The sequence below is a fragment of the Paenibacillus sp. NPDC057967 genome (assembly GCF_042887015.1).
Classification (GTDB): Bacteria; Bacillota; Bacilli; order Paenibacillales; family Paenibacillaceae; genus Pristimantibacillus.
Genome location: NZ_JBHVQB010000009.1, coordinates 115,344 through 173,014 on the forward strand (window position 1 = coordinate 115,344; position 57,671 = coordinate 173,014).

At 50.0% G+C, this 57,671-nt stretch carries 58 protein-coding genes (2 of these 58 cut by a window edge); 35 read left to right on the forward strand and 23 right to left on the reverse strand.

Annotated elements, in window-relative coordinates; translation table 11 throughout:
* Nucleotides 1-331: the 5' portion of a hypothetical protein gene (locus ACFVSO_RS22635; RefSeq protein WP_387477852.1), read on the reverse strand. 38 nt of this gene lie to the left of the window's left edge; the window shows 331 of its 369 coding nt (coding positions 1-331); it begins with the start codon at nt 329-331; its stop codon lies off the left edge, out of view.
* A 317-nt stretch (nt 332-648) separates the two neighbouring features.
* Here ACFVSO_RS22635 and ACFVSO_RS22640 point away from each other — a divergent pair, with 317 nt between their 5' ends.
* The 6 genes from ACFVSO_RS22640 (at nt 649) to ACFVSO_RS22665 (ending at nt 6,462) form a co-directional block, all read left to right on the forward strand.
* Nucleotides 649-1,296, forward strand: coding sequence for a PspA/IM30 family protein (locus ACFVSO_RS22640; RefSeq protein ID WP_387477855.1), 648 nt, complete (start codon nt 649-651; stop codon nt 1,294-1,296).
* A gap of 28 nt (nt 1,297-1,324) precedes the next feature.
* Nucleotides 1,325-2,356, forward strand: coding sequence for a TFIIB-type zinc ribbon-containing protein (locus ACFVSO_RS22645; RefSeq protein WP_387477857.1), 1,032 nt, complete (start codon nt 1,325-1,327; stop codon nt 2,354-2,356).
* 41 nt (nt 2,357-2,397) lie between these two features.
* Nucleotides 2,398-3,153 carry a TPM domain-containing protein gene (locus ACFVSO_RS22650; RefSeq protein ID WP_387478406.1) on the forward strand — a complete coding sequence of 252 codons (756 nt, stop codon included), beginning with the start codon at nt 2,398-2,400 and terminating at the stop codon, nt 3,151-3,153.
* Between the two features lie 23 nt (nt 3,154-3,176).
* Nucleotides 3,177-4,226, forward strand: a complete 1,050-nt coding sequence (locus tag ACFVSO_RS22655; protein WP_387477859.1) for an SPFH domain-containing protein — start codon at nt 3,177-3,179, stop codon at nt 4,224-4,226.
* A 219-nt stretch (nt 4,227-4,445) separates the two neighbouring features.
* On the forward strand, nt 4,446-5,006 hold the full coding sequence (locus ACFVSO_RS22660; RefSeq protein WP_387477861.1) for a helix-turn-helix domain-containing protein: 561 nt from the start codon (nt 4,446-4,448) through the stop codon (nt 5,004-5,006).
* A gap of 232 nt (nt 5,007-5,238) precedes the next feature.
* Nucleotides 5,239-6,462: a CynX/NimT family MFS transporter gene (locus ACFVSO_RS22665; protein WP_387477864.1), complete on the forward strand. Its 1,224-nt coding sequence runs from the start codon at nt 5,239-5,241 to the stop codon at nt 6,460-6,462.
* A 133-nt stretch (nt 6,463-6,595) separates the two neighbouring features.
* Here ACFVSO_RS22665 and ACFVSO_RS22670 read toward each other — a convergent pair whose 3' ends face one another.
* From ACFVSO_RS22670 to ACFVSO_RS22685, 4 genes are all read right to left on the reverse strand, one after another.
* Entirely contained in the window at nt 6,596-7,225 is a 630-nt protein-coding gene (locus ACFVSO_RS22670; protein ID WP_387477866.1) for an HD domain-containing protein, read from the reverse strand.
* Between the two features lie 196 nt (nt 7,226-7,421).
* A complete protein-coding gene (locus ACFVSO_RS22675; protein ID WP_387477868.1) occupies nt 7,422-7,754 on the reverse strand; it encodes a hypothetical protein in 333 nt (110 codons plus the stop codon).
* Between the two features lie 264 nt (nt 7,755-8,018).
* A complete protein-coding gene (locus tag ACFVSO_RS22680) occupies nt 8,019-8,303 on the reverse strand; it encodes a hypothetical protein (RefSeq protein ID WP_387477870.1) in 285 nt (94 codons plus the stop codon).
* 260 nt (nt 8,304-8,563) lie between these two features.
* Nucleotides 8,564-8,797 carry a hypothetical protein gene (locus ACFVSO_RS22685; protein ID WP_387477872.1) on the reverse strand — a complete coding sequence of 78 codons (234 nt, stop codon included), beginning with the start codon at nt 8,795-8,797 and terminating at the stop codon, nt 8,564-8,566.
* Between the two features lie 235 nt (nt 8,798-9,032).
* On the opposite strand from ACFVSO_RS22685, the gene ACFVSO_RS22690 reads away from it, so the two are divergent.
* Nucleotides 9,033-10,172, forward strand: a complete 1,140-nt coding sequence (locus tag ACFVSO_RS22690; RefSeq protein WP_387477875.1) for an SEC-C metal-binding domain-containing protein — start codon at nt 9,033-9,035, stop codon at nt 10,170-10,172.
* A gap of 292 nt (nt 10,173-10,464) precedes the next feature.
* Here the strand turns inward: ACFVSO_RS22690 and ACFVSO_RS22695 are convergent, their stop codons facing one another.
* The 8 genes from ACFVSO_RS22695 to ACFVSO_RS22730 all read right to left on the reverse strand — a co-directional run bounded on the left by ACFVSO_RS22695 (nt 10,465) and on the right by ACFVSO_RS22730 (nt 17,836).
* Nucleotides 10,465-11,400: a nucleoside hydrolase gene (locus tag ACFVSO_RS22695; RefSeq protein ID WP_387477877.1), complete on the reverse strand. Its 936-nt coding sequence runs from the start codon at nt 11,398-11,400 to the stop codon at nt 10,465-10,467.
* A gap of 27 nt (nt 11,401-11,427) precedes the next feature.
* On the reverse strand, nt 11,428-12,375 hold the full coding sequence (locus ACFVSO_RS22700; protein ID WP_387477879.1) for a nucleoside hydrolase: 948 nt from the start codon (nt 12,373-12,375) through the stop codon (nt 11,428-11,430).
* A gap of 20 nt (nt 12,376-12,395) precedes the next feature.
* The gene (locus ACFVSO_RS22705) at nt 12,396-13,202 is read right to left on the reverse strand and encodes an energy-coupling factor ABC transporter ATP-binding protein (RefSeq protein WP_387477882.1); all 807 of its coding nucleotides are present in this window, start codon (nt 13,200-13,202) and stop codon (nt 12,396-12,398) included.
* Nucleotides 13,199-14,059 (reverse strand): energy-coupling factor ABC transporter ATP-binding protein, encoded by an 861-nt coding sequence (locus ACFVSO_RS22710; RefSeq protein WP_387477884.1) that lies wholly within the window; start codon nt 14,057-14,059, stop codon nt 13,199-13,201. Before ACFVSO_RS22710 ends, ACFVSO_RS22705 begins: the two co-directional genes overlap by 4 nt.
* Nucleotides 14,056-14,805 (reverse strand): energy-coupling factor transporter transmembrane component T, encoded by a 750-nt coding sequence (locus tag ACFVSO_RS22715; protein ID WP_387477887.1) that lies wholly within the window; start codon nt 14,803-14,805, stop codon nt 14,056-14,058. The genes ACFVSO_RS22710 and ACFVSO_RS22715 overlap by 4 nt, the downstream gene beginning before the upstream one ends.
* Nucleotides 14,806-14,849: 44 nt before the next feature.
* A complete protein-coding gene (locus tag ACFVSO_RS22720) occupies nt 14,850-15,449 on the reverse strand; it encodes an ECF transporter S component (RefSeq protein WP_387477890.1) in 600 nt (199 codons plus the stop codon).
* A gap of 92 nt (nt 15,450-15,541) precedes the next feature.
* The gene (deoD, locus tag ACFVSO_RS22725; RefSeq protein WP_387477893.1) at nt 15,542-16,252 is read right to left on the reverse strand and encodes a purine-nucleoside phosphorylase; all 711 of its coding nucleotides are present in this window, start codon (nt 16,250-16,252) and stop codon (nt 15,542-15,544) included.
* A gap of 132 nt (nt 16,253-16,384) precedes the next feature.
* Nucleotides 16,385-17,836, reverse strand: a complete 1,452-nt coding sequence (locus ACFVSO_RS22730; protein ID WP_387477896.1) for an AcpB/EbpR/MafR family transcriptional regulator — start codon at nt 17,834-17,836, stop codon at nt 16,385-16,387.
* Between the two features lie 553 nt (nt 17,837-18,389).
* Between ACFVSO_RS22730 and ACFVSO_RS22735 the strand changes: the two genes are divergently transcribed.
* Both ACFVSO_RS22735 and ACFVSO_RS22740 read left to right on the forward strand, forming a co-directional pair.
* Entirely contained in the window at nt 18,390-18,725 is a 336-nt protein-coding gene (locus ACFVSO_RS22735; RefSeq protein ID WP_387477899.1) for a hypothetical protein, read from the forward strand.
* A 515-nt stretch (nt 18,726-19,240) separates the two neighbouring features.
* Complete coding sequence (locus ACFVSO_RS22740; protein WP_387477902.1) at nt 19,241-19,576, forward strand: DUF6809 family protein; 336 nt, start codon at nt 19,241-19,243, stop codon at nt 19,574-19,576.
* A 49-nt stretch (nt 19,577-19,625) separates the two neighbouring features.
* Here the strand turns inward: ACFVSO_RS22740 and ACFVSO_RS22745 are convergent, their stop codons facing one another.
* Nucleotides 19,626-19,988, reverse strand: coding sequence for a helix-turn-helix domain-containing protein (locus ACFVSO_RS22745; RefSeq protein ID WP_387477905.1), 363 nt, complete (start codon nt 19,986-19,988; stop codon nt 19,626-19,628).
* 138 nt (nt 19,989-20,126) lie between these two features.
* Between ACFVSO_RS22745 and ACFVSO_RS22750 the strand changes: the two genes are divergently transcribed.
* Nucleotides 20,127-20,558 carry a hypothetical protein gene (locus ACFVSO_RS22750; RefSeq protein WP_387477908.1) on the forward strand — a complete coding sequence of 144 codons (432 nt, stop codon included), beginning with the start codon at nt 20,127-20,129 and terminating at the stop codon, nt 20,556-20,558.
* Between the two features lie 74 nt (nt 20,559-20,632).
* On the opposite strand, the gene ACFVSO_RS22755 is transcribed toward ACFVSO_RS22750, so the two are convergent.
* Both ACFVSO_RS22755 and ACFVSO_RS22760 read right to left on the reverse strand, forming a co-directional pair.
* On the reverse strand, nt 20,633-21,976 hold the full coding sequence (locus ACFVSO_RS22755; RefSeq protein WP_387477911.1) for a sensor histidine kinase: 1,344 nt from the start codon (nt 21,974-21,976) through the stop codon (nt 20,633-20,635).
* Complete coding sequence (locus ACFVSO_RS22760; protein WP_387477914.1) at nt 21,973-22,659, reverse strand: response regulator transcription factor; 687 nt, start codon at nt 22,657-22,659, stop codon at nt 21,973-21,975. The genes ACFVSO_RS22755 and ACFVSO_RS22760 overlap by 4 nt, the downstream gene beginning before the upstream one ends.
* A 173-nt stretch (nt 22,660-22,832) precedes the next feature.
* Between ACFVSO_RS22760 and ACFVSO_RS22765 the strand changes: the two genes are divergently transcribed.
* The 6 genes from ACFVSO_RS22765 (at nt 22,833) to ACFVSO_RS22790 (ending at nt 28,314) form a co-directional block, all read left to right on the forward strand.
* Entirely contained in the window at nt 22,833-23,039 is a 207-nt protein-coding gene (locus tag ACFVSO_RS22765) for a DUF5957 family protein (RefSeq protein WP_387478408.1), read from the forward strand.
* Between the two features lie 35 nt (nt 23,040-23,074).
* Entirely contained in the window at nt 23,075-23,464 is a 390-nt protein-coding gene (locus ACFVSO_RS22770; RefSeq protein ID WP_387477917.1) for a DUF6220 domain-containing protein, read from the forward strand.
* A 178-nt stretch (nt 23,465-23,642) separates the two neighbouring features.
* On the forward strand, nt 23,643-24,677 hold the full coding sequence (locus ACFVSO_RS22775) for an ROK family transcriptional regulator (RefSeq protein WP_387477920.1): 1,035 nt from the start codon (nt 23,643-23,645) through the stop codon (nt 24,675-24,677).
* Between the two features lie 27 nt (nt 24,678-24,704).
* Complete coding sequence (locus tag ACFVSO_RS22780; RefSeq protein WP_387477923.1) at nt 24,705-25,910, forward strand: MFS transporter; 1,206 nt, start codon at nt 24,705-24,707, stop codon at nt 25,908-25,910.
* Between the two features lie 130 nt (nt 25,911-26,040).
* Complete coding sequence (locus tag ACFVSO_RS22785) at nt 26,041-26,808, forward strand: tryptophan-rich sensory protein (protein ID WP_387477926.1); 768 nt, start codon at nt 26,041-26,043, stop codon at nt 26,806-26,808.
* A gap of 150 nt (nt 26,809-26,958) precedes the next feature.
* The gene (locus ACFVSO_RS22790) at nt 26,959-28,314 is read left to right on the forward strand and encodes a hypothetical protein (RefSeq protein WP_387477929.1); all 1,356 of its coding nucleotides are present in this window, start codon (nt 26,959-26,961) and stop codon (nt 28,312-28,314) included.
* 69 nt (nt 28,315-28,383) lie between these two features.
* Here the strand turns inward: ACFVSO_RS22790 and ACFVSO_RS22795 are convergent, their stop codons facing one another.
* The 4 genes from ACFVSO_RS22795 to ACFVSO_RS22810 form a co-directional block, all read right to left on the reverse strand.
* Nucleotides 28,384-29,109: an ankyrin repeat domain-containing protein gene (locus ACFVSO_RS22795; protein ID WP_387477931.1), complete on the reverse strand. Its 726-nt coding sequence runs from the start codon at nt 29,107-29,109 to the stop codon at nt 28,384-28,386.
* A gap of 32 nt (nt 29,110-29,141) precedes the next feature.
* A complete protein-coding gene (locus tag ACFVSO_RS22800) occupies nt 29,142-30,638 on the reverse strand; it encodes an S-layer homology domain-containing protein (protein WP_387477933.1) in 1,497 nt (498 codons plus the stop codon).
* A gap of 136 nt (nt 30,639-30,774) precedes the next feature.
* A complete protein-coding gene (locus ACFVSO_RS22805; RefSeq protein WP_387477935.1) occupies nt 30,775-31,467 on the reverse strand; it encodes a response regulator transcription factor in 693 nt (230 codons plus the stop codon).
* 5 nt (nt 31,468-31,472) lie between these two features.
* Nucleotides 31,473-32,942: a sensor histidine kinase gene (locus ACFVSO_RS22810; RefSeq protein ID WP_387477938.1), complete on the reverse strand. Its 1,470-nt coding sequence runs from the start codon at nt 32,940-32,942 to the stop codon at nt 31,473-31,475.
* Nucleotides 32,943-33,125: 183 nt separating this feature from the next.
* On the opposite strand from ACFVSO_RS22810, the gene ACFVSO_RS22815 reads away from it, so the two are divergent.
* The 15 genes from ACFVSO_RS22815 to ACFVSO_RS22885 all read left to right on the forward strand — a co-directional run bounded on the left by ACFVSO_RS22815 (nt 33,126) and on the right by ACFVSO_RS22885 (nt 50,092).
* The gene (locus tag ACFVSO_RS22815; protein ID WP_387477941.1) at nt 33,126-33,815 is read left to right on the forward strand and encodes a response regulator transcription factor; all 690 of its coding nucleotides are present in this window, start codon (nt 33,126-33,128) and stop codon (nt 33,813-33,815) included.
* Nucleotides 33,816-33,817: 2 nt separating this feature from the next.
* Nucleotides 33,818-35,290 (forward strand): sensor histidine kinase, encoded by a 1,473-nt coding sequence (locus ACFVSO_RS22820; RefSeq protein WP_387478411.1) that lies wholly within the window; start codon nt 33,818-33,820, stop codon nt 35,288-35,290.
* Nucleotides 35,287-36,480 carry a WD40 repeat domain-containing protein gene (locus ACFVSO_RS22825; protein ID WP_387477944.1) on the forward strand — a complete coding sequence of 398 codons (1,194 nt, stop codon included), beginning with the start codon at nt 35,287-35,289 and terminating at the stop codon, nt 36,478-36,480. Before ACFVSO_RS22820 ends, ACFVSO_RS22825 begins: the two co-directional genes overlap by 4 nt.
* 177 nt (nt 36,481-36,657) lie before the next feature.
* Nucleotides 36,658-38,061, forward strand: coding sequence for an ABC transporter substrate-binding protein (locus ACFVSO_RS22830; protein WP_387477948.1), 1,404 nt, complete (start codon nt 36,658-36,660; stop codon nt 38,059-38,061).
* Nucleotides 38,054-38,935 carry a carbohydrate ABC transporter permease gene (locus ACFVSO_RS22835; protein ID WP_387477951.1) on the forward strand — a complete coding sequence of 294 codons (882 nt, stop codon included), beginning with the start codon at nt 38,054-38,056 and terminating at the stop codon, nt 38,933-38,935. The genes ACFVSO_RS22830 and ACFVSO_RS22835 overlap by 8 nt, the downstream gene beginning before the upstream one ends.
* A gap of 16 nt (nt 38,936-38,951) precedes the next feature.
* Nucleotides 38,952-39,830: a carbohydrate ABC transporter permease gene (locus ACFVSO_RS22840; RefSeq protein ID WP_387478413.1), complete on the forward strand. Its 879-nt coding sequence runs from the start codon at nt 38,952-38,954 to the stop codon at nt 39,828-39,830.
* 21 nt (nt 39,831-39,851) lie between these two features.
* On the forward strand, nt 39,852-40,991 hold the full coding sequence (locus ACFVSO_RS22845; protein WP_387477954.1) for an efflux RND transporter periplasmic adaptor subunit: 1,140 nt from the start codon (nt 39,852-39,854) through the stop codon (nt 40,989-40,991).
* 171 nt (nt 40,992-41,162) lie between these two features.
* Complete coding sequence (locus ACFVSO_RS22850) at nt 41,163-42,386, forward strand: hypothetical protein (RefSeq protein ID WP_387477957.1); 1,224 nt, start codon at nt 41,163-41,165, stop codon at nt 42,384-42,386.
* A 322-nt stretch (nt 42,387-42,708) separates the two neighbouring features.
* The gene (locus ACFVSO_RS22855; protein WP_387477960.1) at nt 42,709-43,446 is read left to right on the forward strand and encodes a hypothetical protein; all 738 of its coding nucleotides are present in this window, start codon (nt 42,709-42,711) and stop codon (nt 43,444-43,446) included.
* 13 nt (nt 43,447-43,459) lie between these two features.
* The gene (locus tag ACFVSO_RS22860; RefSeq protein ID WP_387477963.1) at nt 43,460-45,148 is read left to right on the forward strand and encodes a vWA domain-containing protein; all 1,689 of its coding nucleotides are present in this window, start codon (nt 43,460-43,462) and stop codon (nt 45,146-45,148) included.
* 66 nt (nt 45,149-45,214) lie between these two features.
* Nucleotides 45,215-46,354, forward strand: a complete 1,140-nt coding sequence (locus tag ACFVSO_RS22865; protein ID WP_387477965.1) for a toxic anion resistance protein — start codon at nt 45,215-45,217, stop codon at nt 46,352-46,354.
* A gap of 225 nt (nt 46,355-46,579) precedes the next feature.
* Nucleotides 46,580-47,200 carry a TetR/AcrR family transcriptional regulator gene (locus tag ACFVSO_RS22870; RefSeq protein ID WP_387477967.1) on the forward strand — a complete coding sequence of 207 codons (621 nt, stop codon included), beginning with the start codon at nt 46,580-46,582 and terminating at the stop codon, nt 47,198-47,200.
* Between the two features lie 326 nt (nt 47,201-47,526).
* The gene (locus ACFVSO_RS22875) at nt 47,527-48,270 is read left to right on the forward strand and encodes an SDR family oxidoreductase (RefSeq protein WP_387477969.1); all 744 of its coding nucleotides are present in this window, start codon (nt 47,527-47,529) and stop codon (nt 48,268-48,270) included.
* A gap of 282 nt (nt 48,271-48,552) precedes the next feature.
* Entirely contained in the window at nt 48,553-49,089 is a 537-nt protein-coding gene (locus tag ACFVSO_RS22880) for a sigma-70 family RNA polymerase sigma factor (protein WP_387477971.1), read from the forward strand.
* Between the two features lie 4 nt (nt 49,090-49,093).
* Complete coding sequence (locus ACFVSO_RS22885; protein ID WP_387477973.1) at nt 49,094-50,092, forward strand: DUF4179 domain-containing protein; 999 nt, start codon at nt 49,094-49,096, stop codon at nt 50,090-50,092.
* A 52-nt stretch (nt 50,093-50,144) separates the two neighbouring features.
* Here ACFVSO_RS22885 and ACFVSO_RS22890 read toward each other — a convergent pair whose 3' ends face one another.
* The 3 genes from ACFVSO_RS22890 to ACFVSO_RS22900 all read right to left on the reverse strand — a co-directional run bounded on the left by ACFVSO_RS22890 (nt 50,145) and on the right by ACFVSO_RS22900 (nt 53,128).
* Complete coding sequence (locus tag ACFVSO_RS22890) at nt 50,145-50,663, reverse strand: DUF3231 family protein (RefSeq protein ID WP_387477976.1); 519 nt, start codon at nt 50,661-50,663, stop codon at nt 50,145-50,147.
* 60 nt (nt 50,664-50,723) lie between these two features.
* A complete protein-coding gene (locus ACFVSO_RS22895; protein WP_387477978.1) occupies nt 50,724-51,353 on the reverse strand; it encodes a spore coat protein in 630 nt (209 codons plus the stop codon).
* A gap of 86 nt (nt 51,354-51,439) precedes the next feature.
* A complete protein-coding gene (locus ACFVSO_RS22900; protein ID WP_387477980.1) occupies nt 51,440-53,128 on the reverse strand; it encodes a ribonuclease J in 1,689 nt (562 codons plus the stop codon).
* A gap of 260 nt (nt 53,129-53,388) precedes the next feature.
* On the opposite strand from ACFVSO_RS22900, the gene ACFVSO_RS22905 reads away from it, so the two are divergent.
* The 4 genes in view from ACFVSO_RS22905 to ACFVSO_RS22920 are tightly spaced (at most 42 nt apart) and all read left to right on the forward strand, a layout consistent with a single transcriptional unit that may run on beyond the window.
* The gene (locus ACFVSO_RS22905; protein WP_387477982.1) at nt 53,389-54,657 is read left to right on the forward strand and encodes a ribulose-bisphosphate carboxylase large subunit family protein; all 1,269 of its coding nucleotides are present in this window, start codon (nt 53,389-53,391) and stop codon (nt 54,655-54,657) included.
* Nucleotides 54,658-54,677: 20 nt separating this feature from the next.
* Entirely contained in the window at nt 54,678-56,051 is a 1,374-nt protein-coding gene (locus ACFVSO_RS22910; RefSeq protein WP_387477984.1) for a four-carbon acid sugar kinase family protein, read from the forward strand.
* 40 nt (nt 56,052-56,091) lie between these two features.
* Nucleotides 56,092-56,739: a GntR family transcriptional regulator gene (locus tag ACFVSO_RS22915; protein ID WP_387477986.1), complete on the forward strand. Its 648-nt coding sequence runs from the start codon at nt 56,092-56,094 to the stop codon at nt 56,737-56,739.
* A gap of 42 nt (nt 56,740-56,781) precedes the next feature.
* Nucleotides 56,782-57,671, forward strand: the 5' portion of a protein-coding gene (locus ACFVSO_RS22920; protein ID WP_387477988.1) for a zinc-dependent alcohol dehydrogenase. 145 nt of this gene lie beyond the right edge of the window; only the first 890 of its 1,035 coding nucleotides appear in the window; the start codon lies at nt 56,782-56,784; the stop codon falls past the right edge of the window.

Here is a 57,671-nt window from a genome sequence, read left to right on the forward strand (position 1 = left end):
ATCCGCTATGTGAATAACGGATAATATAGGTGCCTTGCGTGAAATTCGTATTGAAGTTAATCGTGTAGCTGACGACATTCGGATTCGAGAAAATATTCGAACGGCTGCTTTCGACCAGCACTTCCGTCCCGCCGGTTACACGATAGACATTAGCAAAGATGACCCCCGCGGCAGGAGAGCCGCTGAAGTAGGCACTGCCCGTGATGATTAGCGTACCTTGGCCCGTTACCGTATCCGTGTGATTAAGCGGAACGGAGGCGCTCGCGATAGCAGAAGTCATGAAAAGCATAATAACAGTGGTGAGAAGGATGGCTACCTTTTTCAATTTCATTCATCGTCCTTTCAGATTGGAGGATTGTAGAAGGAGTTCATCTTTGGGTGGTTGAATGCTGGCCAGCGTTCTGTTTGGTTGTGAAAACCCTTCTGCGTTCCATTATACTTAGCATACAAGCTGAATATGTGAACATTTTTGCTGCTGCGTAATTAATATTTGGCCTTTATAAGACTAATTTTTTTGTAAAAAATAATTTTGTTCGATAAAGAATCAAGCTTCCATAAGCTAGAAGTAATGAGAAAAGTGAATCCTTTTGACCATAAATCAGGTACTATTAGAACAAGGGATAAGAAATTTGAAGGAGGGATTCGTCTATGGGCATCCTGTCCAGATTTAAAACAATTATGTCGAGTAACGTGAATGCCAGTCTGAACCGGTCGGATGATCCGGTGAAGGCATTGAACGAATATATGAGGGACCTGAATTCGGATTTGGGCAAAATAAAAGCCGAGATGGCTTCGATGCTGGCGGATGAAAGCAGAGCCAGAAGAGAGCTGGACGAATGCCAAGCCGAGTTTCGGAAGCTGCAGCGCTATGCGGAGAAGATGGTGCAGGATGGCAGGGATGATGAAGCACTGCGGTTCCTTGAGCTGAAGGCAGCAGAGGCGAAGAAGGAGATATCCTTGCAATCCGCATACGACCAGTCAGCGGTCAATGTGAAGCGAATGAGACAGCTGCAGGACAAACTGTCAGCCGACGTCGGAGCGCTCGAAGCGCGTGTGCTAGAAGCGAAGGGGAAGCTGGCCGCTTCACAATCCGGGCAGAAGATGAACGGGGCGGCATTAGGCGCGCTGGAGGAGAAAGCGGAGCAAGCGTATTACGAAGCGCTCGCGATTGCGGAGCTGCAAAAGGATGAAAGCAGTGATCTGGACGAGCGATTTGCCGAGCTGGAGAGAAAGCAAGCAGAAAGCCCTGCAGATGAGCTGGCTGAGCTTAAGAATAAGCTGAACAATCGAGATTGAAGATCATGACATCAGGCAGGTGAGGGAATTGGCAGTAGTCGACTACAAATGCCCGAATTGCGGCGGGGAAATGACGTTTGACAGCGCATCGGGCATGCTGTCCTGCGGGAGCTGCGGAAGAAAGGACAATATCGAGCACTACACGGACGCTCCGCGCCCTTCTGTATTCGGCCAAGGCGAGATGAAGGAATACCAATGCAATAGCTGCGGCGCAGTCATCGTGACCGAGCCGGAGACAACGGCAACGATGTGCAGCTTTTGTAATTCAAGCGTCGTACTGATCGACCGGATGGCAGGCAAATTCGCCCCGTCGCAGGTCATCCCATTTGCGATTAGCAAAGATCAGGCGCAGAAGGCGTTCAAGAAATGGTGCAAGAACGGGCGGCTGACACCAGGCAGCTTCATGCGGGCGAATCGGATCAAAGGCATTACGGGCTTATATGTCCCGTTCTGGCTGTATGATTTGCACAGCGACGTTGAGGTGCGGGCGCATGGCACGAGAGTGAGATCTTACACTCGTGGCGACTATATTTATACCGAGACGCAGCATTTTGACGTATACCGAGATATTACCCTGGATTATGTAAAGGTGCCTGTGGACGCGTCGGAGAAGATGAACGACGAGCTGATGGATAAGCTGGAGCCGTTCCCATACGACCAGCTAAAGAACTTCAAGACGCCTTACCTCGCCGGATACATCGCGGAAAAATACAATTACGATGACAATCAGCTGATGCCGAGAGCTCAGCATAAGGTTGACGGTTTTATTGATTCCTATGTACGCTCAACCATGTCGCAATACCATACGTTAACCTATAAGAGCAAGGAAATTGATACGACGGCGCGCAAAGCGGAGCATGTGCTGCTGCCGGTATGGGTGTTCCACTATGATCACAATCGGACGAAATACACGTTTGCGATGAACGGTCAGACTGGCAAAGTGGTTGGCCGCCCGCCAATCAGCAAAGGCAAGATGTTCATGTGGTTCTCGGGAATCTTCCTGGCTTCTCTGATTTCCGTGAAGTGTGTCTCCATGGCGATGGGAGGCGGTTTCTGGTGAAGAAAGGGAAACGATGGATAGGAGCTGTGTTGCTCCTTGTCATGCTTGCCGTATTCGTCTCGCCGCTCTTGTCGTCGTCCACCGTCTATGCCGCTGAACCGAAGCGCATGATCTATGACGAAGCCAAGCTGCTGGATTTGGACGAAATACAATTGCTCGAAAATGCTGCAGCGAGTTATGCCGAATTACGGGAAACGGACTTCATCATTTATACCACGAATAACGAGAAGAACGTCGATGTGGTGAAGCTGACTCAGGATTTCTATGACAACAAGAAGCTGGGTTATGACAAGCCTCATGGCAACGCGGTCATTCTGACTATGGATATGAAGAATAGGGAAGTGTATCTTGCCGGCTTCTACAAAGCGAAGACGCTTCTGGATGACGGCAGACTGGACAAAATCCGCAACAAAATCACGTCGAATTTGTCAGGCGGCTATTATTACTCAGCATTTTCCGATTATATAAGTACTGCAAACCGCTATATGGGGTTTAAGCCGGGTGTTAACCCGGATAACATTGTATTTAATGGCTGGTTCCAGCTGGCGGTCGCCTTCTTCGTCGCCTTTTTCATCGTATGGGGAATGAGAGCGAATGCAGGCGGGCGTGTAACCGTGAATGCAGGAACCTATGCGAATGCCGGAACCTCAGGCATTATCAACAAGCATGACAACTACCTGAGCACGACGGTTACGAAGAAGCGGATACCGAAACCAACCAATACCAGCGGCGGTGGTGGTGGCGGGGGACGGACCTCGGGGGGCCACTCGCACAGCGGCAGCAGAGGATCATTTTAACCTAGAAAGGACTGAGGAGTCTTATGTCATTTTTCAGAAATCAATTCGCTAACGTTGTGGAATGGGAAGAGTTCCGCGATGACATGATATTTTGGAAGTGGAGCAACAACGAGATCAAGAAAGGAAGCAAGCTGATCATTCGTCCCGGACAAGACGCGATCTTCGTCCATAACGGGAAGATTGAGGGCATCTTCCAGGATGAAGGGGAATACGCGGTTGATTCGCAAATCATCCCGTTTCTCTCTACGCTGAAGGGCTTTAAATTTGGCTTCAACAGCGGCATGCGGGTGGAAGTCGTCTTCGTCAACACGAAGGAATTCACCGTCAGATGGGGAACGCAAAATCCGATTCTGATTCCAACGCCGCAGCTTCCGGGAGGATTGCCGATTCGCGCGAACGGCACCTTTGTATTCAAGGTCAAGGATTATGTGACGTTTATTGATAAAATCGCGGGTGTACGAGAGAGCTATCTGGTGGAGGATGTACGCCTGAGAATCGTGTCAGTGCTGGATCAGCTGCTGATGAAGTGGATCAGCACCGAAGGCAAGGATATGTTCAATCTGCAAGCGAATGCCCATGCGATCTCCAGAGGGATTAAGGAAGATCTGGACATGGAGTTGCTGGCAAGCGGCATTAGCATTACAGGCTTCCAGGTAATGAGCTTTAACTACCCGCCAGAAATTCAGCAAATGATTACGAAGACGGCTTCCCACAGCATGATCGGCGATATGCAGCGTTACCAGCAGGTGTCGATGGTGGACGGTATGGCTTCGGGCAAAATGCAGGGCGGCGGCGCTGCAGCTGATATGGCGAGCATGATGATGGGCATGAATATCGCCAAAGAGATGATGCAGAACATGGGCCAGAATCAAAATAGCGGGGGTAACGCCGGGCAGCCTGCTCCAGGCTCTGGTCAGCAACAGCCTGCGGGACAGCAACAGTCAAGCGGACAGCAGCCGCCAGCAAGCAAGCCAGCTTCCCAAGACGGCGCCAAGCCGAACTTCTGTCCGAATTGCGGAACCAAAACGGAAGGTGCGAACTTCTGTCCGAATTGCGGTCAGAAGCTGGGATAGGGATTTCGGCTAAAGGAGACTGCCAACAGCGGTTTATTCTCCTGCTCAGCGGTTATAGGTAATGCGTAATGCTCAAGCTGATTCCGGTTTGCACCGGAGTCAGCTTTTTGCTGCAGCAGATACAACGGCGCACAATAATTTGCTTATGATAGACGTTCCATTATAATAGGGAAAGTGATGATTACGGACTGAAGACGCAAAATGGGGGGACTGCAACCAATGGAGATCGATGACCCGAAACAAGTCGTGCTGCAAGTGGGCTCCGCCCTCAAGAAGCTGCGAAAGGACAAGGGGCTGAGCCTGGAGGAGCTGGCGCATGTGTCGGGTGTCAGCAAGCTGACCCTTGGCAATATTGAGCGGGGAGATACGAACCCAACCATAGGCATGCTGTGGAAAATATCCAAGAGCCTCTCGGTTCCTCTGATGGCGCTCTTCTTCGATCAAAGCGGCGTTCAAGTATCGCGTGCGGGAGAAGGACTCAGAATAGCGGGCGACGGCGAAGCTTGGCTGATCGAACCGATCTTTCAGCAGAGCAGCCAGGATGTCGAGATGTGCCGGGCGTATTTGCAGCCGAACAGCTCTTATTATCCGGAGATGCATCATCCGCACACGACGGAGATTGCTACAGTGATGTCCGGTAAGATCGAGATCAACGTGAATGATGAGACATATACGCTGAATGCCTATGATTCCATCAGCTTTCGTGCAGACGAGCCACATTCCTATACGAATCCGAGTGATGAGCTTGCCGTACTGCACCTCATTTTGAGATACAACTAATGTGCAGCTTTCGAGCAATAAATATACGATTGAATCCCTCAATCCGCATGGGTTGAGGCTTTTTTGTGTTTCAGCAATTGCGTTTAGTTATGCAGAATGGAGGCAGAATACGGAAGTGGACAAAAAGCATCTTGTATATTATGATGTACAATATAAAATAATAAGTATAATATAATATATAAATGATCAGTCTTCTCTAATGAATGGTGAGATACAATAGGAGGAAGTCAACATGAATGCAACAGAGCGAATGCAAGAGCATACGGAGAAACAAAGCACCTTTGGCCGTCCTTCGGCAGCTTTTTTACTTATTGCTGGGATCGTCTTTATCGCGATGAATATGAGGGCGCCCTTAACATCGGTAGGTCCGTTGTCGGAGCTCATTCGAGGGGAATTGCAATTGACCGGCACTTGGGCCGGAATGATCACGACACTGCCATTGCTGGCATTTGCACTACTGTCCCCGTTCGTGCCTCGGCTTGGAGGACGATATGGCATGGAGCGAGTTTTGCTCGTTGCGATTATATTTTTGTTCATCGGCATTGTACTGCGTTCTACATCCGGCACAGCCGCTTTATTCGGGGGTACAGCCATATTGGGACTGGCCATCGCGGTGTGCAATGTACTGCTGCCGGGATTGATTAAGCGTGATTTTCCCGATCGGCTGGGCTTCATGACGGGTGTATACTCCATCTCCATGAATTTGTGCGGAGCTATTGCTTCAGGCATCAGTGTACCGCTTGCGGTGGGCGCAGGATTGGGATGGAAGGGTGCGCTCGGCATATGGGGGATCTTAAGCTTCATCGCTCTATTGGTGTGGCTGCCGCAGCTTCGCTCCCGCCGGGCGGTAATGGCTTCGGTGAGTTCGGAAAGCGAGCGCCGGGTGAATGTATGGCGATCCCCGCTTGCATGGCAAATCACTCTGTACATGGGCATTCAGTCTATGTTGTTCTATGTGCTGATTGCATGGCTTCCTGATATGCTCCGCCTGCAAGGCGTGAGCTCCGATCAATCCGGCTGGCTGCTGTCTATGATGCAACTGGCTGTGCTTCCTTTTACATTTATCGTACCTGTCATGGCAGCTCGCATGTCTAACCAGCGTTATTTGGTTGTCATTACGTCCATTCTTTTATTGTCGGGAACGCTTGGTTTGCTGTATGGAAGCTCTAATCTGCTGATTGCTTGGATTATCTTGCTCGGAATGGGCGTGGGTTTTGCATTCAGCTTGTCCATGATGTTTTTGGGCTTACGCACCAAGACCTCCAGGCAAGCGGCTGAGCTGTCTGGTATGGCGCAATCAGTAGGGTATTTGCTCGCCGCAACGGGCCCGGCGCTATTTGGATACCTGCATGACGCCACCCAAAGCTGGAAGGCTCCTTTGATGATTTTGGTTGCTGCATCGGTCTTGCTCGGGATAGTGGGCCTTGGTGCAGCGAGAAATCGTTACGTGGAATAAGGAGAGGAATTGCTGTGCGTAGGAAGGGCTTTGAGGGTTTATTCAGGTTGCATGATATAGGGTAGCGATAAAGGGGTGCGAGAGGTCGTGAGTGGGATGATCGCGTACAAACGGCTCTGTGCTGGAGCATATGTTATGATGCCAGAGCTTCACTTGTGATTTTCGCGATATCAATGGGGGATCTTGCGCCTTCGCTAACCATGTCAGGCAGGATGTGCTGGAGAAAATAGGTGACGCAGTGTAAGTTAATGCCTTTAATCTTAATTAATGCGCTCCGGTACATGACGATAAATTCCTTCTCGGTATTGCCTCGTTGCAGCTCTGCGAACGCCTCATAGATTTGGTCAAGCTTATCGGCTACTTCGAGAATCTGGCCTTCGATGGAGTCATCCTTGCCTTCACGAAGCTGACGGCGGAAGATCGGCTTGAACTCCTCTGGTATATGTTCATCGATGAAGTGCGCGACCATGCCTTCCTCGACTTGCTGCAGCATAGAGCGAAGCTCTAATGAATAATGTTTAACGGGTGTTTTAATATCACCAATAAAGATTTCGCCGTAATCATGACTGCTTGTAATCTCGTACAGCTTCTTCCAGTTGACGGTGACGCCATTGCTTTCTTCAATGTCCGCCAATGTCTTCGCGTATTGTACGACCTTCCATGAATGAGCGGATACGCTATGCTCCTGAAATTTGAATTTGCCTGGGCAACGAATGATACGCTCTAGATCGGTCAGTGATTGAAAATACGTATGAATTCCCATAAGATGAGTTCCTTTCTTTCGAGATAGAATAAGTGCTTCATGATGCTAAGTATAAATGCCGTTTGTTAATGGATGATTAATTTAGCTGCTATAATTGTAAAACCCGCAAAATGGACGCTCGTCCATTTTACGGGTCAGGTTGCGCGGTACCTTTGTGACAGAGGATTGCCTTCTACAAACGGATAAAACTAACGAATTAGATTTCGCGAATAAGTCTGCGAAGGCGTCTAATGAGGCGTCTCAGTCTGCGGATTTCATCGCGATTGCCGCCGCGGCGAATTAAACGGCGCAGGCGAATGCGTAGACGTCTGATCAGACGTCTGATTCTGCGGTTTCTGCGATTGCGTCCCCGTCCGTCACCGCAATCACGGTCGCGTTCGAAGCGATCACAGCGATCAAAGCGATCAAAGCGATCAAAGCGATCAAAACCATCAAAATCAAAATCATCAAAATCAAAATCATCGAAATCATTAAAATCGTCGAAATCATCATCATCAAAGCGGTTGCTAATCTCTACTTTTTTGCTCATCTCCATCTCCCTCTCTGCAAGAATAGTTCATTCTATTCAGTAGATTTAAATTGGTATAGATAGATTGATAGGGAGATTCATTGATTTAATTCCGCGTTTATAAGGAGTTTTCTTACTTGACGAAGTCAATAAGAAAAGCTCCATGGAAAAGCAGACGGATGTCCTGAAGCTTGGGGAATTTGGGTTTCTGTTATTGATTTGCCCGGTCCAAGATACAAAAAACCTGTAAGAGAGGCGTCTGCCGTCTTACAGGTTTCTCTTGAATTAGCCTCGATCTTCAAGTCTGCGAATGAGTCTGCGGATACGTCTGATAAGGCGTCTTAATCTGCGGATTTCACGGCGGTCAGCGCCACGGCGAATGAGTCTGCGAAGACGTCTGAGAAGGCGTCTTAACAAGCGTCTCAGTCTGCGGAGTTGACGGCGTCTGTCGCGGCCTCCATTGCGGCCTCCATTACGATCCTCATCGAAGTCGTTAAAGTCTTCAAAATCGAAGTCATCGAAGTCATCTTCATCATCAAAGCGGTTGCTGATCTCTACTTTTTTGCTCATGACCATCCCCCTCTCTGCAAGAATAGTACATTCTATTCAATAAATTTGAGATGGTATAGATAGATTAATAGGGTAATTCATTGATTTTATTCCGCGTTAATAAGGAGTTTTCTTACTTGACGAAGTCAATAAGAAAAGCTCCATGGAAAAGCAGACGGTTGTCCTGTTATCCTCCAAATTTGTTGCTCATTATTGATGTGGCTGATCTGAAATTAAACCTGTAAGACAGGCGTTCGCTAGCTTACAGGTTTATTCTTGCATTAACCTCGGTTTTCCAATCGGCGGATAAGGCGGCGGATGCGTCTAATGAGGCGTCTCAATCTACGGATTTCACGGCGGTTAGCGCCGCGGCGGATGAGTCTGCGAAGACGTCTGAGAAGGCGTCTTAACAGTCGTCTTAGTCTGCGGAGCAGACGGAGTTTTTCGGCTTCGCTAAGGCGTTCGATTTCAATTCTTTCAATTTCATCAATATCATCAAGATCAAATTCATCCATGCTTCAGTCCCCCTTTCTACTAGCGAATAGTACATGGTATTCAGAAGCTAATAGATAGGGTATGGATAGATGAATAGGGAGATTTAACCGAATCTTTCAGTGGAAATATGCGAAAATTAAAACGATTAATAATTTTCAGGGAAGAAGCATTTCGGCGAAGGTAGTGGTATAGTAGTCAGGAGGGCAAGGTACGGCCGTTAATTTTTTGCAAGAGATGGAGAGGAATATTACTATCGTGAACAAGGAACAAAACATAGCAAAGAACCGTGATTATGTATTGGAATCTGTAACGGGATTGGGATTAAATGATGTATTCATGCAGCAGAAAAAAGACAGTCTTATGCAGAAAGCAAGCGCCAACGCTATTGTTGGCCGCTCCAAATTGAACAAGGCGGACCTGGTATCTGCATTAACTGAAGCAATTGTTCAGCCGGAGTCATTGCAGGATATGCTTCTGCTTATGCATAACGACGAGTTTAGCTTTTATCAGGAGCTGCTGAAGTCGGAAGCTGTGCTCATAAGCGAATTCGTACCTGTCAAATTCGGGTATCTTATTGATAAAGGTGTCCTGGTCTGTGTCATGCAGGAAGGGCAGTATGGTTATTTTATACCGCTTGAAGTGAAAGAAGCGCTGCAGAAGCTGGATTGGGCGCATGTGAACCAGACAAGGGCTTACGAGCAGCAGGTGCTGGACTACATGAGTGCTTCTGTTCATCTATACGGCGCTTGCAAACCAGAGCGGGTTGTGGAAATTTATAATTCGCATCAGGCCGATTCGATTACGCGTCAAGCTCTACGTACAGTTAATAAGTTTCACAGCAACAGGGAGCAGCCATTCGTGTGGCATAAGAACGGCTATCTGGTTGATACGTATTATGAGGATGGAAGAATCTCCGAGCTCGAAGAGTTGCTGGCGAAGATAAAGGATAAACCTCATTATGTGCCAAGCCAAGAGGAGTTTCTGAAGTACGCTAATCCTGCATATTATGAGATGACCTCTCAGCTGCACATGCTGAAGCTGTTTATTCAGAAGGAGCTTGAGCAGAGGGAAGGAATTGCGAATTTGGTAATGAGTAATATCCAGCTTATGGTCTCTTGGGAGAGCGGGATGGATGAGGTGCTGAATGAGCTTACGGATAGAGGAATCTCGTTCCAGGATCTCAATCAGGCCAAAAAGTTCGTCAGCCTGGTAACAGAAGCAGCCCAGCATACAAGAGTGTGGTCCAATGGCGGCTACACTGCGGCTGAATTGAGCGAGGCGGCGCGCCCTGCGAAAGCAGCAGTACGCCAACATTTGAACCCAGTCAAGATTGGACGCAATGATGCTTGCTACTGCGGCAGCGGCAAGAAATATAAGAAGTGCTGCAGCGCGTAGCCTTATACGATAAAGAATGTGTCTCAAAAAGTGAAATAGGGTTGCTACACACCACTAATGGCAGCAAAAGTGGAAGAACTCGAAAATAGTTGTGCTGAGAAACGTTAAATGCTCGAAATCGCCTCAAAAGGTGAAATAGGGTTGCCACGCAACACTAATGATTGAATGAAAGGGCAGTTCCAGATCGCCAGCGATCTGGAACTGCCCTTTGTTATGACACACGGACTCGACTGTCCGGCTAGTTACATGAAAGGAGTGAACGCACCTTGCGTTCACTCCTTTTTGCTGCTGTTTATGTCATGAATGTCTTCATAAAATGATCCTGAAACCGCTTGGCGTCGACACGGGTGCAGACGTTGACGTTCGGCTTGTCCGTACAGCGCGGACGCAGATCGGCAATGGTTCTGCCATAGGAGTGGACACCCTCGAGGTCTACCTGGAGAACCATTGGCTGCACCTCGACCAGGCTCGGGTCGATCGCAACAGCTACCGCCAGCGGATCATGCAGGGCACAGCCTGTCCGATCGCCATAGGCTTCCCGGTAGCCTTCGATATAGTAGGAGGTAATGTCAGCCAGGAAGCGGGTAAGGTCCGAATCCAGCTCTCTCCACTGCTGAATATCCTCTAGCCTGAGCTCAGTCTGCATGGTGACATCCAGTCCGACCAGCGTAATCGGAGCTCCGGATTGGAAGACGAGCTGAGCCGCTTCCGGGTCGGAATATACATTCGCCTCCGCATGCATCCGGCGGTTTCCCGCCACCTCCACAGCTCCGCCCATTACGATAACCTGCCGCACCAGTGTAGTAATCTCCGGCGCTTGCAGAATGGCAGCAGCCAGATTGGTTAATGGGCCGACACAGATGAGCGTCACCTGCTTGGGGTATCGCCTAATCTGATCTACCATAAAGGCCGCCGCGGAAGTTGACACCGGCTTGCCTGCCGGATCGGGGAATGTCAGGTCGCCAAGCCCATTCTCACCATGAAACTGGGCGGGATAATCCTTCTTAGAGGGATGGAACAATGGGGCGGCTTCCCCCATTGCGACAGGAATCCCGGTTGCTCCTAGCCGCTCCAGCACATGGAGCGTATTGCGTGTCGCGTGGTCCACCGGTACGTTTCCGAAGCAGGTTGTGATCCCGATAACATCCAGAGCCTGTGAACGGACAGCGTAGGCAATCGCCAGCGCATCGTCAACCCCTGTATCTACATCCAATAATATTCGGTGCATCAATCATGCTCCTCCTTCGTCTGACGGTTATGACAGCACCGTGCGAATGTAATGCTGCAGGAATGCCTCTTCACGGACATGCATACATACGGAGGCATTGGTCCGTGACGGCGGCCGTCTGAAGTCGACCAGCGTCGCACCGGAGGATAGCTGACCCTTTGTCTCTATATAGACGTAATAATCCTCCATCTCTACAAGGGAAGCATCCTCGACGACAGCCAGTGCCAGAGGATCATGCATCAGCCGGTTTTTGCCCTCGTTCAAGCGCTCGCTTGCCTCAAAGCTGAATGTGAAGATATGCTGCAAGAATGCTCTTAATTCTGCCTGTTGATCCCTAAAGCCGTTCATGAGTTCATGAAAATGAGCTTCGCCGAATTTGGCCTTCCCGGTCACGTCCAGGCCTACCATCGTAATCGTAATCCCGGATTCGAACACCCGGTGCGCCGCTTCAGGATCGCCGTGGATGTTAGCCTCGGACACTGGCGTCGTATTCCCTGGCACCTTGATGGCGCCTCCCATCAGCACCAGCTTCGCCTTCTGCGCAATCGACGGATCTTTGGCAAGCGCGACTGCCAGATTAGTCAGCCTGCCGGTGAATACCAGTGTAATGTCATGCGCCTGTTCCCGCACCTTTCGCACGATGAAATCGGATGCCCGCTCGTCCACTGGCAACTGGCTTGATTCAGGCAGCTCGTATCCGGCAAGGCCGTTTGCTCCATGAATGGCGGTTACATTCTCACGGCGGGGACGAAACAAAGGAGCATTCGCCCCCATGGCAACCGGAATCTCATAGCGAGGCTGTGCCAATTCCAGCACCCGGAGCGTATTCTCCGTCGCCTGCTTCACATCCACATTGCCAAATACCGTTGTAATGCCTTCTATGTGCAGCTTATTGGATTTAACGGCAAAGATGAGCGCCAGGGCATCATCCACACCAGTATCCACATCCAACAGGATGTGCTTTACCTGCTCCATATCGTCACTCCCTTATTCCCTCACTTATGCTTGGCAAGCTCGTCCGCAAGCTCCGGTATCGCCAGGATGTTGCTGCCGATACCCAGGGAGTAGCAGAGTTTGCTAATATGCGGCTGCTTCAGCATCGCCTGCTCCAATACATCCAGATTCCAGAAGATGGCCCTCTTGTCGTCATCCGCAATGACCTGGCGGTTCGCCATGACGATGACCCGCTGGAAGTTGTTCACGACAAATTCCATATCATGCGTAATCGTGATAATGGTTTTACCTTCTTCTTTTAAGGTCTCAATGAGATGAGACAGCCGCTCCATAGCCGGAATATCCTGGCCTGCTGTCGGTTCATCCAGAATGATGACACTGGAATCCATCGCAATGACGGAGGCAATCGTGACGAATTTGCGCATGGAGTAAGGCAAGTTGTAGGGATTGTCCTTAAGGTATGGAACGACACCTGCCAGCTCCGCCGCTTTCATGACATTCGCTTTGACCTGGTCCTCTGGCAGACCCAGCTTGCGGGGGCCGAATTCAATCTCGCTATACACATCGTTATGAAAGATTTGGTCATCCGGGTTCTGGAACACATAGCCGACTTTTCTCGATATTTGCGCGGTCGTATAATCCCGCGTATTCCAGCCATCAATGACGACGTCACCTTCGGAAGGCTTCAGCAGCCCGTTCATCATCTTGACCGTCGTTGTTTTACCCGCGCCGTTCTGGCCTACAATGGCAACCGACTCGCCTTTATTGAAGGTCATGTTGACTCCATCCACTGCTTTATACCCGTTCGGATAGGCAAAGGATACGTTCGTCAAAGTGAGGAAGCTCATGCTTTTACCCCCTTCTTCATCCATGCCTTTACGGCTTCAATCGCTTCTTTTTCTGTTAACGGTATCGTACCGAGATCCATTCCGCGCTTGCGCATTTCCAAGCCGAACATCGAATATTGAGGGATGGCGGCCCCGAATGAAAGGGCGCGCTCATCGGTAAGAATCTCTTTCGTGTTCCCTTGCATCACCACTTCACCCTCGTTCAGCAGGATGACGTAATCGGCATATTCGGCAATCAGTTCGATTTTGTGCTCGACGAGAATGATCGTTTTTCCTTTCTTCTTCATCAGCTCAATAATCTTGAATACTTCTTCCGTGCCCTTCGGATCAAGCTGGGAGGTCGGCTCGTCAATGACCAGCACATCCGGCTCCATGACGATAATGGAAGCGAGGGCAACCCGCTGCTTCTGGCCGCCGGAGAGCTCAAACGGGTTTTTGTCCCGCAAATAGCCGATTCCCAGCATCTCAATAACCTGAGCCACCTTCTCACGGATAAGCTCGGGCTCCATGCCCAGATTTTCGAGGCCAAATGCGATCTCTTCGAACACGTTATCCTTCACGCCGCTAATTTGGGTAAAAGGATTCTGGAACACATAGCCGATTTTTTGCGAAAGCTCGCCCAATTCCCACTCGCGGATATCTTTGCCCTCAATCAGCATCTCGCCGCGCAGATCCCCTTTGTAGAAATGGGGGATAAACCCGCGGATAACGTTGCACAGGGTTGTTTTTCCGCCTCCGTTGGCGCCAACCAGCGCATACAGCTTGCCTTTCTCGATCGTTACATTCACGTCTTTAAGCGCATCAGTCTCGCTAATGGGGTATTGGTAGGATAAATTCTTGATCGTTATAATACTCATAGCGCAACTCTCCAGACGATTAGAATAACAAGCAGGACAAGCAGCAGAATTTGAACCAGCCGGTCAGCCTTTGTTTTCTCCAGCTTGTAGATGCTGCTTTTCTTCACTTTGGCTGAGAAAGCTCTCGATTCCAGCGTTAATACCCGTTCCTCCGTGCTTGCCACCGATCCGAGAATAAGCGGACTAAGCGTTGGTATGAAAGCCTTCATGCGGACAAACAGCTTGCCTTCGGTTTCGACGCCTCTCGTTTTTTGCGCATCCATGATGACATGGGTTAGCTTTTTCATCTCCGGAATAAGCTGTAGCGTGGACAAGATCACATAAGTTACTTTGGACGGCAGGCCGACTTGTTCCAGAGAATAGACCAAGTCCTTGACCTTGGTGATGCGGAAGAACAGAATGAACGCCGATGCTACCGCCACGATTTTGGATGTCAGGAACAGGGCAAACTCCAGACCTTCCCGCTTGATGGAGAAGATGCTCCAGCTCCACATAATGTCTTTGCCGGGATAGAAGAAGCATTGCAGAATAAAGATGAACACAACAATCATGAGCAGTGCCTTGACCGCCAGATTGGAAAATTCCTTGAAGCTGCCGGCAAAGTAGGCCAGCACCATGCAGATCGGCAGAACGGCGTAGCTGAACCCGTAGCCGGGTACGATAAAGGCGGCCAAACATAAAGCGATGGTAATGAAAAACTTGGTTGTTGGATAAAGACGGCTTAACATGGACCGTTCATTATTCACAAGAACCCCTCCTTCTAAAGAGCGCAACCATTACTGGCTATACGTCATTTCTTTTTGATGAATATCGCGCCGTAATTCAGCTTGGACAAGTATCTCGGGGACATCTTCATCACAATGGCAAAGGCAATGAGATTGGTGAGAATTTTATCGACGCTTTCCAATACAATTTTGGTTGAGAATACGGCTGTCCATATCTGTTGTCCGGAAGCCAGGAATGTAGCGACCAAGGCATCTGAGGAGTTGCCGGTTGCACCGCCGAACATCAGCACCTGGATCGGAGATGCAACGATCAGTACGGTCAGTACGACGACTAATGAAGCCAGGATGACTTTCCACAGCTTCGTATACATCCCTTTCATGGCCAGTACGCCGACTACCAGACCGACGGCCATTTGTACAGGTGTAAATGCGAACGAGACCGGGTTCGTTATTCCGACTACGAGATTGGTGCTTGCGCCCGTAATCATACCAACCCAAGGACCGCCAATCATAGCGGTCAGAATCGTTCCGATGGTGTTCAGGAAGATCGGCAGCTTGAGCAGGAGCACAATTTGCGCACCGACAAAGTTGATTGCGATACCGATCGGAATTAATAAAATGGCCAACAATGAAAAATCATATTTCAGTCCGCGTTTGATTCCCATCGCTTTTTCCCCCTAGGAGCATATTTGGCATAAAAGAAAACCATTAAAAGTGCTTGTTCAAAAAGTTGGCTTTTTGAACATCCTCTTCAAGACTATTCGTCAGCTAAGATCGTATGGAGCGCCACTTCCACCATGTCATGGAACGACTTCTCGCTTTGTTGATGAGAGGAGCGTTCATTGGTCAGCAGATGGCTGCCTACCGTTAAGATGGACAGGGCCTTCACACCATACTTAGCGGCCAGCGTGTACAGCGCCGCACTTTCCATCTCGACCGCGAGCACACCGAAATCCATGAATTTATGAAGACGATCCAGCGTTTCTCGGTAGAATTCATCCGAATTATATATATTGCCGACAAAGACATTGACGCTTTTCTCCTGAGCCAGTTGATGGGCCTTGCTTAACATCCCATAGTCGGCTGTAGGAGCGTAATTGCAGCCATAAAATATTTTCTCCATCATATTGCTGTCTGAAGATACGGCTTGGGCCAGCACGATATCGCGGACCTGAAGCTCCTTTTGCATGGCGCCGCATGTACCGATACGGATCAGCTTTTTGACACCGTAATCCTGAATCAGCTCTGTCGCATAAATACTCATCGTAGGGTTGCCCATTCCCGTGCCTTGGACCGACACCGGAACCCCTTTATAAAGCCCGGTATACCCATACATGCCTCTCACTTCGTTGTAGCAATGGACATTCTCCAAAAAGTTCTCTGCTACAAACTTTGCCCGAAGCGGATCGCCGGGCAGCAGCACACGTTCTGCGATATCTCCCAATTTTGCTCCCAAATGTATACTCATGATGCTCCTCCTGCTGGCCTCCTTCTTAAGAAAGCGCTTTATTATCTTGCTGTCTCCATCATAGTAATAATCAGCGGGAGAACCAAGACCAGAAAGTTACGGAGCTTAACGGAAAAATGCAACCATGAGGTCTCATGGCTGCATTAACTCCTTGCGGATATTCTCCAGATCCCGCTTGGTCGGTATCGTTGAAATGATGACCACGGGAACGCTATTCAGCTCAACGGGGAAGGTGCTGATGACAAAATCAATGCCGTGCTTCTGAATGATTTCATCGGTAAGTCCCTCCATAATGGAGGTGTTGATGATCAGCTCGTCACCGATTTCATTTTTGATGAGCTTAGCTACGTAATGGCGGATGGAGAATTCCCCGCCGATCAGCAGGAAAGCTCTTTTGCTTTTGTAGCGCAAGCTGGAGATGATTAATAACGTCAGCTTCGTCAGATGATAGTCATTATACAGAATATCGGGATACCGCTGACTCCACTCCTGCATGCAGCTCTTTACGCGTTGGTACATGGGACTGCATACTTTTTGGACATAATCGGTCAAGTTGCTTGTCGAGATCGCGATCATATCGGGCAGCACATTTTCCAGCCGCAGCTTCTCAAAGAATTCCCCGACTTCCCAGATGAACCGGTCATTCATATCAATGGCAGGGAAAGCGTTGAGCGCAAGCATGAGAAAATGATTAACAATTTGATATTTTTCCTCTTGGATCTGCACGAGACTGGTTTTCTCCATCGCGATCATCGTGCTGACTTTCGCATTATCATAATAGTTGTATTGGCCCAAGCTGAACATGGCTTGAAGGAACCGGATTTCGTCCATCGGCAAATGAATGGAGTACCTCTGCTCAAGCGCACGGGCCAATGCGGTAACAGATGAGTGGAGCATGCTGTTCTCCCAGTCGTATTGCCCCCTCGGAACGTCTGCATATTTGCCCTGCAGTACCCTCGTCATAATGATGGCTGCCAGAAAGGACAAGCTCCGCTTGGCATTGAGGAAATACACGATATCATTCTCCGACTCGATTGTCGTGATGTATTCGTGGATTTGAGCCTGATCCATGCTGGGGAACGGCCAGCCGGAAAATTCATAAGCATCGTGATACAGCTTCCAATAAAAATAACGGATATTCATTTCATTGCCTTTGACCTCGGGCATGGAATACGCGATGCGGAGATGATATCGTTTCAATTCATGATTGTTGAGCCGAATAATCAGCTTTTTCAGCGAGGAAGAGCTCATATACAGCTTGTCGGCCAGCTCTTCCAGTGAGCTTTGGCCCCCCTCGGCGAACAGCAAATCGAGCAGCTGATATAAGGTTCTCTGCCTGTACATGGATGAGATGACTTCGCCAATCGCGACATTTCGTTTCTCATAATGAAGAATGACGCCTTTCCCGCGGGAAATCTCAATATGAATCGAAGGAGGAAGCTCCTGTATGGTTTCGTCAATAATTTTACGGATCGTTTTGTCCGATACGCCAAGCTGCTCTTCAATTTCGGCCAGAGTAAACCAGCGATATTCCGAATCGAGCAGGGTCAACAGCTTTTGCGTCAATGTAAATTCCTTTTCCATGGTCTGATCTCCCTTCCTGAAAGAATCAGTAAGATGAAGTCGTCTCTTAAGTTGATAGACCTAAGTATGGGACAGAATGCGTGTATTTATAAATATTTCCGTGAAACGTTTATTGGGTGGATGCTTCATGCGGCGTACAGATGGACGAGTGTCCTTATAGGTATCGTAATGGGCTTTGCAGCTTTAAGCAATCGGTATATTCAATTAGCTGTTCCGTCAGGGTAAACTCACTCGTGCTGCCAATACAAAAACACCTCCAAGATGCCTCCATATCAAATTTGAAAATTCTAAATGGATGATTGATGTCAAAAGAAAATAAAGGTATTGGGCCGGTAATGTCACATTACGTTGATAGGCAGGATAGCAAAATAATTTCACGAATACTTTCTGCATAGATTTAATTAAGATGTTCGTAAATAAGATGTTAGATGAAATACCACAAATAATGAAAGGACAATAACAACAATGAAATCAAAGACTATAAAATTACTTAAGTCATCACTACTTCTCTCAGTAATATGTATATTTGTTTCTTTAAATGGATTGTTTTCGAATGTTATTGCGCAAAAAAGTGCAAATACCTACCTGGATAATTTTAATACAGATTATTCCACTGCCGATTTTTTTGATTATATTAACAATGACTAGTCTTGATTTAGTCAAACAGGATTATGTAACTATAAGGGGAAAATTAGTTGAAAAGAAAGTATATACTGTTGGAGTTTTAATGGAAAATGGTAAAGTGAAGAAATTTAGGGCGCATAAAGAATTTGTTAAAGAGATTAAAGAACTGAAATTACAACAAGAAATTGAAATCCAGTATTATAGACGAACTAAAGCGGTGACACAAATTAAGAAATTAATTGAACCAGAGTTCAATGAACATTGACAGCTAATTCAATGATGCCTGGTACTCATCTGCCGGGTGTCTCACTTTCGGGCTTAGCTATTACTCGAAGTTATCATTTTTGCTTTTTGGAAGTTCGGATGTGCGGATGCCCTGATGCGCTGATGTCAACGCAACGGAAGTGACAGCTCTTATTTCCTTCCAAAACGCGATTTTGAAGTTTAAACGGAAACAAGCGACCTTATTTGCACCAAAACCGCGATTTTACTGGATTTATCGCTAAATAGCGTCATCCATTTCCGTTAGAATGAAAATTCACGACAATATGCCCGATTAAGGTCGCTCATTTCCGTTACAGCATTGATCGAATTACAAGTCGTTGTTTGAAAAATACCAGGGGCTATACATACCTATAATACTTTCAGTGTAAAACACACTGAAAGTAAATATTGAATGAAACACTGCATTATACTCGTCTTAGGGTTAGCATTTTTTTGAGATATGAAAGAACTCAGAACTTGCGTGAGGAGGGACCCATCACAGGGAGGGGATGCGCTTTGAAGAGCTTGTTGGAAATGCTGTACGAGGGGGAACTGTTGCCTTTTGAACAAATCAGTGTACGGGGAGCTAAATACCGTGAAGTGTGCAATCAAATCGCGGACAGCATGAACCAGTGGCAGGAGCGTCTATCGGCTGAACAATTTCGGCAACTCGAACAATTGCTGTCGCTGCGATCACAGATCGGGGACATGGAGATGTCGGCATCATTTATCTATGGCTTTAAGCTTGGCGCGGGGCTGATGAACGAAATGATCGACGGCCGTGATGAATGGCTAAAAGGAAAGGCCACAAATGGGGAAGGGCCCTTTCATGCCAACCACGAACGGGGTTGAAAACAACAAAGCAGCGCCGCATTACCTTTGCAGGTACGCGGCGCTGCTTTCATGTACGTCCGAACGCCTTTAATATTTCCTCAGATATCCGATGAATCGCTCTAATATCCTCTACAGACTTATTCCGCAAAAATTCTTTATGTGCGGTTAAAATGTATTCTTTATTCATTTCGTTATCCTCAATGGGTTGATCCTCTGCATTCTCGAAAGGGAAGAACTTAACAAAATCCACTTCGAGCGCCATTAGGATTTTTTCCAGGGAATCAATCGAGATATTGCGCGCTCCACGCTCAACACCGCTTATATACTGATACATCATATCCGCTTTTTCGGCCAGTTCTTCTTGGGTTAAGCCTCGTTGTTTGCGAATGGTGCGAATGCGATTTCCGATAAATTTCTTAAGTGTTTCCATTGGCTTATTTCACCTCAATAATTTGAGGGTAGGTAAAAGAAAGATCATTTATAAGCTCATTATTGGTTAAGTTATTGATAACTAAACTCATAAGTTATATAATTGATTTGTTCATATGAAATAAATGAGGGGATAGCCATGGATCTTCTTTTACGCGGTATTCCGGCAAAAGCGTTGTTTTATCATTCCGATAGCAATGAATCCTATGAAGTGTTCGTTTCGATTCAGCATGGCTGGCCAGATGCGCCGCGCTATTGCCGCAGATGTGGGGACGAGGACATCTTAGAGGTGGAGCGGTGCGATTATGAGTTCATTTATTATGTCCATAATCGAACGCTGAAGCGTTATTTTGTGGAGAAAATGATTATGGATACGGAGAGTGAAATTCAACTGTATGAGAAGGAAATTATGCATTGCCCGATCATTCATTTGGCCCAAAGATGGGACGAGACGGACAGCGATCAATGGTGGACACAGCTTTATCCGTCACGCTTCGAATTGCTGCGATTGAACAAGCAGCGGGCGTTAAGACGGCTGAAGCGCTATATGAAGCTGCGCAAAGAGTGCTGACCCAAATCTGACACACGATTAAATATACAAAACCGACCTCAAAAGGGTCGGTTTCTTCGCGTTTAATGGAACCCCTAATAAGGAAGCTCAACGGTAAATACCGTTCCTTGCCCCAGTGTACTCGATACTTCAAGTATACCATGATGGGCAACAACGAATTCCTTGGCTATAGCAAGTCCAAGCCCCATGCCGCCACTGTTGCGTGCGCGGGCTTCATCCGTCCGGTAGAATCGGTTGAAGATATGTTCCACCTGTTCGGGCTCCATCCCGACTCCAGTGTCGGAGACCGCAATTCGCAGGAAAGAGCGATCCCCCTCACGCCGATCTTCCAGCACAACCCGGATAGATCCGTCCTCTGGCGTATAGCGTATCGCATTGACCAGCAAGTTGAGCAGCACTTGGGTCATGCGGTTGGCATCAAGCTCCATTTCTTGTCTGCTTGCAAGATTCTCCATCGTCAGGTCGATGCGCTTTTCCACGGCAGCCGGTTCCACATGCAGCATCACTCGCTGTACGAGATCAGCTATATCCGCAGGTTTCTTCTCTAGCGGAAGCTTGCGGGCTTCCGCGAGCGACAGGAGATGGAGATCATCAACGAGCCGCGACAGCCGGATCAGCTCGTCTTGAAGCGGCAGCAGATTTTCCGGCTCGATGGAAGAGCCCGATTGCTGAAGCGCGTCCAGCTTGCCGCGCACAATCGTCAGCGGCGTGCGCAGCTCATGGGCGACATCGGCCACCAGATTGCGCCGCACATCTTCGTTGCGCTGCAATTGCGAGGACATGGAGTTGAAGGCGACAGCAACCTTGCCATACTCATCCTTCGAGAGGACAGGTGCTTGCGTCCCTAGCTCTCCCTGACCTAGCCGATCGATCGCTGGAATCAGCCCTCGAAGCGGGGCTGTAATTCGTCTGGCAACCCAATAGGCAATAAGAAGCGAAATAAGAACAAAGATAATCGTCGACACCAGCAAGAGAAAGGTTACTGATATCGGAATGCCTAGGCGCAGCTTGGATAGCCCGGCTACCTCAGAATCATAGTACCTCAAGTGTCCGATGACTTGGCCATCGGCACGCAGCACTTCTTTCAACCCTAAATTAGCGATCATCTGAGGATTGGCTGTTCCTGTGGCGTACAGTTCCCGGCGGTCCTTGGACAGCAATACAATGCTTGCTTCCGGGTAATGGCGCCAACTAGCGTCATCTGGCTTGAATTGCTGAATGCCGTCCCATGAATGCCCATGCTGATTGTAATAGCGGGTGAACTGCTCGGACAGCTCCTCCATGAGTTCCCCTCTGGCCTGGCCAGCCATCACCTCAAAAGACTCCTTAATGACGAAGTACGTCAGGAATACGAATATCGCAGCCAGACAGACGACGAACGACACGATAGCGAGAAATATTTTGCGGGTAACCGTCATTTGCCGCCGCCGAACCGATACCCAAAGCCATACACCGTTTGAACATATAGGGGATTAGCGGGATCGTCCTCGATTTTTTTGCGGATACGGCTAATGTGGGCGTCTACCGTTCGTTCATCGTTCAGTATATCGTCCTCAAGCGCCGCTTGCAGAAGCTGCAGCCTGCTATAGACAATTCCCGGCTTGGCCGCCAAGGTGAGCAGCATCTTGAATTCAGTAGGCGTCAGCGGAGTTTCTTCATCGCGCTTCCATACGCGGCATTGCGCTTCGGACAGCGTCAGCTCGCCGCGCTCCATCGTCTGGGGCGCCATAGCATTGCCGTCCATTCGCCGCAGGACGGAGCGGATTCGCGCAGCCAGCTCGCGCAGCGAGAAGGGCTTCGTCAGATAGTCATCGGCGCCGACCTCTAGCCCGTTAATTTTGTCGCTTTCCTCCGTTCGGGCTGTGACCATAATAATGCCCATCGCTCCGATTTTGAGTAGCTCACGGCATACATCTATTCCATTCATGCCTGGGAGCATCCAATCGAGCACCACGAGCGATGGATTAGCCTCCTTGGCTTTATTCAGCGCATCGATTCCGGTATTCGCGGTCACGATGTGATAACCTTCCTGTTGCAAGAACGACCTCATAAAATCGATAACCCCAGCCTCGTCATCAACCAGCAGCAATGTATGCGTCAATCGCTTGCACCTTCCTTCTTTCAGTCATACTCCCCATCAGTATATCCCATAATTTCAGCCTCCGGCGAAAATTCATGCGAACCGTAACACTTCGTCATAAGTTCACAACATCTTGTTGATAGGATGACATCAGGGTCAAGATTGACGACACAGAAGGGAGGATTGAGAAGTTGATGAAAAATAAAGCAGTCACCGTGCTTATCGCTATAGTTGGAGGTTTTGTCGGAGGGTTCATATTATCCGAGCTGATCGGTCTCCTTGGATTTTTATTATTCGGGAAAGCAGTCGGGGTCAAATATTTGCCGATTATCCTGCCCATTATTTGCGCAGTTGTCGCCCTTATTTTCACAAGCATTTGGAAGCCGAGGAAAGCGTCATGAGAAACGAAGAGCCTAGAAAAGGAGAGAATTTGCTCATGGGAGATGTCATACAATCAAACGGGCGTATCAGGCTGTTCAGAATCCTATTTATCGTATTTGCTTGGGGATTAGTGGCCTGTATTGGTTTGCAGACGTTTACAGCTGGAATGGCTGTATTCTATGATGCTGAACATTGGAGACAGCATGAAATCTTTGTCCATATTTTTGGCTATGTACCGCTCTTGATGCTACTGTTTGCCTTCCCGGCCCAGCTTCCCAAACGGCTCAAATGGATGAGCCTGGCGTTGTTCTTGCTCATCTATCTTCAATATTTTACAGCGAATATGCCAGCGGCAGGCGCGTTTCATCCCGTCATGGCACTGGTGCTCATCGTATTGGCGCTGCAGGTGGCGAGATCGGCGCAAGCACGATTCCGTACCGAGTAAAAACCAGATCAGGCAATTTGCCTGACTAACCGGCTTGAAACCTGACCGATTTTGGTCAGGTTTTTTGTTTTTTTGGCATCCTGCAAGAATCGTATTGTTCAAATAAAGGATACCTGCTATGATCATGATGGCTTATTAAACGCATTTAAAAAGTATTTCGACTTCGAGGCAGGTGAGAATGGTGAATGAAATCCCTTCATCGCAGGATACGAAGCTAGCCATCATCCGGGGCATTCGATCGGTGTTGCTCGAGCTGGGCAGCGCTACAAAAGCGGAGCTGAGCGGGGCACTGAACATCAGCTTCCCTACGGTCAGCAAGTTTCTGCTGCAGATGGAGAAGACAGGGGAGGTTTCCTTGCTTGGACTGGATGAGTCCAGCGGGGGGCGGCGGGCACAAAGGTACGCCTATAACCCTAATTACCAGATGGGTCTTGCTATTTTTCTGGAGCGTCACGAAACGAACTATATCATATTCAATGCTTCCGGTGATCGAATCGATGATGGCCACGCGGGCAGTCTGCTTGGGGAAGAGGTGCCTTGCTTAACGAAGCTGATTGAGACGATCAAGCATGCTTATCCGGCCATACAAGCCGTATCGATTGGCGTGCCAGGAGCGGTGAATAACGGCAAAATCTTTCTTATCCCCGACTATAAGAACTATCATGGAATAGACTTGAAGCAATACATCGAGGAACGTCTGTCGATACCCGTTGTCGTCGAGAACGATATGAATGCTGCTGTCCTCGGCTACCAGGCCTATAGCAAGATGCAGGATAAGACGTCGTTGGCTTACATTTATCTAGGGCAAAATGGTCCCGGTGCAGGGATTATCGTTGGCGGGGAGATTGTGCGCGGGAAGTCGTTTTTTTCAGGCGAAATATCCTTTATACCGCAATATGATCGTCAAAACTTTCACCAGGCATTAACAAGCGTCAAGAGCGGAGGTGGCAGTGCGGAGGAGTCGGAGGAACGAACGGATGCGATTGGTCGTATTGTTGCTTCGATAACCGCCATCTTGAATCCTCATGCGATTATATTCGGGAAAGAAGAAGTGAACTCATCCATACTCCATCAGATTGCAGAGAGAAGCGCAGTATATGTTCCGAAGGAGCATCTTCCTGAGCTGGCGGCAAGCGATTGGAAGCAGGATTATCTATACGGATTGCAGCGGCTTGGACTCGACTTGCTGCTTTCATGCAACACCCATACGTAACCAACAAGAAGGAGCACAGATATCATCATGGCAACGTTCTTCTTAATTATCATTTATTTGGCATTTATTAGTCTGGGACTGCCGGACTCCATGCTGGGGTCGGCTTGGCCTGTCATGAGACTGGATATGAACGCGTCATTAGGCACTGCGGGCGTACTATCTATGGTTATCGCAGCCAATACGATTGTATCCAGTTTATTGAGCGGAACAGTACTGAGACTGTTCGGCACAGGGAAAGTGACACTGGTCAGCTGTATTCTGACAGCAGGAGCTTTGGTCGGATTCTCATGGTCGCCTTCCTTGATCTGGCTTGTCCTGTTCGCGATTCCGCTGGGTCTGGGGGCGGGCTCTGTCGATGCGGGGCTGAACAGCTATGTCGCTGCCCACTACAAAGCCCATCATATGAGCTGGCTGCACTGCTTCTGGGGTGTCGGCGCATCGCTTGGACCAATTATTATGGCGTCGTTCATGGCAGGCGATAATCTGTGGAGACAAGGGTACCTTGCCGTTGCCGGCATTCAATTCCTACTGGTGATCATTCTGTTCGTCACACTTCCATTATGGGATAAGGTGGCGAAGAGCAGCAAGGTGGTACAGAGCGATCATGAGACGCCGGATCAGCGTAAGGAAGAGACGGCTCATGCTCCTGGCACGGTTAAGTCTTGGCGTGTAAGAGGCGTTAACCTGGCTCTGCTTACTTTCGTGTTTTACAGCGGCGTCGAAGCCAGCGTAGGCTTGTGGGGAAGCAGCTTCTTGGTTAATATCAAGGATTTGCCTGCGGCTACTGCCGCTCAGTGGGTATCTTTATTTTATGTAGGGATTACGGTCGGCCGGATGCTGACTGGGTTCATTACATTTAAAGTGAACAACCGTATGCTGATTCGATACGGTCAATGGGTTGCTTTGGCTGGCACTGTGCTCTTGATCCTGCCGCTTCCATCCATCGTTTCACTAGCTGGATTGATGATCATCGGACTAGGACTGGCGCCAATCTTCCCGTGCATGCTGCACGAGACACCGGCACGATTCGGCAAAGGTCATGCGCCGTCCATTATCGGCTATCAGATGGCGGCGGCCTATACAGGCAGCACCCTCGTACCGCCATTACTCGGGCTGCTTGCGTCTAACTCTACAATCGGTATCTTCCCGATGTTCATCATTTTGTTCGCTGTAGCGATGATTCTGTGCACGGAGCGATTGAATTATTTTGTGAGAAAAGTACGGGTTGGATAAGAGGTTCATCGATTGTCATAGCCGTCTCCATGTTTAAAACATAACCATTCGGGTAAAGGCATAACATACCCATTACAAGGGCTGTACAAGTCCCGGCACAGGATGGGATATAAAACATTGGAGGCTGCCTATGAAGCGGATATATGCGTGGCTTAATTTGATCGGTTTTGTCGGCATGATTATAGTCAATTTCTTAGCCAACAAGCTGCCCATTGGCGGCAAAACGACCGGGGAGATATCGGGCCAGCATCCGGTGCTGGTGACGCCTGCCGGTTACGCTTTTTCCATATGGTCCATCATCTATATGCTGTTGTTCCTGTTCGTCATCTATGGCTTTACGAAGGACGGGAGAGCCAGCAGCAGGGTATCGGCGATTGGCGTATTTTTCTTTTTATCTTGTTTGTTTAATATCGGATGGCTGTTGCTGTGGCATTATGAGCAACTGACAAGCAGCGTGTTTATGATGTTCGCTTTGCTGATCACGTTAGGTATCGTGTATGGCAACATCAACCGTACACAGCCCGCAAGACAAGCGGAAAGATGGTCGGTTCGGCTGCCGTTCAGCATCTATCTGGGATGGATTTGTGTCGCGACGATTGTGAACGTGGCAGTTGCGCTCTCTGCCGGCGGTTGGGACGGATTCGGCCTTGCGGATACAATGTGGGCGATTATTATGTTGGGCATCGCGACGGTTGTCGCTTTGGCAATGGGATTATGGTATAGAGATGTCGCCAGCATGCTCGTGTTTATTTGGGCGTTCATTGCGATTGGCATCAAGCAGCAGGCTTACCCGGAGGTTGCTTACACGAGTTATGCTTTAGCAGCGCTGCTCGTTCTTGTGGCATTGTTCATCGTTGTGAAAATGGTGAAGGGGACGGAAGAGGTAAAAATAGTGTAGCTAATTCTGTTGATCTTTGTTGCAGGTATAAGAATTACTTGCAACATAACCAGTCTCTGACGTGTTTCTATATAAAGTACTTAGAGTGAAGACGGTGGCTGAGAAGCCGCCGTTATTTTTTTATATTAGAATAGGTGAAGGAGTGATTGAATGCACCGATACAGAACGGGTTTAATATTCATCTTAACGGCGTTACTTTTTTTATCCGTTATCCTGAATTTGTTTCAATTCAATAAAAACAAAAAAATGGATTTTGCCATCTACCAAGTTGCAATGGATTCCAATCTTCAACAGTATAGCAAAATTGGAGAGATTCAGCAAACCTTGGCGAAAGCCGTGGATGAAAAAAAGTTATACGCTAATGATTTTCGACTCCGTGAGCATTTTCAACAATTAAGCATGACTTATATGGAAATGGTGATCCTGTACGGGACGCTGAATTCTTACCGGGATGTTAGCAGTATTGGAACGAATCGCTTGATCGATATGCTGCGGGATTATGCTCAGTACTTCTCACAATTTAATACACAGGATCTTCCTTTGGCGGAGGATGAGCACGGGCAGTACGTTCAATTAACCGATACTCAGGTTGAAGGCATAGCTGTAATCGCACAAATGATAGGCGAACTTGATCACATCCGATTAGGGGTGGGGTCTTCATCGGATGATATCCGTTCGAATTGGGAGAATATCATGCGGAATAATGAAGCTGTTAGCAACTCGCCAGATGTTGCAGATAAGCATCAGCATATTATTAATGAGATTATTCAGGAAGAGGACTCTACACCACAAGTTGAATTGGATAGGGCCACTCTTCCCGATGGTTACACCGTTGATTCGATAAAAAATGCAGTTATCGAATATGCCAACTATCGAATGTGGACAAGTCCGGATCACATCTACGGAACCGTTAGTGAAAAGAGCTTTGAGCCTTTCATTGGTCAAACAATTGATGTAGACGTTCGAGTGTATGCCGATGAAGCAGGAGAGGAGACGGTGTATGCCCACACGAATAAGGCGGATTGGCTGATCGTGTTAAAGCAGAAAGTGGACATTGTATACGGAGACGGACAAGTGAGCGAAGGGGAAACGAGTTGGCCGCAAGGGAAGTGGGAGTCCGTGGCTCAATTTCCGATTTCGATCGAGAAGGCCCGTAAGCCGAACTACGGATCTTCTCCACGCAAAGACAAGATGATTGCTGCGGCAGAAGCTCAGTTAAAATACTATCTATGTGAAGACTTCGTTCGAGGAGAAGGCGGGGAGAAGTGGATTGGCGCCACAGCTTACTTGACTGACTTCTTTGAGTATGAGGAAGGTGCTTCGGCTTGGCTGATCCGTCTCGATGGGTATGCTGTCAATTCACCGGTCGCTTTCGTCGAGGAAAACAACACAATTAACGCAACTGGGGCAAAAGGCTTCATTCTGGAAAATATACACTTGCAGGACCCTGGATTTACGTATGAGCAACAGATCAAAGACACCGTTTTAAAGTTTACTTGTGAATAGACCAAAATGCCAGAAGGGCTGTTCCAGCAGATGATCTGCGGAACAGCCCTTTTGTGATTAACAGCTCGATTACCTTGCTCCAGCTTGCTCCAAGCTCTTAATCATCTCTTGATAGCCGTGCTTCTTCGCATGCTGGAGCGGGGTGACGCCTGCGGAATCGCCGAGGTTGACATCGGCTCCGTGTTCAATCAGCAGATTGACGATCCGCTGGTGCCGCTCGCCTCCGTCGCCTAATATGATGGCCTCCAGCAGAGCGGTCCAGCCTAGATTGTTCACATGATCAATGTTTACGTCAGAGGTCGTCAGCAGCTCCTCCACGATCTCGACATGACCCCGGTCAGCGGCGGGGATAAGGGCCGTGCCGCCAAAACGGTTGGTCAGTGTCGTATCCGCTCCTGCCGTTATGGCTGCCCGGACGAACGGGAGCAGCCCTTCCGCTCCGGCGTAGAGAAGCGGGTTATCAGAACGCTGGTCCCGAGTATTGATATCCGCGCCATGCTCGGCGAGAAGGGTGAATACATCCAATTGATTCGAATGGACGGCGATCATGGCGGAAGTTCGTCCTTTCGCATCGACAGCATTCGGATCGGCCCCTTCATCCAGAAACCGGAGCACCGCTTCCTGATCCCCTTCTGTGACTGCGGTCCATAATGCCTGATTCTGATCAAGGTTTCCCATATCATTCACCGTCTGGGAGGATTGCGGCTGGCCTTCTGTCTGAGAGTCGCGGTTGCTCTGGCAGCCTGAGACAATCAGGGTAAGGGCTAGCAGGATTAAGACGCTTATTCGCAACATGTCCCATCCTTTCTTTCAAGATTAACGTTGATTTACGATTGCAGAGTTACGTCAGTTGCCGTTGCCCAGCTGCCGACAGGAGTTACTTCATACGTAACGCCTTCAGCAAGCTTGCCTTCATTCTGCAGTTCGAATACGCCAACTGCGCCTTTGCGGGTTTGTACTTTGTATTGAGCAGTCAGCGTCGTGCCGTCAGAGCCCTTCAATTGAACCGAGCGGTAACCGAACAGCTCATCGCCAGGGTCCGCTGTCAGCGTCACATTCAGCGTAGTCGCATCGACCTTCGTAGCAGAAGCGATCTGGAGCGGGGACATAGCCTCAGCTGTGAACGTGTTGTTTTTCAGCTCGAACCAGTCCGCTGTCACGGTATATTTTACGCCAGGCTGAAGTGTAGTGCCAGCTGGCAGACGGAACTTCGGCTCTTGCTTGCCATCGGTCGATTGTGTAAAGCCGACATAGCTTACTGTAATCGGCTCTCCACCTTCAGGTGTCAGCGTAGCTTGTCTAGTCGCCAGGGACGAAATGATTTGCATAGGCTGTCCATTCCACTTGTTGTTCTCATCCACGACGATCGCATTGGCACCGCGGCCACCCGCATAAGCGGAGATGAGATAGCCATAGTCAACGACACCGTCCGCGCGGAAGGAGTCTACCTCGAACGTATCAGCCGTTACCTGGCGGACGTTCTGAAGCTGGATCATCTCATCGCTAGCTTGCACACTATGCGTATGCTGGCCTTTGTAGTTTGTTGTATATGTCGTACCCGGTGTCATCGTCTGTACCGGAACGATGTAAGTGGCGATCGATCCCGTCTTCAGGCGCGGCTGATTGACGAGCTTCAGATCATGGTTGAAGGCAAAGTTGGCATTGGCTGCAACAGTCGTCTCATCCTCCAGCGTAAGCGGTGCGGAGAACGTCACTTCCAGTGTAATTTTGTTCAGCGATCTGATGGATACGATCTCGGCGGCTTCAGAACGAATCGCCTTCTCGGACAATACAAGCAGTTGAGCGGCTTGTCCGCGAGTCAGACCTTGCTCTCCGGCACCGAGTTGTTCCATCCAATGTTGAATGGACTTGGTATCACGTTGCAGTGCTTTGGCGATGATCGCCGAGATATCGGAGCTTGCTGCCGGTGCGTTCGGCTGCAAAGCGTCTGTGCTTTCTACAAGTCCGCTAGTTGCAGCAGCTTCCAGATACGAGGTGTACCAGTGATCTTGCTTGCCTTCCAATTGCTGTGCGGCTTTGCCTTGATCAGGATTCAGCGCAAGCAGAATCATCTTCATCATCTCGGCATTGGTTACTTGCTTCTCGGCTCTCATGCTGCCGTCGGCATAGCCTCTAAGCACGCCTTGGTTAATTAATTGCTGGATGGCTTGCTCGGCTTGCTGGTTGAAATTTGTGATTGCGGATTGCTGAATATTGGCTACCGGCGCCAGTGATGCCGCCTTTGCCGTGAACGGAAGCAATGCGCCCCCGCCTATAAGTGCTGATAGAGCGACGATTGCCGCTTTCTGATTGATCGTTTTCATTGCTTATCTTCCTCTCCGTTAATAGTGGTGTGTGGCTTATATTCATCTTAAGCGACCACTCTAAATCGGCAGATAAGAAAGTATAAACAATTTCTAAACGGAAGGATAACTTTTTGCAAAGTCGACTATCTGACCATCAGATTGTGAAGCGATAGCCAGCACCCCAGACTGTATCGATGAACTGCGGATTGGACGGATCGGCCTCGATTTTCTCTCGGATTCTGGAGATATGAACCGTCACCGTAGCGATGTCGCCGCTCGATTCCAAACCCCAGATCCGCTCGAACAGCTCATCTTTATTAAACACCCGGTTCGGATTCGAAGCCATGAATAGCAGTACTTCGAATTCCTTGGCGGTGAGTGCTACTTCCTTGCCATGCACGAAAACCCGGTGCGACGACTTGTGGATGGACAGCTCCCGAATATCGATACGGTCTGTATTCGCGGCTTTCTGTCCGCCTGTGAACCGTTCATATCGCGCCAGATGCGCCTTTGCACGGGCGACAAGCTCGTTCGGGCTGAAGGGCTTCGTGACGAAATCGTCCGCACCGAGGCCGAAGCCCCGGATTTTATCGATATCCTCTTTCTTCGCGGATACGATCAGAATCGGCACATCCAGCTGCCCCCGGATCATCCGGCAGATCTCGAAGCCGTCCATGCCCGGCAGCTGAAGATCGAGAATGATCAGATCATAGCTTCCTTTGAGCGCCTGCTCCGCGCCTTCGCGACCATCATGCCACACATCCACACCGAAGTCATGCAGCAGGAAGTAGTCCTTTTGCAGCTCCGCAATATAAGGGTCATCTTCAATGATTAAGATTTGCTTCACTGTTATCACCGACGATCTACAAAGTTTTTTAGTGTAAAACAGATGGTTGCGCCTTGTCCGGGCTCGCTGCTTGCCCAAATTTCACCGCCATGTCCTTCGACAATCTGTCTCGCAATCGCAAGCCCCAGTCCGCTGCCGCGCACGGATGGGCTTCGCGACGGCTCCTCCCGGTAGAACCGCTCAAAGATATGGGGGAGAGAGTCCGGATGAATGCCAGGGCCGTTATCCGAGATGCAGATTAAGACTTGATCCTCCTGACGCTTGATGCCGATCGTCAATTGCTTAGGATGCTGATTCATGTACTTCAGGGCATTATCAAGCAGGTTCATCAGGACGCGCTTCAGCTTCTCGCGGTCAGCGAGGACGAACAGCGCCTGCGGCTCCTCCTCCCAGCGAACCTCCACGGATTGGTTGTCGAGTTCGATTGACAGTTCGCTCACAATGCGATGGAGGAACGGACTCAGCTCCACTTGCTCGAACGAGAAGGGCTCCTTGTTCAGATCAAGCTTGGAGTAGAAGAGAAGCTCATCAACTAGCCGTTCCATATCAGTCGCTCTCGTGTGAATAGCCTCCACGTATTGGTTCAGCTTCTCCGGCGTATGTGTCACGCCGTCCCGGATGCCCTCGGCATAACCCTTAATCGTCGTGATCGGCGTACGAAGATCATGCGATATATTCGAGAGGAGCTGCTTGCGGTTGTCCTCGTAGTGGAGCTGCAGCTGAATCGACTGATACAGTTTATCTCGCATTTGGTCGAAGGTTTGGACCAGTTGTCCCACTTCATCGCGAGAGGAAGCCTTAAGCTCATAGGTCAAGTCGCCGTCTTTGATATGCTCGGCTGACTTGCGGAGCTGGTCCAGCGGATGGACAATCTTCCGGGTCACATAACGGTAGAGCAGAAAGCCGGTTAATAATAAAATCGCAACAAAGACGAATATTAACAAGGGAAGCAAGGTGCGAATCATCTCGGCAAAGGGGCTTCTCTCCCGCAGGACAAAGATGCTGCCCTTCTCATCGGTCTCCGCAGAGAAATAGAAATCAAACTTCGCATACGAGAAAAAATGATTGCCCGCATTCATGGTATGACGAATGGTGTTGTTATACATATCGTAAGGCGGCAATACCTCGTCCAGATTGACATCTTTGAGCTTGGGAGCGGCATAGAGGATCTTATCGTTCTCCCGAACGACCAGCATCGCCTGTACCATTTTCAGCTGATAATCATATTCTTCGAGTATTTGCCGGTTTTTGAGCTGGGCCGGATCATGCTTGGCCAAATATTTCATGTCGAGAAATAAATTCTCCTCCTCCTCAGAGAGAGGGTGGAGCGATAGATGGATCTTGTAAAAACTGCTGATACTGCGGAAATCGCCAGTCACCGCTACTGATAGCAGATAAGCGGCAAGCACGAACAAGATAACAGAGATGACGACGACCGATGTGAACGACAAGAGCAGTCTGAAGCGAATCGACACGCGCAAGCTCTCCTTTCCCGGCGGATTTCTTATCATGATTACATGCGCAGCGCGCATTAATAAAGAATTGTAGTGGAGATTGTTATTCTTCGCAACCGTGAGACTTATCATCACGCCTGTTTTCTATTATCTGCCTCCCCATGCTATGATGGTGTCAAATCATACGTAGATCAGGAGATTCATATGGAGAAGACCAAAATACTCATCATCGAGGATGAAGCGGCCATTGCCGATCTGCTCGCCTATGGATTAACCAAGGAAGGATATGCCACGAGGACGGCGTCCAGCGGTGCCGAAGGATTGCGCGAGGTTGCGCAGTTCCGGCCTGATCTGCTTCTATTGGACTGGATGCTGCCAGATGCGAGCGGGTTGGATATATGCAAAAAAGTGACCGCGGAGTTCAACATTCCCATTCTGATGATTACCGCCAAATCCGATATTACGGACAAAATTCTAGGCCTTGAATTCGGGGCTGACGACTATATAACGAAACCGTTTGATCTGAGGGAAGTGATCGCCCGTATTCGAACGATACTCCGCCGTTTGGCGCAGGCGAGCAGATCCAGTCAGGAAGAGGACGCCATACAGATCAAGCATATCGAAATTAACCGCAGCGAGCGAGTTGTGAAGAACCAAGGTTGCGCTGTGGAATTGACGCCCAAGGAATATGATCTGCTGCTGAAGCTGACCGGCAACCGGGGCCGGATCTATTCGCGGGAAGAGCTGCTGGAGCTGGTATGGGGTTACGACTATGCGGGTGAGACCCGGACGGTCGACAATCATATTCAGCGGCTGCGCAAGAAGCTCGATGCCGTCGATCTGATCACGACCGTCTTCGGTGTCGGCTACAAATTCGAGAAGGACATGGATTAGTGATGAAGCTGCGCATTCGTTCGATCCGAGCCAAGTTTCTCATCGGTTTCTTGCTGATCTTTGCGGTATCCTTTGTGCTGCTCAACGGGACCGTCACGAGCATCATTCGGACAAGCAACCAGAACATCATTACGGATGATCTGATCGGGCTGAAAAAAACAGGCAGCAGCTATGTGCGCCAGGCCTTCCTGATGAACCACTTCGGCAATGACGATATCTATTTCGAGCAAATTGCAGAGGAGATGATTCGTGATCTCTACTATGCGACGTCCAGCGAGGTCAGCGCCTACTCCATTGACGGCAAGCTGATCCATGCCTCCGATGCTGCTGTATTTACCGGCACGACGGCCGATGATCTGGAGGAGGCGATTCGCGGCAATACCGCCTATACAATCTCCTATGAGGGCGGAACCGCCAGCGTCCTGTACGCTTATCCGGTCGTCATCGACGGAGTGAAGGTGGGCATTCTGCGTTATGCCAAGCCGTTCGATCTGCTCTATGAGCAGTCTGGGCGTATTCTGAACGCGGTCTTCTATATTGCGCTGGCGATCTTCGCGGCGGCTTTCCTATTCTCCTACCTGCTGTCCCGCCATATCTCGATTCCGCTTACGAAGCTTGCCGCTGCTTCGAATGAGGTGACGAAAGGCAACCTGGATGTGCGCCTGTCTATGGAGCGGCAGGATGAGATCGGCAGGCTTGCAGCCAACTTCAACGAAATGATAGGTCGGTTGAAGAGCCAGATTGACAAGATCGAGCGGGACCGCGATCGTCTGGAGAAGCTGCATTTGCAGAACAAGCATTTCTTTGACCATGTGACGCATGAACTGAAGACACCGCTCACCTCGGTATTGGGCTATGCAGAGCTGATTAAGGAGAACGGAGAGAGCGATCCTGCCTTCTTCACGAAAGGCATGAATCATATTGTGGATGAGAGCCGCCGGCTGCAAGACATGGTGGCGTCGCTGCTGGAGACGTCGAAGGAGCAGGGACGCTGGGAGGAGACCGGACGAATCGAAGCAGGACAACTTCTGAGGGATGTGTGTGATGCGATGTCCTTCAAGGCGCAGCGCTACAAGAAGGCGATTCACATCGAAGCAGCAGGGGAGCTGTATGTAGAGGCGCAGCCGGACAAGCTTCGCCAGCTGTTCATCAATCTCATCGACAATGCGATCAAGTATGGGCATCCCCAGTCACAAATTGAGGTGAAGGCGAGCACCGAATCCGGCATGATCCGCTTCGAGTTTGCCAATGCCAGCGATTCTATATCGCCAGAACGGCTGGCGAGCTTGTTCGAGCCGTTCCGTACAGACGACGAGAAGCTCGCACGGGAGCAAGGCAGTGTAGGGCTTGGCCTTCATATTGCGAAGTCTATAGTTGATGGGATGAACGGTACGATCGCGATGGCAAGCGCTGACGGAATGACGCGCGTAACGGTGCTGCTGCCAATTGCGGCGAAGGGGGTGGAATGGTCATGAAAGCGAAGCGAACGCCATGGCCCGCTTGGATCGCAGGGGCGGCTATATTGCTGCTGGCATCAGGCTGCGCGGGAGGCCTGCGCACCGAGACGATCCTTATTCCAGATCAAGCCGAGACTGTGCCAGACACTGCAAGCGGACATGCCTTCGGCGTGAATACGATTTACCGCCTGCCAAGCATGGAAGAATTCATAGAGAATCCGTGGCGATGGATGGCATCGGATACGCTGGTCGGCCTTTCATGGGGGAGGGGCGGCTGGGAGCAAGTGAACCGCTACGACATCCCCTATGAGCAGCCGGAGAAGCTGACGGAATTGGAAGGTTATCCGCTTGAATTCAGCGAGCTGTCTCCGAATGGCCGCTATTTTGCCAATTTGACACCGGACAATGGAGAGCAATCACAGTCTATCTTAACGCTGATTACCATTCCGAACGGAACTAAGACAGAGCTTGATTCTCCTTATCTCCTTCCGAGATCGGCTGAGAGCAAGTTGATGTGGTCGAGCAATAGCCGGTTTGTTTCTTATTTCTTCATGAACGAGCAAGGGGAAATCGGCATTGCAGCCTATGATACGGAGCGTGGCGAGCTTAAGTCGTATACGATGCCGGATCAGAATAAATCGGCGATTCTTCATAGCGTGAAGCTATCGGAAGAAGGCGAAAGCGCGCTTCTGGTGAAGTCCGAGCCGGGCAAGCTGAAGAGCTTTGTATTAGGCCGATGGAGGGGGGGCCAATTCGTTAGCGAATACGAGCATTCGCTCCATGAGGACGGAGGGGTGGAGTGGCTCGATCCTAACCGTGTTGTGTTTGCCGGTACGGATGGGACGCTGTTCGTCTATGATCGGCGCAATGGAGATCTCTCTGTGCTGATGGATCAGGCTGGCTCATTCTCCTTGTCCGCCGACAAACAATACATTGCGTATTCGACCGATGAGGCGACCATTGATGTTGCGAAGCTGCAAGGCAACAATCTGCTGAATAAGTCGACGGTGTACCACGGCTTGATCGCTGTCGAGCTGGCATGGAGCCCGGACAACAACGCGTTATTGGTCCAGGGGCGCAAGCCGTACGAGATGCCGACGGTCGTGGCCCCGAACGTTGCAGTTGAAGAAGAACCGCTTCCAGCTCCGAGTCAACGGGATCTGTACGGTCAACAGGCGATTATTATCGCATTTAAGAGCAATAAGTAGGATATACTCCCATGAGCATTTTCTGAGACGCAGATTCGCCTTACGGCGACTCGCCTACGGAGGATGCTTTTTTTTGTGACAACTTGTAGACATCTCCCACAAGCTCTCGTGACATGGCTGCCTTACAGTGAGGAGGTAGACCACTTAGGCACAGAGATAGAAGGGAGATGCTATACGATGAGAACAAAATGGATAGGTATACTGACGAGTTTCATATTGATATTTGCATTGGCCGCATGCAGCGGCTCGAATGGAGCGGGTAACGGTGGGATGGGCAAGCCTTCGAGCACTCCCGGCAATAGCCAGTCAGGAAGCGGGGGTAGCGGCGGTGAGCACAAGCCTCAGGGCGGCAACGGATCAGGCGCGTCCAGCGGGGAGAAAAAGACGATCATATTCTCGACCTTCTGGAAGGACGAGAAATTCACGGATGCCAAGAAGAGGTACGAAGCGCTTCATCCCAATATTGAGATTAAGCTTGAATATATCGATACGGATAACGCCCATGTCGAAGCTGATCTGGAGAAGTTCGCCACGACGACCAACACGGCGATGCTGGCGGGCAAAGGGCCGGACCTGCTGGAGATGGACAAGCTGCCGATGGACAACTATGTGAAGAACGGTCTGCTGGTCGATCTGGATACGATGATTGAGCATGATCAGGCGTTCAAGCGGGACGATTATTTCACGAATATTTTGGATAACGCCAAGGTAGGCGGCGGATTGTATGGGATGCCGTTATCCTTCTTCCTGATGGGCTTCGCTGGTGATGCCGACGCCATTGCCAAGGCAGGCGTGCAGGTCGATGACAAGAGCTGGTCCTGGGAGGATTTCGCTGGGATCGGGAACAAGCTGGTGAAGGACGGAGAGTTCAAGAACGTGATTGCGGCCAGTCCAGGCAGCCTGCTGACGATGATGGTGACCGACCATTATGCCAGCTTCGTCGATGTGAAGAACAAGAAGGCGAGCTTCGACTCTGCGGCGTTCATCGCAATGATGGGGCAGGTGAAGAAAATGACGGAGGACGGCGTTATCGGTGAGGGACGTCCTTACTTCTTCCCGACCCAAATTAACTCCGCAGGCGACTACTTGACGACGATGCAGGAATATCTCTCCAAAAACATGCATCTGTACGCCAAGCCGCATACGAAGGAGACGTCGCCCGGGGGCTACTTCCGTTCCTACCGGACAATCGGCATGAACGCCAAATCCGATGTGAAGCAAGAGGCATGGGATTTCATCAAATTCATGATGTCGGAGGAGATGGCCTATTCGCCGCTATCGGCAGGATTCCCGATTAACAAGAGCGTATATGCGAAAGGTTTGGAGGAGCTGAAGGAGATGGGCTCGGTGAAGGGGCATGAGGAAGGTCCGCTGAAGGGAGCAGCCGTGCAGGTGGACGATGCCCGCATCGAGCGATTGAATGGCTATGTGAACGGAGCCGTTCATCCCGTAGCCTATCAATCGGACAAAATCGAGGAGATCGTCTATCAGGAGACGATGGCATTCTTCAGCGGTCAGAAGTCAGCGGAGGCGGTTGCGAAGCTGATCCAGAACAAGGCGACCACTTATCTCAATGAATAAGAGCAAGCTGCAACGCTGGATGCGCAGGGATGCAGCCGCCGCGCTGCTATTCCTTGCGCCAAGCGTAATTGGCTTCGGGATCTTCTATGCGATCCCTTTTCTGCTTGGCATCTACGAATCGTTCACGGACCGGACTATGGGCGGCACGTTCGTCGGCTTGGACAATTACAAGGAGCTGCTGGATAGCGGCTCCTTCCGCAAGGCGGCGGGCAATACGCTGCTCTTTACCGCTGTTGGTGTTCCACTGTTGATCGTGGCATCACTCGGCCTCGCCATGCTGCTGAACCGCAGCTTATATTTCCGAAACGGGCTGCGCACCGCCTTTATCATTCCGCTCGTCGTGCCGGTGGCCTCGATCGTGATGATCTGGCAAATCTTTTTCGATTGGAACGGAACGCTTAATGGGTGGCTGAGCGCGCTCGGCAAGGAGCGGGTGGATTGGCTGCAATCCGAATGGTCAATGGGCATCATTGTCATGATGTATATGTGGAAGAACATCGGCTACAACATGATTTTGTTTCTGGCAGGGCTTCAGTCCATTCCGAAGGACTATTACGAGACGGCACAGATCGAAGGAGCGGGAAGGCTTCGCCAGCTATTCGGCATTACACTTGTGTATTTGACGCCTACCCTATTTTTTGTCGTGCTGATCTCCATCATTAATTCGTTCAAGGTATTCCGCGAGACGTATCTGCTGGCTGGCGACTATCCGTATGACCGTATCTACATGCTTCAGCATTTTATGAACAACATGTTTTTTGCGCTCGACATGCAGAAGCTGACGGCAGCGGCTACGCTGATGGTTGGCTGTATTGTGCTGCTTGTATCGGGGATGCTTCGGGTGGAACGACGATTCCGCGAGGATATGGAGTGAGGGGGAGAGGCTTGTGATGAAGAGATGGGAATGGCTTCCCCGGCTGGCTCTGTCGTTATGGCTCGGATCGCTCGCGATACTAATGCTGGTCCCTATTCTGCTAACGGTGACGAACTCACTCATGACGGAGCGGGAAATCGGGCTGAACTATGGCTTGCTGGGACAGATGATCGACACGGCTTCGGGCGGGAAGAATGCTTTTATCAATCTGAAAATAGTGCCTGACTGGCTGTCGCTGGAGCAATATACGCATGTGCTGGTGCTTGCGCCCAAGTTTTTGCGCATGTTCTGGAATTCGGCGGCGATGGTGTTGCCGATTATTGCCGGACAGGTTGCCGTCGCCGCGCTTGCTGCTTATGCTTTCGCCAAGCTGAGGTTTGTAGGTCGGGACAAGCTGTTTCTGGTCTATTTGATGACGATGCTGATGCCTTTTCAAGTGACGCTGGTACCCAATTACATGGTCATTGACTGGCTGGGGCTGATGAACAGCGAGGCGGCCATCATATTGCCCGGCATCTTCGGCGCGTTCGGCGTCTTTATGCTGCGACAGTTTATGGCTCATATTCCGTCGGCTTATTCCGAAGCGGCCAAGATGGATGGGGCAGGACAATGGACGATCTTCCTGCGCATTATATTGCCGCTGGCGAAGCCAGGGCTTGCGGCGCTTATCGTGCTTCTGTTCGTCGATTACTGGAATATGATCGAGCAGCCGATTATTTTTTTGCAGGAGGCATCCAGGCAGCCGTTGTCCCTCTACCTGTCTTATATCGACAAGGAGGCGAGAGGCATTGCTTTCGCTGAGTCTGTGCTGTACATGACGCCGATGGTGCTGCTGTTCCTCTATGCGGAATCTTATTTTGTCGAGGGCGTGCAATTGTCGGGCATTAAGGGATAGATGAGTTCGGGGGTGATGTCGTTGGATAGAGAAGAAATAGCAGCGCATGCGAAAAAAAGAAAACTCCGCCTCGCGGCCGGCATATTCATAGGTTTGCTGATTTTGCTGACGCTTGCAGGGAATACGCTGCAATCTTTGACGCTGCCCAAGGTCTATACGGTGGAGGTGAGCAAAGGCGAGCTGGTTCACGCCTATCAGGGGACATCTATGGTGTACCCTTCAGAGGTCAAGGAACTGGCTAATCCGGCTGGCTGGAAGGTGTCGAAGGTGCTGGTGAAAAAGGGGGAAATGGTGCAAAAAGGGCAGACGCTTGTCGAATATGACGATTCGGAAGCGCAGGGACAGCTTGCGGAGCAAGATTCGGCCTTGAAGAAGCTTCAGATGTCAATGGAGGGGCTGGAGCATGCCTACAAGCTGGCCTCCATGTCTGAGGATGAGGCGGCCAAGAAGAGCGCCAAGCTTGCGATTGAGACCGCCAAGCTGGATATCGCCGATCAGAAGCGGCGTATGGAACGTCTGGAGTCGGAAGTGAGCGAGCATCGCCGGCTAAGGGCTCCGTTCAACGGTCTGGTCATGGACGTACTTGCGGAGGAGGGACTCGGCGGCTCCAGCTCGCCGGATGTGCGCATATCCAGTACCGCGGGAGGTTTTCAGGCTGACTTTTCGATTCCGCAATCGCTCGCTAATCTGCTTCATGAAGGTGAGGAGATTGAGGTGGCGATCGGCGGCGAGGATAGCCGATTGCTTACTGGCCGGGTGGCTGAATGGTCTGATAGTTTAGCAACGAACACGGCTGGAGGCGAAGCGGATAGCAACGGTGGAGGGCAAAACGCTCAGACTGCGGCGATCAAGCTGCTGCTGAATGACCAGGAGCTGCGGGGTGGGGAGAAGATCAGCCTTGATCTGAAGCGGTCGAAGACATCGGACAGCGTGCTGGTTCCGAATGATGCGGTCCGCAAGGATCTGGAAGGCCCATACGTATATATACTCAATGAACAGCAAGGCCCTCTGGGCAACGCTTACTACGTCATGCGGGTATCCATTACAATTGCTGATGCCAATGATATAGCTGCCGCTGTCAGCTCCGGCCTGTTCGATAAGCAGCGTATTATTCTGAATAGCAGTGAGCCGGTGATGGATGGAGTGCGGGTTAGGTATTGAATGTATTAGCTCATTTTATGGATTATAACAAAAAGTATATGGAAATATACTATAATTAATGTCTGTACAGCCTTCATGCATTCAGATAGAATATGGAAGGATGTATTTTAATAGGAAATAGTTGAAATTCCATTAAAATATATCCGATTATCATACATGGAGGCAATTACAGTGAAGTGGAGAAAATGGCTAGTCGTCATCCTTGCTGCAGCAATCTGGATGATGCCTATGTCAGCTCAAGCGATTACAATGTCCGAATTGAAATCCGGAATTGTGCTTGGCAAAGCTGATAAATCAGTTACGAAGTTTTTTGTGAATGATGTACAAGTGCCTACGATGACTTTTAATGGCAGGCTGATTGTGTTTACGAAAGATTTGAAGAGCTTTGGATTTGCAACATCATGGAATCAAAAGCAACGAGATATCGTTGTCCGCAGAGACTTGGCTCGGAATGAGTTTGCAAAGGTAAAGGATACAACAAGCGCAAAGCCGGTTAATGTCCTTCATACGGATATTAGGGTTTATTTGGATAATCGTTTAGTGCCTGTATTTTACGTTGATAATGCTACCGCTATCTACGCAGAGGATTTATTCCGCTACGGATCGATCAGCTATGATACGAAAGCGAAGGAGCAGCGATTGACGCTGTCCAAATATCCGAGCAAAGATTTGCCGCTTGGAATGAGAATTTCAGAGGCAGACAATTCCATTCATATATCTAATTATTCCGATATCAGATACTATTATATCGACTATGATTTGTTCTACTATAACCGAGTGACTCAAAAAATAGAGGTATTATCGGATAGAAATTATGGTTTAGACGCTCGTAAGAAAGATAGCGGTGGTTATTGGGGCCCAGGTTCAAGCTTAGGATATTCAAATGCATGGAAATACATCTTCCTTGGCTTTGTCATAAAATCGACTACAGACGATAATTGGAATGTCGTAAAAAATCCAATTTATAAAGATGAAGCAAACTATGTTAAAACGAAATATTTGGATTATGCGCTTATGATCGAGAAGGTGCGTAAGACGGAGTTGACCAATGAGCTTAAGGTGAATAATAACGTCCCGCTTAAAGTAACAGGCACGACGATAGGGTATAATCTGATTGGCATTCCTGAGCCGGAAATTACCTTCAAGAATCTGTCTGACAAAACAATCGATGCCCTTGAAATTGAGATTCGCTGCTATGATACATTCGGAAGAGCGGTTACGTTCCCTGGATACAGCAACTTGTTCCGTGGAATCGCTCAGGAAGTCATGATTCCGTCTGGCACGGAGGATACTTTTGTGTGGACGTTGAATTTATTCGACAATACGACGAAGGTTAACGTTACGGTTACGAATGTGCATTATACAGACGGTACAACCTGGAAGAAGAAAAAATAATACGCGCCACTGGCGGCGCTCGAAGAGTCCGAACCTGGTTCGGGCTCTTTTTTGTTGAACAGTCGTTATCACTTGATTCAATATTCAACGGATTAGTGATCAATCGGCAAAGTCCAACTGCAGATTGTCCTGTAAAATTAAGGAGCCAATACAGGTAAACTCTGCTAAAATAACTAAGGGATGCGGACTGGCAGCAATATGTTGCCTTGTAAATTTTGCATCGATCTGGCATGTAGTACGTAATTAATTTTATGGAGAGATGGATAATGGTTCCACTCATAGCTCGGAGAGCCCATTCGCAGGAATGGAGGGGGTGTGTCGAATGAAAGGCATTAAGCTGCTTGGATTAATGATCGGAATCGTCGTTTTGAATATCGCCGTATTGTCCCCGGGGCTGCTGGGTGTCGAGATCGGCGGCGACAGCGTACTGGAGACGGCCTCTGGCATTACGCTGCTAGTTGTCAGCTTCTTGGTGCTGGTGTATGGAAGCTACACGCTGCTCATCAAACCTCCCTATGTGCCGCCTGTAAGAGAAGTTAAGACACATGAGGATTATGTAGCCGCACTTTCGCAATTCCGTAATGTGAAGGGTCTAAAGAAAGAAATCGCCCTCGCTCTGGATCAACTGGACCGGATTGACAAGAAGAAGGATACGCTGCTTGATGTGCTGGCGCAACGATTCGAGCCTTCGGAGCTCAGCTACAAGAAGTTTATTACGGTCATTGACGAGGTTCGCAAGCTGTTTTATTTGAATATACGCGGCATCTTGAATAAGCTTAGCGTCTTTGACGCTCAGGAGTTCGCCAGCTTTGCCGGCCAGCAGCATAAGTCGGGTTTATTTTCGAATAGGCTGGTCCAGGAGAAAGCGGCGCTTTATCAGGAATATATGGCTCATATGTCTGGCTATCTGGGAGTCAATGAAGAGATTTTGCTCAAGCTGGACAAATTGCTGCTGGAGATTTCCTTGCTGGGCAGCACGGATTACCGCGATGTCGAGGATATGCCTTGCATGAAGGAAATTGATCAGCTTATTAATCAAACCAAATATTATAAGCAATAAGGGGGAGTGGAGCATGGCAAACAAAGGCAAAGCGTTTTTCGTACTCATTGCTATAGCCGCTGTTGTTTTTGGACTCGTATATGCAGGTATTACATTAACCTCCAATCTGGGCAAGACGGATTCGCAGGTGAACGTGGAAGACGCGGGCAAGCGTCTGGATAAGCTGTACAAAAATATTAACGTCAATAATGTGGAGCCTGTGAAGGGCCAAATCGACCTTGATCCGGTTGCAGTCGGTGACTCCTTGCCGGATATCTCGAAGTTTCCGATATCAGTCGAGAATACGACAGACAGCTTCGTCGAGATATTCTCCTCTACCGAGAAGTCTGGCACCGGCATTGACGGCTGGTTGAATGAAGTGGCCGAGGCCTTCAATAAGTCGAATACACAGGTGAGCGGCAAGCCAGTATCCGTCAAGATTCGCAATATCGCTTCGGGTACGGCCGCAGATTACATACGATCGGGCAAATACGTCCCGGATGCATTCACGCCATCCAACGAGCTGTGGGGAGAGATGGTGAAGGCTGAAGGCATACCGACTGAGCTTGTGACGAAGCGTATTGTCGGCAACGTGACGGGGATCGTCACGCGGAAAGCAAAGTATGACGAGCTGGTCGAGAAGTACGGTTCGATTAATGTAAAGACGGTTACGGATGCTATCGCGGACAATGAGCTGTCCATGGGCTATACCGATCCCTTCGCAAGCTCGACCGGCCTTAATTTCCTTGTGACTTCACTGAGAACTTTTGACCATACGAACTTGCTTGGAGATACGGCGGTGCAAGGGTTCGAGCGCTTCCAGGCCAATGTGCCGTTTATCGCATCGACAACGATTCAGATGCGCGACGCAGCCAAGACAGGCATGCTGGACTCCTTTGTACTGGAATACCAGACGTATGTGAATGCGGCTGATCTGAAGAGCGGTTATGTGTTCACGCCATTCGGCGTAAGGCATGACAGCCCGCTGTATGCACTTGGTGATCTTCCGCAGGAGAAGCGGGATATCATTAAGGCATTCGCGGATTTCGTCGCCCAGGATAAGAACCAGAAGCTCGGGACGGAGAAGGGCTTTAACGGCCTCGAGGAATACCAGTCGGAGCTGGAAGCGGTTGATGGCGGTACGCTAGTATCCGCTCAGAGACTGTGGAAAGAGAAGAAGGATGGCAGCAAGCCGATTGCCGCCGTATTCGTAGCCGACGTATCCGGCAGTATGGACGGAGAGCCGCTGAATCGCCTGAAGGAATCCCTTCTGCAAGGGCAGAAGTATCTCGGACGCGATAATAGTATCGGATTTGTGTCCTACTCCAGTGACGTGTCCATTAATCTGCCGATCGCAAAGTACGATACGAATCAGCAGTCCATGTTCGTCGGGGCGATTAACAGCTTGCAGGCAAGCGGCGGGACGGCGACGTTCGACGGCATCGTCGTTGCGATGAAGATGCTTCAGGACGAGGTGGCCCTGAATCCCGACGTGAAGCCGGTTATTTTCGTTCTTAGCGACGGAGAGACGAATGAAGGCCATTCGCTCAAGGATATTAGAGGCTTAATTGAGACGTATAAAATTCCGATCTACACGATCGGGTATACCGCTAATATCGAAGCGCTGAAGAGCATATCAAGTATTAATGAAGCAGCCAGCATCAATGCCGACACCGATGATGTCGTGTACAAAATCGGCAATCTGCTGAACGTTCAAATGTAAGAAATAGCGAGGTTTGGAGCAAGCGTTTGATATAGACGGAGTACCTATTCACTGAGGAGGGATTGCATGTCGTTTACGATGGAAGTAATTAAGCCGGAGGAAATCAAATCTGCGATTGAAGAGCAGGTGAAGCCGGAGCCTGAAGAAGTAAGCCAGCTGAAGGAGCTTGCGCAGAACAATGTATCCTCCATTCTGGCGCTCGACATCGAGTCGCTGGAGAAGCGCAAAGAAATTTTGCAATCGATCGACAGCTTTGGCATGAACACGATGAGATCATCCTCGGATAAAAACGCACTGTTGCAAGTTTCTGTAGGAAAGCTGTCCAAGACCGGCGATGAAGGCGGGCAAGTGGCGAAAGGTTTGACAGAGCTGCATATGCAGCTTAAGGATCTGGACCCTAGCGCGGTAGACTTCGCCAAGAGCGGGCTTCTGGGCAAGCTCTTTAATCCGCTGCGCCACTACTTTGCCAAGTACCAGAAGGCGGATTCGGTCATCTCTGACATTATCGTATCGCTGGATAAGGGCAAGACGGTGCTGCGCAACGACAACACGACTCTGGAATTCGAGCAGCAAGCGTTGCGGGATCTGACCAAGCGTCTGCAGAAGGAGATTCAGCTCGGCATTCTGATGGATCAAGAGATCGAGTCCCAGATTGAGGCGGCGAAGCTTCGGATGGAATCGGAGGATAAGATTCGGTTCATAACCGAGGAAGTGTTGTTTCCGCTGCGTCAGCGGGTAATGGATCTGCAGCAGATGCAGGTCGTGAACCAGCAAGGCATTATGGCGATTGAAGTCGTCATGCGGAATAATAAAGAGCTGATTCGCGGTGTCGATCGCGCGCGGAACGTTACGGTCTCCGCACTTAAGATTTCAGTAACAGTGGCAAGCGCCCTATATAATCAAAGAATCGTGCTGCAGAAGATTGAGTTGCTTAACGAGACAACGAACAATATGATCAGCGGCACGTCCAAGATGCTGAAAAACCAAGGAGCGGCGATCCACAAGCAATCGCTGGAGGCGAGCATCTCGGTCGATACGCTTAAGCAGGCGTTCTCCGATGTGCTGGACGCGCTGGATTCAATCAGCACCTACAAGCAGGATGCTCTGCCGAAGATGAGAGATACCATCACGCAATTCAGAGAGCTGGCCGACACGGGAGAGAAGCAAATTCTGCGTTTGGAGAAAGGGCATAAGCTGGGCTTGTAGACAGCGGCGGACCTCGGAACTCATATGTCATTAAGAGCCATAGCCATCTCGGCTGTGGCTCTTCTTTGCTGCAAGAGCCATCTGGCAATGAAGATGAACGCATAAGGCTCATCGCGAAGCCAGCCGGTATGTTGATTTGCGGGGGATGGATAGTTGTGTTCGCTCGCTGCGATGCTATAATGAACGAAGTGAAAGGGGGGAGGCAAGTGGCCGAGCGAGCCCTGATTGAATGTTCGGCTGCTGATTCCAATGACGGCTAATGATTTGCCTTTAACAAGAGAGGCGATACTGGATGCGGCGGAGCAGGTGCTGCGTCGGTTTGGACCGGACAAGACATCGGTTGTTGATATTGCAAAGGTACTGAAGGTGAGCCATGGCACGCTGTACCGCCATTTTGCGAGCAAGTCCGCGATTCGGGAGGCAGTGACGGAGAGATGGCTGCATCAGAGCATTACGGTCCCGCTGGCAGCCATTGCGGATGAAGCCAGCGGCAGCGCGGTCGATCAATTGCGCGTATGGATGGAGACGCTGGTTCGGCTGAAGCGAACCTTCTCGCTCGAAGATGCGGAGATGTTCAGCATGTACGCCGCCGTCACGTTGATCGAGGTAGAGATGATATCCGAGCATGTGAACCGGCTCATTGCACAGATGGGGCAGCTGATTGACAGGGGTATGCAAGCCGGGGAATTAAAGCCGGGGGATTCGGCGCAAATGGCGAGAGCCCTCTTCCTGGCGTCATCGCGCTTCCATCATCCTGCTCATGCTCAGGAATGGCTGCTGGACAGCAATGCGAGTGATTTTGATGCCGTGTGGAATCTGCTTCTGACAGGCTTGTTGAAAGTATAAATGGCCAGGACTGCGAATAAGCTTCATGCGCAATCAGGTATGTGAACCTTCGAACCGCTTGACCCGGATCGGAGGTTTTTTTGTACGGTTTTGTGCGGAATGAATAGATGGTTTGACATGTCGAGGTGGGGAAGCTCCTGTCGTGAATGACAAATAATAAAAAATGTCATTTGACATTCGTTGAGCCCATACGCTATGATAATCTCACACCGCACGCGGCCAAAGTATTCAACTGTCGTATGAGGATAGACTAGCTAAAGATGAATAAGCCGTATGGATGATAATTGTGTCTTGCAGAAGAATGACGATATAAAGGCGGGATAGGGATGGAACGAACATTAGCTGGAAAGGTTGCTCTGGTGACCGGCGCATCAAGAGGCATGGGGAAGCAGATCGCCGATGATTTGGCGAAGCATGGCGCCAAGGTAGTTGTGAACTATGCAAGCAGCCCTGCCAAGGCGGAGGAAGTTGTCGCAGGTATTGTGCAGCGCGGAGGCGAAGCTATTGCTATACAAGCGGATATCAGCCGGGTAGCGGAGGTGGAGCGCTTGTTCCGGGAGACGCTTAAGGCGTTCGGACAAGTGGATGTATTAGTGAATAATGCTGGCATTATGATTACGAAGCCGCTGCTCCAGACGACTGAAGAGGACTTCGACAAGCAATTCGCCATTAATGTGAAGGGGACCTACTTTGCGATCCAGCAGGCTGCGAAGCATATGGGAGAGGGCGGACGCATTATTAATTTCTCTACTTCGGTGACGGGCCAGATGTTCCCGGCGTACAGCACTTATGCCGGAACGAAAGGCGCAGTGGAGCAGTTCACGCGCCAGCTTGCGAAGGAGCTGGGTCCTAAAGGCATTACCATTAATGCTGTGGCGCCTGGCCCTGTGAACACGGAGCTGTTCACCGTCGGCAAGACCGAGGAGCAGATTAAGGCGACCGGCAGCATGAATGCTTTTGGCCGAATCGGTGAACCGGAGGACATCTCCGAGATCGTCCTGTTTCTCGCCAGCGAGCAATCCCGCTGGGTGACGGGGCAGACGATTCGCGCGAACGGCGGATTTATTTAATCGCATGAATGTTTTAACGTATAAGTGACAGAGGAGCCGGACCAGAAGGTCTGGCTTTTTTGTTTGAACCGGAGCCATGACAGCTTAAGACAGCCCTGTTTTATTCGCGACTCGTTCACCGGCGGTATCAAGAAAGGGTTAAGATAGGAGGAAGGACAGACTCAGATCGGTTCAGGATTAACCGTGAAACCTATTGATTTGAAATAGATGCTGATAGGAATCGGCAATGCCGAGCGTATTAGCTAGTAGTATCACAGATGGAAGCAAAGGAGGGCAGGCAGCGTGGGCATGACAGAGGAAAACATAGTTAAGCACATCAAGAAGCGCAACGAAAGGGCGCTGGCGTTCATCGTGAAGACGTACGGCGGATTGCTTGCGGCGATTATTAAGCGGCATGTACAGTTCAATGAGCAAGAGTACGAGGAATGCCTCGATGATGTGCTGCTGGCGATCTGGCATCATATCGACTCATTCGATGAGGAGAGAAACACCTTCAAGCAATGGATCGCCGCCATCGCCAAGCATCGCGCGATCGATTACCAGCGCAGAATGCTGAGAAGAAACCAGCATGTAGTGTCAGCGGACATCACGGATGAGCTGGTTTACAAACAGCCTGGGCCAACGCCGTCGCATGATGTAGAGGAAGTGCTGGAGCAATTGTCGGACACGGAGCGCGTCGTGTTCGAAAAGTATTATCTCGAAGGCGTGCCTTCGCGGGAGATAGCACAGCAGATGAATGTGAAAGAATCATGGATTCATAACAAGCTGTCGCGGGGCCGCAGCAAGCTTAGGGACATATTGATTCCGAGGAAGGTGTAGAGGGATGTCGGTCTATAACGATTTGAATGAGATGAGAATGGACTTATCGCAGTATGAGGAGACGGCGCTATCTGATATGGAGCAGAAGCGGTGGGTGTATCGCGTCAAAAATAGGCTGGGCCGCCGCAGCACGATGACCGTGAGAAGATGGGTTGGTTTTGCAGCTGTCCTGATTCTCGCGGTGGGAGTAGCGCTGTCATACGGCAAGCTCACGCTTGCCAAAATCCCATCCGCAGCAGGCCAGATCGAACGATTCATCCACGGCGAGAATCCGCCGGATTATTCCGCTTACAAGACCATCATTGGCGAATCCGGCGAGAATGCGTATGGCAAGCTGACGCTGAATGAAGTGCTCGTCGATTCCGATCGACTGCTGATCAGCTCAACCTTCGAGCCAGCGAAGGGAGTAGACTTCAGCTATCAGACGCAGCTTAGGCCGAGCGTGCTGGTGAACGGAGAGGATATTCAGCTTACGAGAGGCTCGCAGTCGATCAAGGTGGTAGAAGGCATGTATACCGTCTATGGTGATATTAACGTGCGGGAGCTCCCGCGAGACGGACAACCGCTTCAACTGACGATTACCTACGATCGAATCATGGGAAAAGGCGAGCATGCGATTACAGGCAAGCCAATCGAGCAGCCTTGGATCTTCCATGTAGAGGTATCTACAAGCGAGATTGCCGCCAACATGACAATCGTTGATCTGAATGAAACGATACCGCTTCTTCAGGGAGAAGACGTCACGATCGAAAGTGCGATCCTGACACCGATATCGACGCTGGTTTATTTTGACGCGGCTGAGGCATCGGATTCACTAAGGTTGAAACTTGTCACGGACAGCGGACAAGAGATACTGGAGTCGGAGGGTTATATATCGGACGAACCGGGGGAGAGGTCGTATATCCGATTCTGTCCGATTGATATAGGGCAAGAATCGTATCGAATCGTTCCCATCAGCTTTGACAATCGGGAGGAGCTTGGGCAGGGCGTTCAGATTCCATAAGCAAAAAGAAAGGATGGCTCCGGCTTTAAGGCTGGGACCATCCTTTCACTAGTTATACTTCAACAGCTTCCGGACGTTTGATCTGAAGAGGAGGAGGAACGAGCCAGCCCTTTTCTTTGCTCATGCGCAAAATTTTTAGGCCATTTGCCATTTTGGTTGCGTGGTATTTTGCGAATAGAGCTCCGACATCCTCGCGGATGGACTTGCCCATAATTTGGCTGCAAGCGACAAGGCCTGCCGCACCGTCAGCCGCGACCATCGGAGCGATCTCATTATCAGCGAATCGCGCACCTGCAGGGATGTCCTCCAGCCTTGCTTCGGGTCTTGCGGGAGGGGAAGGAGGAGGAGCAATACCGTTCTCCTTTAATAGTTCATCACACTCTTCCGCTTCGAGCTTGGCTTGGTCGATGCATTGGTCAAGGAACTTTTTCAAGTCATTGTCACCTGCATGAATTTTCAAGGCGCTGTATGTCGAGATACCACCCTTAGCGACCATGGAGAATTGCCAAATATCATAAATTTCCCCGTAATGAAGCGGGTTGTCTTTCGGATTGCCTGATAGAATACCCATTTGAATAATCTCCTTTTCACCTGTAGATACAGGGTTCATTGTTAAGTGGTTGTTACCGATTTATTGCGTGATAGCAGGGTAGGTCATCGTTGCGGGTCTTTGATAGAAATTGCCTTGAAGACCCATTGCGCTTGCATTGATAGTGGCCGGCTGATAATGGTTCAATATCGTATTGGTTGTGATTTCCTTCATCGTGGGAACTTGGTAATAGCCCGCTTGGTTCATATATTGCCATACTTCGTAGGCTTGCTCGGAGCAATTCACCGCGCCTTGCTGCATCATGGACCGCAGCTGCGGGTTGGCGCATTCCAAGGCAGCGATAATCTTCATGGATGCGGAAGACTTATGAAGGCCAAGCAATGCGCAAGCGACATCTCTGTCGTCGATCTGATTCGCAGATGCATTCGGGCTCGCAGGAGATGGATGATCCAGACCGTAAGTCGGTGTGAAGTTTTTGGAGGCGGCATAAGGCGAACCTTGAGCAGCCCCTCGTCCAGACAGATGCTGAACGGCCTGAACACAGCGGTTGTATTCGTCGATCGTGAACTGAAGCTGCTTGTCCAAAATTTGAGTAAGCCGCGGATCCTTGGCGTACGGACGATACAGTTGCATCGTATTGATAATCGTAATGGTTGTGGACAGTACTTCATGTACTTCCATGGTTTCGTGAGCGCCTAGATGTGCTGCCATAGTTTTTCCTCCTCAGAGTTGAAGTGAACACCGTGTTTAAAATGCCTAGTTAGATAGTTAACTATGCGAGGCGAACGATACGGATTCTAAACCTCGATAATGATGGGAAGAATCATGGGCCTTCTCTTTGTTTTGGAATATAGGAAAGCGCCAACCGAATCTTTGGTTTTGGTCTTTAACAGAGACCACTTCCAGTCGTTCCCCGACTCTTGCAGCTCCTCAATCGTCCGGATGACGATTCGGCCGACTTCGCCAAGCAAGCCTTCTGATTCCTTCACATAGACAAAGCCTCTTGAAATAACATCCGGGTCTGACAGCAGGGCGTTCTCTTGGCGGCTTAGCGTAATGACAATGACAATAATCCCATCCTCGGACAGATGCTTGCGATCCCGCAGGACGATATTCCCGACATCGCCGATTCCGAATCCGTCCACTAACGTATTGCCTGCCGGGACTTGCCTCGTGCTAGCAGCCTGGCCGCCGCTGATATCCAGCACATCGCCGTTTCTTAGAATAAAGATATGCTCACGTTCGACGCCAACGTCTACGGCAAGCTGCCGGTGTTGGTGCAGCATACGGTATTCCCCATGAATCGGAACAAAATAGGTCGGCTTCATGAGGGTGAGCATCAGCTTTAGTTCCTCCTGGCTGCCATGACCGGATACGTGCATACCGGCTCCCCCGCTGCCGCCGTGGATGACATGCGCGCCGAGCAGATACAGATGATCCAGCGTGCTGGCCACATTGCGTTCATTGCCGGGGATTGGAGAAGAAGCGAAAATAACCGTATCGCCGGGATCGACTGTAGTTAAAGGATGCGTAGAGCTGGCAAGCCGCGACAAGGCGGCCATCGGTTCACCTTGACTGCCGGTGCATAATACTGCGATTTGCTCGCGGTTGAATTGCCCGACTTCCTTAGGTTCGATAATCATCCCCTCTGGAATATCCAGATACCCGAGCTCTTGAGATACTTTCACGACATTAACCATGCTTCGCCCCAGCAGCATAAGCTTGCGGTCGGTTTTGCTCGCGGCATTAATCACCTGTTGCAGTCTATTTACGTTGGAGGCGAAGGTGGTGAGAAAAATTTTGTTATTCGCCTTCTGGAACGCTTCTTCAATTTTCTCTCCGACCAGCTTCTCGGATGGTGTAAATCCGGGCCGCTCCGCATTAGTGCTCTCCGATAACAGAAGAAGCACGCCACGCTCGCCGATCCGGGCCATTTTATGCACATCGGGAAACTGCTTGTTCGCGGGCGAGAGGTCGAACTTGAAGTCGCCAGTATGGACGACCGTTCCTTCTGGCGTATCGATGGCGATGCCTACGCAATCCGGAATGCTATGGTTCGTACGGAAGAAGGATAGCTTCAGCGAGCCCAACTCAACGATGCTGTCGGTGTTAATATCATGCAGATCGCTATCGCTCAGGTTATGCTCCTTCAGCTTTCCCTTTATAAGTCCGAGTGTCAGCGGGGTTCCATATACCGGCATATTCAACTGCTTCAATATGTAAGGAATAGCACCGATGTGATCCTCATGTCCGTGCGTGATGAATAAACCGCGAATCCGCTGCTTGTTCTCCAGCAAATAGGTAATATCGGGAACGATGAGATCGATGCCGAGCAGGCTCTCGTCTGGAAATTTGGAGCCGCAATCAATCACAATGATATCGTCGTCGTACTGAACGACGTACATATTTTTGCCAATTTCGAATACGCCGCCGAGCGCGAATACAGACAGCTTGCCCCCATGCTGCGGCTTTTTAAGTTGAGTCATCTTATCCGTCCTTCCAGAAGAAATCCGTAATCGATTAGTCAGAGTACATCTGCGGTTTTGGTCTCTTTTAATATTCGATAATTCCGTTAATCTATTCACTTGCTGCCATCCCACGGCTGTACTGTTCACAGCTTTGAAAAAAAATGATCACAAATACGTTGACTTTTGAAAGCGGTTTATTTATGATGGGTACTAATAGATCCAACATAGATCTATCATAGATCTATCTAAGAAACCCCAGAAATGGAGGTCGATCGAGCTTGTCACAACATCGCGTAATCGCATCTTATCTCATTGAAACTCCTTATTCACTGGCTTATGCTGCCGAAGTTATGGCAGGTGAACAGTCAACAGGTACATTCGTAGCAGTGCCTGGTGAAACGCCGGAATTAAAAGCTCGCCATCGTGCTGCAATCATTCATATAGAGGAACTGGATGAGATGTCTGAGCCCTCCTTGCCTAATAGCGTACCGCCAGCAGGGGAGGGGAATCTCATTTACCGCAGAGGCCTGGTGCAGTTATCCTTTCCGATTGATAACTTCGGCGCTTCTCTCGCCAACTTAATGAGCACCGTAGCCGGGAACTTATATGAGCTGCGAGAGCTGTCGGGTATACGACTGGTGGATATTGAACTGCCGGGGTCATTTGCTGATCGATATCCTGGACCTCAATACGGTATGGAAGGGACGCGCAAGCTGTCACAAGTTTATAACCGGCCTATTATTGGCACCATTGTCAAACCAAGCATCGGGCTGCCGCTTGATGAATATGGCCCGCTAGTGAGAAGCCTGGCCGAGGCGGGACTGGACTTCATTAAGGATGATGAGCTTTGCGCTAATCCTCCCTATGCTCCTTTCGAGCAGCGGGTGAAAACCGTAATGGAGCAGATCGAGAGAGCCGCTGATCGGACAGGCAGGAAGCTGATGTACGCCTTTAATATTACAGGTGACATCGACGAGATGAAGCGGCATCACGATATTGTCGTGAAGGCAGGCGGCACATGCGTTATGGTCGCTGTCAACAGCATGGGCCTGCCGGCCGTTGCTCACCTGCGACAATATGCCGAGCTTCCAATACATGGGCACCGCACCCAGTGGGGAGCCATGACTCGCTCGCCGTTGCTTGGCATGGGCTTCAAGGCTTACCAGAAGCTATGCCGATTAGCAGGAGTAGATCACCTGCATACGAACGGGCTGAACAGCAAGTTCGCTGAAAGCAATGAGGGCGTTGTCCAGTCGATCAAGGATTGTCTGACTCCTTTCCTCGGCGGCTATCCCATTGTGCCGGTGCTGTCATCGGCACAATGGGCCGGCAGTGCGGAGCCGACCTACAAGGCTGTTCAATCGACCGATGTCATCCATTTGGCTGGAGGAGGCATTCTTGCTCATCCCGGCGGCATTGCAGAGGGAGTCTCAAGCATGCAACAAGGCTGGGCGGCTGCTGCAAGCGGCGTACCGATAGGGGACTACGCCAAGACGCATCCGGCTCTGCAGCAAGCGATACAGACATTCGGGAAAGCTCACAACTAGATTAGACGGAGGTACAGAATATGCTGGACAAAGAACTTCTACTCGCTTTTTACGGGGATGATTTTACGGGTTCGACTGATGCCATGGAAGCGTTGTCGCGAAGCGGATACCGGACGGTTCTCTTTCTCGAAGCGCCTTCGCCGGATATGTTGCAGCGATTCGAAGGCATCCGATGCGTAGGTGTGGCCGGAACAAGCCGGGCGAAGAATCCAGAGGACCTGGGCAAGGAAGTGGAGCCAGTGATGGAGCGGCTGTCGCGATTGCCGGTCGGCGTCATCCACTACAAGACGTGCTCGACCTTCGACTCCTCGCCGGAGTTCGGCAGTATCGGAGAAGCGATTCGCATTACGCTACCATACTTCGAGAACCAAGAGACGGTGCCACTGTTGGTAGGGGCGCCCGCTCTTGGCCGCTACACCGTTTTCGGTCATCACTTTGCCCGGTATGACGGACAGGTATACCGGCTCGACCGACATCCGGTTATGTCTCGCCATCCCGTCACACCGATGGGAGAAGCGGACTTGAGGCTACATTTGCAGAAGCAGCTGAATGTCGATATGGAACTCGTAAGCATTGTGGAGCTGGAGGGCGGCGAGCAGGCAGCGAGGACAGCTTACCGGCATAAGCTGGAGCGGAAGCCGGGTGTCGTCTTGTTCGATGCGCTGGGTGATGCCACAATGAGGCTGACAGGCCAATTGATATGGGAATCAGCCTCAGAGGGACTGCGCTTCGTAGTCGGCTCCTCCGGCGTTGAATATGCTTTGACAGCATATTGGGATGAGGCAGGCATTCGAAAAACGGATGATCCGTTGAATCCGGTAAGCAAAGGGCTTGTTCCGGCAAGCCGGATACTGGCTGTATCCGGCAGCGCCTCGCCGGTCAGCCAGCGCCAGGTGGAGACCGCAATCGAGCAAGGGTTCGTTGGTCTGCGTATCCCGCCGGAATGCTTGGCTGAGGACAGAAACATGCCAGCGCAGCTGTTGAATGAAGCGCTTCAGCACTTGAATGAAGGAAGAAGCGTCGTTCTATACACTGCGCTGGGTCCGGAAGACCCTGCTATAGCCGAGACTCGCAAGGCTATTGCAGATCGGGGCATCGACGGCTCGCAAGCGGGAGAGCATATTGGCCGTCAGCTCGGCAGATGGACGAAGCATATGATGCTGCAGGCGAATCTGGGCAGAGTTGTCATTGCAGGTGGAGACACATCAGGGTTTGTGACGAGCGAGATGGGAATTTACGGACTGGAGATGGCACTGCCAATTTCCCCGGGAGCCCCGCTTTGCAAAGTCTACTCGCAGGATGAGAGAATGGACGGAATGGAGCTTGCGCTTAAGGGCGGACAGTTCGGAAGCCCCGATTACTTTGTGAAGGTGCGGGATGCCGCATCGGATTAAAGAATAGGAAAATCGTGTTGAAAGGATGTTGTCTTGTACGATGGTTGAACTAAAGAAGGACTCACTTTTATTGAAGGATATTGCCTACAATCAAATCAAGGAGCATATTCTCGATGAACGCTTCGAGCCTGGCCGCTTCTTGTCGGAGCGCGAGCTGATCGAGCTGCTGGAGATGAGCAAGACGCCAATCAAGTCGGCGCTCACGAGGCTGGAGACGGAAGGGTTCCTGACCGTATCCTCCAAGCAAGGCATCATTATTAACGATCTGGCGATCGACCGTATTATCGATATATATGATTTGCGTACCGCGCTGGAGACATTCAACATCCAGAGCATCGTAGGCAGGGGGCTCTCCGAGTCGCAGACGCTGGCGCTTAGAGGCAATCTTGAGGCGACAGAAGAAATTGTAGGACGGCTGAATGTGAAGGAATTCGCCAAAGCGGATCATGAGTTTCATTTGCTCATTTGCAAATTCGCAGGCAATCAGGAGATCCATAGAGTCCTGTTGAACTATCAGGATCATCTGCTTCGCATTACACTCAGACATCTGAAGAAGGACCCGCATCGCATGAGGGACTTTTTGCAGGATCACCTTGATATATTCGCTTTACTGGAGAAGGGGAATGGCGATTGCGTAGATCGTATGAAGGAGCATCTTCAAGCCTCTAAGCGGAAGCTATTGTTCTAAAAGCTATAGACAGCATGAGTATGGCAGAATGGGGGAAAATATATGAAAGCCGTGTACGTGGACGATGCTTACACAGTCGTAGTGAAAGAGGTAGACAAACCGAAAGTGGGTAAGAACGAGGTTTTGATCCAAGTAAAAGCAGCAGGCATCTGCGGGTCTGATATCCATACGTACAAAGGACTGCATCCTTTCCGCAAGCCGCCGGTTATTATCGGACATGAAATTGCCGGAGAAGTAGTCGAGATTGGGGGAGCCGTCACGAAATTCAAAGTCGGCGATCGGGTTACGGTGGAGCCTCAGACAGGCTGCGGTCATTGCGAATACTGCTTGACGGGCAGCGTGAACTATTGTACTGGTCGCGGAGCGCCGGGAATTGGAAGCTGGTATGGGGCGATGGCGGAATACTTCGCAGCTCCCGAGCAGACCGTGTTCAAGCTGCCTGATGGAATGGACTATGATCTGGGCGTGCTAGTAGAGCCATTCGCCGTTGGCGTTCATGCCGTACGAAAAGCGGGTATTCAAGTAGGCGATAAAGTGGCGATACTGGGAGCCGGGCCAATCGGCTTGCTGGCTATGGCAGCAGCCAAGGCGGCAGGCGCAACGACGACGCTAGTCACAGATGTGATGGACTACGCGCTAGAGATTGCGGATCAGATGGGAGCTACCCATTCGATGAACATTATGAACCTGCCGGATTGGACGGAAGAAGCCAAAGCGGCAATCGGAGGAGACTTCGATAAGGTGCTAATTGCGGCGGGCGTTCCCGGCATTATCGATCAATCTCTTAAGCTGCTGCGCAAAGGCGGGCGTATCGTGACAATAGCGATGTTCCAAGGTACGCAAACCTTCGATATTCATAATTTGCAAAATCAAGAGAAAGAAATCATCGGATGCATGACCTATACACGAGAAGATACGATAACCGCCATTGA

Coding starts and splice junctions, on each gene's coding strand:
- ACFVSO_RS22640 (WP_387477855.1), top strand. CDS start 649: ATGGGCATCCTGTCCAGATTTAAAACAATTATGTCGAGTAACGTGAAT.
- ACFVSO_RS22650 (WP_387478406.1), top strand. CDS start 2,398: ATGCTTGCCGTATTCGTCTCGCCGCTCTTGTCGTCGTCCACCGTCTAT.
- ACFVSO_RS22655 (WP_387477859.1), top strand. CDS start 3,177: ATGTCATTTTTCAGAAATCAATTCGCTAACGTTGTGGAATGGGAAGAG.
- ACFVSO_RS22660 (WP_387477861.1), top strand. CDS start 4,446: ATGGAGATCGATGACCCGAAACAAGTCGTGCTGCAAGTGGGCTCCGCC.
- ACFVSO_RS22665 (WP_387477864.1), top strand. CDS start 5,239: ATGAATGCAACAGAGCGAATGCAAGAGCATACGGAGAAACAAAGCACC.
- ACFVSO_RS22670 (WP_387477866.1), bottom strand. CDS start 7,225: ATGGGAATTCATACGTATTTTCAATCACTGACCGATCTAGAGCGTATC.
- ACFVSO_RS22675 (WP_387477868.1), bottom strand. CDS start 7,754: ATGAGCAAAAAAGTAGAGATTAGCAACCGCTTTGATGATGATGATTTC.
- ACFVSO_RS22680 (WP_387477870.1), bottom strand. CDS start 8,303: ATGAGCAAAAAAGTAGAGATCAGCAACCGCTTTGATGATGAAGATGAC.
- ACFVSO_RS22685 (WP_387477872.1), bottom strand. CDS start 8,797: ATGGATGAATTTGATCTTGATGATATTGATGAAATTGAAAGAATTGAA.
- ACFVSO_RS22695 (WP_387477877.1), bottom strand. CDS start 11,400: ATGCACCGAATATTATTGGATGTAGATACAGGGGTTGACGATGCGCTG.
- ACFVSO_RS22700 (WP_387477879.1), bottom strand. CDS start 12,375: ATGGAGCAGGTAAAGCACATCCTGTTGGATGTGGATACTGGTGTGGAT.
- ACFVSO_RS22705 (WP_387477882.1), bottom strand. CDS start 13,202: ATGAGCTTCCTCACTTTGACGAACGTATCCTTTGCCTATCCGAACGGG.
- ACFVSO_RS22710 (WP_387477884.1), bottom strand. CDS start 14,059: ATGAGTATTATAACGATCAAGAATTTATCCTACCAATACCCCATTAGC.
- ACFVSO_RS22720 (WP_387477890.1), bottom strand. CDS start 15,449: ATGGGAATCAAACGCGGACTGAAATATGATTTTTCATTGTTGGCCATT.
- deoD (WP_387477893.1), bottom strand. CDS start 16,252: ATGAGTATACATTTGGGAGCAAAATTGGGAGATATCGCAGAACGTGTG.
- ACFVSO_RS22730 (WP_387477896.1), bottom strand. CDS start 17,836: ATGGAAAAGGAATTTACATTGACGCAAAAGCTGTTGACCCTGCTCGAT.
- ACFVSO_RS22735 (WP_387477899.1), top strand. CDS start 18,390: ATGTTATTGCGCAAAAAAGTGCAAATACCTACCTGGATAATTTTAATA.
- ACFVSO_RS22745 (WP_387477905.1), bottom strand. CDS start 19,988: ATGGAAACACTTAAGAAATTTATCGGAAATCGCATTCGCACCATTCGC.
- ACFVSO_RS22750 (WP_387477908.1), top strand. CDS start 20,127: ATGGATCTTCTTTTACGCGGTATTCCGGCAAAAGCGTTGTTTTATCAT.
- ACFVSO_RS22755 (WP_387477911.1), bottom strand. CDS start 21,976: ATGACGGTTACCCGCAAAATATTTCTCGCTATCGTGTCGTTCGTCGTC.
- ACFVSO_RS22765 (WP_387478408.1), top strand. CDS start 22,833: ATGAAAAATAAAGCAGTCACCGTGCTTATCGCTATAGTTGGAGGTTTT.
- ACFVSO_RS22770 (WP_387477917.1), top strand. CDS start 23,075: ATGGGAGATGTCATACAATCAAACGGGCGTATCAGGCTGTTCAGAATC.
- ACFVSO_RS22775 (WP_387477920.1), top strand. CDS start 23,643: ATGGTGAATGAAATCCCTTCATCGCAGGATACGAAGCTAGCCATCATC.
- ACFVSO_RS22780 (WP_387477923.1), top strand. CDS start 24,705: ATGGCAACGTTCTTCTTAATTATCATTTATTTGGCATTTATTAGTCTG.
- ACFVSO_RS22785 (WP_387477926.1), top strand. CDS start 26,041: ATGAAGCGGATATATGCGTGGCTTAATTTGATCGGTTTTGTCGGCATG.
- ACFVSO_RS22790 (WP_387477929.1), top strand. CDS start 26,959: ATGCACCGATACAGAACGGGTTTAATATTCATCTTAACGGCGTTACTT.
- ACFVSO_RS22795 (WP_387477931.1), bottom strand. CDS start 29,109: ATGTTGCGAATAAGCGTCTTAATCCTGCTAGCCCTTACCCTGATTGTC.
- ACFVSO_RS22800 (WP_387477933.1), bottom strand. CDS start 30,638: ATGAAAACGATCAATCAGAAAGCGGCAATCGTCGCTCTATCAGCACTT.
- ACFVSO_RS22815 (WP_387477941.1), top strand. CDS start 33,126: ATGGAGAAGACCAAAATACTCATCATCGAGGATGAAGCGGCCATTGCC.
- ACFVSO_RS22820 (WP_387478411.1), top strand. CDS start 33,818: ATGAAGCTGCGCATTCGTTCGATCCGAGCCAAGTTTCTCATCGGTTTC.
- ACFVSO_RS22825 (WP_387477944.1), top strand. CDS start 35,287: ATGAAAGCGAAGCGAACGCCATGGCCCGCTTGGATCGCAGGGGCGGCT.
- ACFVSO_RS22830 (WP_387477948.1), top strand. CDS start 36,658: ATGAGAACAAAATGGATAGGTATACTGACGAGTTTCATATTGATATTT.
- ACFVSO_RS22835 (WP_387477951.1), top strand. CDS start 38,054: ATGAATAAGAGCAAGCTGCAACGCTGGATGCGCAGGGATGCAGCCGCC.
- ACFVSO_RS22840 (WP_387478413.1), top strand. CDS start 38,952: ATGAAGAGATGGGAATGGCTTCCCCGGCTGGCTCTGTCGTTATGGCTC.
- ACFVSO_RS22855 (WP_387477960.1), top strand. CDS start 42,709: ATGAAAGGCATTAAGCTGCTTGGATTAATGATCGGAATCGTCGTTTTG.
- ACFVSO_RS22860 (WP_387477963.1), top strand. CDS start 43,460: ATGGCAAACAAAGGCAAAGCGTTTTTCGTACTCATTGCTATAGCCGCT.
- ACFVSO_RS22865 (WP_387477965.1), top strand. CDS start 45,215: ATGTCGTTTACGATGGAAGTAATTAAGCCGGAGGAAATCAAATCTGCG.
- ACFVSO_RS22875 (WP_387477969.1), top strand. CDS start 47,527: ATGGAACGAACATTAGCTGGAAAGGTTGCTCTGGTGACCGGCGCATCA.
- ACFVSO_RS22885 (WP_387477973.1), top strand. CDS start 49,094: ATGTCGGTCTATAACGATTTGAATGAGATGAGAATGGACTTATCGCAG.
- ACFVSO_RS22890 (WP_387477976.1), bottom strand. CDS start 50,663: ATGGGTATTCTATCAGGCAATCCGAAAGACAACCCGCTTCATTACGGG.
- ACFVSO_RS22895 (WP_387477978.1), bottom strand. CDS start 51,353: ATGGCAGCACATCTAGGCGCTCACGAAACCATGGAAGTACATGAAGTA.
- ACFVSO_RS22900 (WP_387477980.1), bottom strand. CDS start 53,128: ATGACTCAACTTAAAAAGCCGCAGCATGGGGGCAAGCTGTCTGTATTC.
- ACFVSO_RS22910 (WP_387477984.1), top strand. CDS start 54,678: ATGCTGGACAAAGAACTTCTACTCGCTTTTTACGGGGATGATTTTACG.
- ACFVSO_RS22915 (WP_387477986.1), top strand. CDS start 56,092: ATGGTTGAACTAAAGAAGGACTCACTTTTATTGAAGGATATTGCCTAC.